General features: G+C 71.4%; 55 protein-coding genes (1 of these 55 only partly in view). 31 read left to right on the top strand and 24 right to left on the bottom strand.

The genetic code is table 11. The features are described 5' to 3' along the window. The 4 genes from G3I56_RS21800 to G3I56_RS21785 form a co-directional block, all read left to right on the top strand. On the top strand, nucleotides 1–718 hold the 3' portion of the coding sequence (locus tag G3I56_RS21800; protein ID WP_164411431.1) for an SDR family NAD(P)-dependent oxidoreductase. Its footprint begins 38 nt before the window's first position; only the last 718 of its 756 coding nucleotides appear in the window; the start codon falls outside the window, past its left edge; it ends in the stop codon at nucleotides 716–718. Continuing rightward, the gene (locus G3I56_RS21795) at nucleotides 715–1,785 is read left to right on the top strand and encodes a low specificity L-threonine aldolase (protein WP_164411429.1); all 1,071 of its coding nucleotides are present in this window, start codon (nucleotides 715–717) and stop codon (nucleotides 1,783–1,785) included. Before G3I56_RS21800 ends, G3I56_RS21795 begins: the two co-directional genes overlap by 4 nt. 80 nt (nucleotides 1,786–1,865) lie before the next feature. Then, complete coding sequence (locus G3I56_RS21790) at nucleotides 1,866–2,459, top strand: transglutaminase family protein (protein WP_164411427.1); 594 nt, start codon at nucleotides 1,866–1,868, stop codon at nucleotides 2,457–2,459. An 8-nt stretch (nucleotides 2,460–2,467) separates the two neighbouring features. Continuing rightward, nucleotides 2,468–3,160, top strand: coding sequence for a phenylalanine--tRNA ligase beta subunit-related protein (locus G3I56_RS21785; RefSeq protein WP_164411425.1), 693 nt, complete (start codon nucleotides 2,468–2,470; stop codon nucleotides 3,158–3,160). A 124-nt stretch (nucleotides 3,161–3,284) separates the two neighbouring features. Here the strand turns inward: G3I56_RS21785 and G3I56_RS21780 are convergent, their stop codons facing one another. Next, on the bottom strand, nucleotides 3,285–4,013 hold the full coding sequence (locus G3I56_RS21780; protein WP_164411424.1) for a lysophospholipid acyltransferase family protein: 729 nt from the start codon (nucleotides 4,011–4,013) through the stop codon (nucleotides 3,285–3,287). A gap of 190 nt (nucleotides 4,014–4,203) precedes the next feature. After that, nucleotides 4,204–4,620, bottom strand: coding sequence for a DUF4395 domain-containing protein (locus tag G3I56_RS21775; RefSeq protein WP_164411422.1), 417 nt, complete (start codon nucleotides 4,618–4,620; stop codon nucleotides 4,204–4,206). Between the two features lie 75 nt (nucleotides 4,621–4,695). On the opposite strand from G3I56_RS21775, the gene G3I56_RS21770 reads away from it, so the two are divergent. The 4 genes from G3I56_RS21770 (at nucleotide 4,696) to G3I56_RS21755 (ending at nucleotide 7,930) form a co-directional block, all read left to right on the top strand. After that, nucleotides 4,696–5,109: a thioredoxin family protein gene (locus tag G3I56_RS21770; RefSeq protein ID WP_164411420.1), complete on the top strand. Its 414-nt coding sequence runs from the start codon at nucleotides 4,696–4,698 to the stop codon at nucleotides 5,107–5,109. 232 nt (nucleotides 5,110–5,341) lie between these two features. Then, complete coding sequence (locus tag G3I56_RS21765) at nucleotides 5,342–5,860, top strand: flavin reductase family protein (RefSeq protein WP_164411418.1); 519 nt, start codon at nucleotides 5,342–5,344, stop codon at nucleotides 5,858–5,860. Between the two features lie 246 nt (nucleotides 5,861–6,106). Next, nucleotides 6,107–6,892 (top strand): electron transfer flavoprotein subunit beta/FixA family protein, encoded by a 786-nt coding sequence (locus G3I56_RS21760; protein WP_164411416.1) that lies wholly within the window; start codon nucleotides 6,107–6,109, stop codon nucleotides 6,890–6,892. A gap of 75 nt (nucleotides 6,893–6,967) precedes the next feature. Continuing rightward, complete coding sequence (locus tag G3I56_RS21755) at nucleotides 6,968–7,930, top strand: electron transfer flavoprotein subunit alpha/FixB family protein (RefSeq protein ID WP_164411414.1); 963 nt, start codon at nucleotides 6,968–6,970, stop codon at nucleotides 7,928–7,930. A gap of 57 nt (nucleotides 7,931–7,987) precedes the next feature. On the opposite strand, the gene G3I56_RS21750 is transcribed toward G3I56_RS21755, so the two are convergent. Beyond that, nucleotides 7,988–8,893, bottom strand: coding sequence for an endonuclease/exonuclease/phosphatase family protein (locus G3I56_RS21750; RefSeq protein ID WP_164411412.1), 906 nt, complete (start codon nucleotides 8,891–8,893; stop codon nucleotides 7,988–7,990). Nucleotides 8,894–9,084: 191 nt separating this feature from the next. Between G3I56_RS21750 and G3I56_RS21745 the strand changes: the two genes are divergently transcribed. Both G3I56_RS21745 and G3I56_RS21740 read left to right on the top strand, forming a co-directional pair. Beyond that, nucleotides 9,085–10,392: an aldolase/citrate lyase family protein gene (locus G3I56_RS21745; protein WP_164411410.1), complete on the top strand. Its 1,308-nt coding sequence runs from the start codon at nucleotides 9,085–9,087 to the stop codon at nucleotides 10,390–10,392. A 156-nt stretch (nucleotides 10,393–10,548) separates the two neighbouring features. After that, complete coding sequence (locus G3I56_RS21740; protein WP_343240027.1) at nucleotides 10,549–12,483, top strand: protein kinase; 1,935 nt, start codon at nucleotides 10,549–10,551, stop codon at nucleotides 12,481–12,483. Here G3I56_RS21740 and G3I56_RS21735 read toward each other — a convergent pair. Both G3I56_RS21735 and G3I56_RS21730 read right to left on the bottom strand, forming a co-directional pair. Continuing rightward, nucleotides 12,429–13,238, bottom strand: a complete 810-nt coding sequence (locus G3I56_RS21735; RefSeq protein ID WP_164411408.1) for a hypothetical protein — start codon at nucleotides 13,236–13,238, stop codon at nucleotides 12,429–12,431. The genes G3I56_RS21740 and G3I56_RS21735 overlap by 55 nt on opposite strands. Before the next feature lie 8 nt (nucleotides 13,239–13,246). After that, entirely contained in the window at nucleotides 13,247–14,284 is a 1,038-nt protein-coding gene (locus G3I56_RS21730) for a LacI family DNA-binding transcriptional regulator (protein ID WP_343240021.1), read from the bottom strand. Nucleotides 14,285–14,535: 251 nt separating this feature from the next. On the opposite strand from G3I56_RS21730, the gene G3I56_RS21725 reads away from it, so the two are divergent. Beyond that, nucleotides 14,536–15,492 (top strand): ROK family protein, encoded by a 957-nt coding sequence (locus tag G3I56_RS21725; protein ID WP_164411405.1) that lies wholly within the window; start codon nucleotides 14,536–14,538, stop codon nucleotides 15,490–15,492. A gap of 131 nt (nucleotides 15,493–15,623) precedes the next feature. Here G3I56_RS21725 and G3I56_RS21720 read toward each other — a convergent pair whose 3' ends face one another. Beyond that, a complete protein-coding gene (locus G3I56_RS21720) occupies nucleotides 15,624–16,058 on the bottom strand; it encodes an ester cyclase (protein WP_164411403.1) in 435 nt (144 codons plus the stop codon). Nucleotides 16,059–16,176: 118 nt separating this feature from the next. On the opposite strand from G3I56_RS21720, the gene G3I56_RS21715 reads away from it, so the two are divergent. Further along, nucleotides 16,177–16,380 carry a hypothetical protein gene (locus G3I56_RS21715; protein ID WP_164317236.1) on the top strand — a complete coding sequence of 68 codons (204 nt, stop codon included), beginning with the start codon at nucleotides 16,177–16,179 and terminating at the stop codon, nucleotides 16,378–16,380. A 144-nt stretch (nucleotides 16,381–16,524) separates the two neighbouring features. After that, nucleotides 16,525–17,583, top strand: a complete 1,059-nt coding sequence (locus G3I56_RS21710; protein WP_164411401.1) for an NUDIX hydrolase — start codon at nucleotides 16,525–16,527, stop codon at nucleotides 17,581–17,583. A 14-nt stretch (nucleotides 17,584–17,597) separates the two neighbouring features. Here G3I56_RS21710 and G3I56_RS21705 read toward each other — a convergent pair whose 3' ends face one another. After that, nucleotides 17,598–18,953: a dipeptidase gene (locus G3I56_RS21705; protein ID WP_164411398.1), complete on the bottom strand. Its 1,356-nt coding sequence runs from the start codon at nucleotides 18,951–18,953 to the stop codon at nucleotides 17,598–17,600. 135 nt (nucleotides 18,954–19,088) lie between these two features. Between G3I56_RS21705 and G3I56_RS21700 the strand changes: the two genes are divergently transcribed. Beyond that, entirely contained in the window at nucleotides 19,089–20,297 is a 1,209-nt protein-coding gene (locus G3I56_RS21700; RefSeq protein ID WP_164411396.1) for a geranylgeranyl reductase family protein, read from the top strand. A 26-nt stretch (nucleotides 20,298–20,323) separates the two neighbouring features. On the opposite strand, the gene G3I56_RS21695 is transcribed toward G3I56_RS21700, so the two are convergent. Further along, on the bottom strand, nucleotides 20,324–20,779 hold the full coding sequence (locus tag G3I56_RS21695) for a nitroreductase family deazaflavin-dependent oxidoreductase (RefSeq protein ID WP_164411394.1): 456 nt from the start codon (nucleotides 20,777–20,779) through the stop codon (nucleotides 20,324–20,326). Nucleotides 20,780–20,966: 187 nt separating this feature from the next. Between G3I56_RS21695 and G3I56_RS21690 the strand changes: the two genes are divergently transcribed. The 3 genes from G3I56_RS21690 to G3I56_RS21680 all read left to right on the top strand — a co-directional run bounded on the left by G3I56_RS21690 (nucleotide 20,967) and on the right by G3I56_RS21680 (nucleotide 23,700). Further along, nucleotides 20,967–21,668: a TetR/AcrR family transcriptional regulator gene (locus tag G3I56_RS21690; protein ID WP_164411392.1), complete on the top strand. Its 702-nt coding sequence runs from the start codon at nucleotides 20,967–20,969 to the stop codon at nucleotides 21,666–21,668. 116 nt (nucleotides 21,669–21,784) lie between these two features. Further along, nucleotides 21,785–23,038, top strand: a complete 1,254-nt coding sequence (locus tag G3I56_RS21685) for a sensor histidine kinase (RefSeq protein WP_203690376.1) — start codon at nucleotides 21,785–21,787, stop codon at nucleotides 23,036–23,038. After that, nucleotides 23,035–23,700 (top strand): response regulator transcription factor, encoded by a 666-nt coding sequence (locus tag G3I56_RS21680; protein ID WP_164411649.1) that lies wholly within the window; start codon nucleotides 23,035–23,037, stop codon nucleotides 23,698–23,700. Before G3I56_RS21685 ends, G3I56_RS21680 begins: the two co-directional genes overlap by 4 nt. On the opposite strand, the gene G3I56_RS21675 is transcribed toward G3I56_RS21680, so the two are convergent. The 4 genes from G3I56_RS21675 to G3I56_RS21660 all read right to left on the bottom strand — a co-directional run bounded on the left by G3I56_RS21675 (nucleotide 23,661) and on the right by G3I56_RS21660 (nucleotide 27,260). Continuing rightward, nucleotides 23,661–23,984 (bottom strand): DUF6332 family protein, encoded by a 324-nt coding sequence (locus tag G3I56_RS21675; protein WP_239135019.1) that lies wholly within the window; start codon nucleotides 23,982–23,984, stop codon nucleotides 23,661–23,663. The genes G3I56_RS21680 and G3I56_RS21675 overlap by 40 nt on opposite strands. Nucleotides 23,985–24,054: 70 nt before the next feature. Continuing rightward, nucleotides 24,055–25,542: an MFS transporter gene (locus G3I56_RS21670; protein ID WP_164411388.1), complete on the bottom strand. Its 1,488-nt coding sequence runs from the start codon at nucleotides 25,540–25,542 to the stop codon at nucleotides 24,055–24,057. A 102-nt stretch (nucleotides 25,543–25,644) separates the two neighbouring features. Continuing rightward, entirely contained in the window at nucleotides 25,645–26,376 is a 732-nt protein-coding gene (locus G3I56_RS21665; RefSeq protein ID WP_164411647.1) for a maleylpyruvate isomerase family mycothiol-dependent enzyme, read from the bottom strand. Further along, nucleotides 26,376–27,260 carry an alpha/beta hydrolase gene (locus G3I56_RS21660; protein ID WP_164411386.1) on the bottom strand — a complete coding sequence of 295 codons (885 nt, stop codon included), beginning with the start codon at nucleotides 27,258–27,260 and terminating at the stop codon, nucleotides 26,376–26,378. Before G3I56_RS21660 ends, G3I56_RS21665 begins: the two co-directional genes overlap by 1 nt. 339 nt (nucleotides 27,261–27,599) lie before the next feature. On the opposite strand from G3I56_RS21660, the gene G3I56_RS21655 reads away from it, so the two are divergent. After that, entirely contained in the window at nucleotides 27,600–28,055 is a 456-nt protein-coding gene (locus G3I56_RS21655; RefSeq protein WP_164411384.1) for an RpiB/LacA/LacB family sugar-phosphate isomerase, read from the top strand. A gap of 44 nt (nucleotides 28,056–28,099) precedes the next feature. Here the strand turns inward: G3I56_RS21655 and G3I56_RS21650 are convergent, their stop codons facing one another. Then, nucleotides 28,100–28,879, bottom strand: coding sequence for a DeoR/GlpR family DNA-binding transcription regulator (locus tag G3I56_RS21650; RefSeq protein WP_164411382.1), 780 nt, complete (start codon nucleotides 28,877–28,879; stop codon nucleotides 28,100–28,102). A 171-nt stretch (nucleotides 28,880–29,050) separates the two neighbouring features. Here G3I56_RS21650 and G3I56_RS21645 point away from each other — a divergent pair, with 171 nt between their 5' ends. From G3I56_RS21645 to G3I56_RS21635, 3 genes are read left to right on the top strand one after another with little or no spacing between them, the layout of a single operon-like run. After that, a complete protein-coding gene (locus G3I56_RS21645) occupies nucleotides 29,051–29,950 on the top strand; it encodes a sugar isomerase (RefSeq protein WP_164411380.1) in 900 nt (299 codons plus the stop codon). Nucleotides 29,951–30,001: 51 nt separating this feature from the next. After that, nucleotides 30,002–30,850, top strand: coding sequence for a class II fructose-bisphosphate aldolase (locus G3I56_RS21640; RefSeq protein ID WP_164411378.1), 849 nt, complete (start codon nucleotides 30,002–30,004; stop codon nucleotides 30,848–30,850). 28 nt (nucleotides 30,851–30,878) lie between these two features. Beyond that, the gene (locus G3I56_RS21635) at nucleotides 30,879–31,667 is read left to right on the top strand and encodes an AraC family transcriptional regulator (protein WP_164411376.1); all 789 of its coding nucleotides are present in this window, start codon (nucleotides 30,879–30,881) and stop codon (nucleotides 31,665–31,667) included. A gap of 62 nt (nucleotides 31,668–31,729) precedes the next feature. On the opposite strand, the gene G3I56_RS21630 is transcribed toward G3I56_RS21635, so the two are convergent. After that, nucleotides 31,730–32,866 (bottom strand): methyltransferase, encoded by a 1,137-nt coding sequence (locus G3I56_RS21630; RefSeq protein WP_164411644.1) that lies wholly within the window; start codon nucleotides 32,864–32,866, stop codon nucleotides 31,730–31,732. 76 nt (nucleotides 32,867–32,942) lie between these two features. On the opposite strand from G3I56_RS21630, the gene G3I56_RS21625 reads away from it, so the two are divergent. Both G3I56_RS21625 and G3I56_RS21620 read left to right on the top strand, forming a co-directional pair. Beyond that, nucleotides 32,943–33,584, top strand: coding sequence for an alpha-ketoglutarate-dependent dioxygenase AlkB (locus G3I56_RS21625; RefSeq protein WP_164411374.1), 642 nt, complete (start codon nucleotides 32,943–32,945; stop codon nucleotides 33,582–33,584). Between the two features lie 48 nt (nucleotides 33,585–33,632). Next, nucleotides 33,633–34,853, top strand: coding sequence for an ROK family protein (locus tag G3I56_RS21620; RefSeq protein ID WP_164411372.1), 1,221 nt, complete (start codon nucleotides 33,633–33,635; stop codon nucleotides 34,851–34,853). Nucleotides 34,854–34,886: 33 nt separating this feature from the next. Here G3I56_RS21620 and G3I56_RS21615 read toward each other — a convergent pair whose 3' ends face one another. Next, entirely contained in the window at nucleotides 34,887–35,030 is a 144-nt protein-coding gene (locus tag G3I56_RS21615) for a hypothetical protein (protein WP_164411370.1), read from the bottom strand. A gap of 277 nt (nucleotides 35,031–35,307) precedes the next feature. Here G3I56_RS21615 and G3I56_RS21610 point away from each other — a divergent pair, with 277 nt between their 5' ends. From G3I56_RS21610 to G3I56_RS21600, 3 genes are read left to right on the top strand one after another with little or no spacing between them, the layout of a single operon-like run. Further along, nucleotides 35,308–35,625, top strand: coding sequence for an SHOCT domain-containing protein (locus G3I56_RS21610; RefSeq protein WP_164411369.1), 318 nt, complete (start codon nucleotides 35,308–35,310; stop codon nucleotides 35,623–35,625). After that, nucleotides 35,622–36,377, top strand: a complete 756-nt coding sequence (locus tag G3I56_RS21605) for an ABC transporter ATP-binding protein (protein ID WP_164411367.1) — start codon at nucleotides 35,622–35,624, stop codon at nucleotides 36,375–36,377. Before G3I56_RS21610 ends, G3I56_RS21605 begins: the two co-directional genes overlap by 4 nt. Further along, nucleotides 36,374–38,956 (top strand): FtsX-like permease family protein, encoded by a 2,583-nt coding sequence (locus tag G3I56_RS21600; protein ID WP_164411365.1) that lies wholly within the window; start codon nucleotides 36,374–36,376, stop codon nucleotides 38,954–38,956. The genes G3I56_RS21605 and G3I56_RS21600 overlap by 4 nt, the downstream gene beginning before the upstream one ends. 45 nt (nucleotides 38,957–39,001) lie before the next feature. Here G3I56_RS21600 and G3I56_RS21595 read toward each other — a convergent pair whose 3' ends face one another. Then, the gene (locus tag G3I56_RS21595) at nucleotides 39,002–39,577 is read right to left on the bottom strand and encodes an ATP-binding protein (RefSeq protein ID WP_164411363.1); all 576 of its coding nucleotides are present in this window, start codon (nucleotides 39,575–39,577) and stop codon (nucleotides 39,002–39,004) included. 242 nt (nucleotides 39,578–39,819) lie between these two features. Then, nucleotides 39,820–40,143, bottom strand: a complete 324-nt coding sequence (locus G3I56_RS21590) for a hypothetical protein (protein WP_164411361.1) — start codon at nucleotides 40,141–40,143, stop codon at nucleotides 39,820–39,822. Between the two features lie 341 nt (nucleotides 40,144–40,484). Between G3I56_RS21590 and G3I56_RS21585 the strand changes: the two genes are divergently transcribed. Beyond that, complete coding sequence (locus G3I56_RS21585) at nucleotides 40,485–41,612, top strand: PLP-dependent cysteine synthase family protein (protein WP_343240026.1); 1,128 nt, start codon at nucleotides 40,485–40,487, stop codon at nucleotides 41,610–41,612. A gap of 110 nt (nucleotides 41,613–41,722) precedes the next feature. Here G3I56_RS21585 and G3I56_RS21580 read toward each other — a convergent pair whose 3' ends face one another. Beyond that, a complete protein-coding gene (locus tag G3I56_RS21580; protein WP_164411359.1) occupies nucleotides 41,723–42,541 on the bottom strand; it encodes a DeoR/GlpR family DNA-binding transcription regulator in 819 nt (272 codons plus the stop codon). A gap of 379 nt (nucleotides 42,542–42,920) precedes the next feature. On the opposite strand from G3I56_RS21580, the gene G3I56_RS21575 reads away from it, so the two are divergent. Beyond that, nucleotides 42,921–45,323 carry a hypothetical protein gene (locus G3I56_RS21575; RefSeq protein WP_164411357.1) on the top strand — a complete coding sequence of 801 codons (2,403 nt, stop codon included), beginning with the start codon at nucleotides 42,921–42,923 and terminating at the stop codon, nucleotides 45,321–45,323. On the opposite strand, the gene G3I56_RS21570 is transcribed toward G3I56_RS21575, so the two are convergent. From G3I56_RS21570 to G3I56_RS21555, 4 genes are all read right to left on the bottom strand, one after another. After that, the gene (locus tag G3I56_RS21570) at nucleotides 45,293–47,731 is read right to left on the bottom strand and encodes a right-handed parallel beta-helix repeat-containing protein (RefSeq protein ID WP_164411355.1); all 2,439 of its coding nucleotides are present in this window, start codon (nucleotides 47,729–47,731) and stop codon (nucleotides 45,293–45,295) included. The genes G3I56_RS21575 and G3I56_RS21570 overlap by 31 nt on opposite strands. Nucleotides 47,732–47,848: 117 nt before the next feature. Then, entirely contained in the window at nucleotides 47,849–48,454 is a 606-nt protein-coding gene (locus G3I56_RS21565) for a hypothetical protein (protein ID WP_164411353.1), read from the bottom strand. Nucleotides 48,455–48,642: 188 nt separating this feature from the next. Beyond that, entirely contained in the window at nucleotides 48,643–49,467 is an 825-nt protein-coding gene (locus G3I56_RS21560) for an MOSC N-terminal beta barrel domain-containing protein (RefSeq protein WP_164411351.1), read from the bottom strand. A gap of 42 nt (nucleotides 49,468–49,509) precedes the next feature. Beyond that, nucleotides 49,510–49,959, bottom strand: a complete 450-nt coding sequence (locus G3I56_RS21555; RefSeq protein WP_164411349.1) for a DUF6643 family protein — start codon at nucleotides 49,957–49,959, stop codon at nucleotides 49,510–49,512. A 275-nt stretch (nucleotides 49,960–50,234) separates the two neighbouring features. Here G3I56_RS21555 and G3I56_RS21550 point away from each other — a divergent pair, with 275 nt between their 5' ends. Continuing rightward, on the top strand, nucleotides 50,235–51,518 hold the full coding sequence (locus tag G3I56_RS21550; protein ID WP_164411641.1) for a TerD family protein: 1,284 nt from the start codon (nucleotides 50,235–50,237) through the stop codon (nucleotides 51,516–51,518). Between the two features lie 16 nt (nucleotides 51,519–51,534). Here G3I56_RS21550 and G3I56_RS21545 read toward each other — a convergent pair whose 3' ends face one another. After that, nucleotides 51,535–52,701 carry a glycosyltransferase gene (locus G3I56_RS21545; protein WP_164411639.1) on the bottom strand — a complete coding sequence of 389 codons (1,167 nt, stop codon included), beginning with the start codon at nucleotides 52,699–52,701 and terminating at the stop codon, nucleotides 51,535–51,537. Nucleotides 52,702–52,771: 70 nt separating this feature from the next. Here G3I56_RS21545 and G3I56_RS21540 point away from each other — a divergent pair, with 70 nt between their 5' ends. After that, nucleotides 52,772–53,557 (top strand): aspartate/glutamate racemase family protein, encoded by a 786-nt coding sequence (locus tag G3I56_RS21540; RefSeq protein ID WP_164411347.1) that lies wholly within the window; start codon nucleotides 52,772–52,774, stop codon nucleotides 53,555–53,557. A gap of 84 nt (nucleotides 53,558–53,641) precedes the next feature. Continuing rightward, nucleotides 53,642–54,184: a hypothetical protein gene (locus G3I56_RS21535; RefSeq protein WP_164411345.1), complete on the top strand. Its 543-nt coding sequence runs from the start codon at nucleotides 53,642–53,644 to the stop codon at nucleotides 54,182–54,184. 24 nt (nucleotides 54,185–54,208) lie between these two features. On the opposite strand, the gene G3I56_RS21530 is transcribed toward G3I56_RS21535, so the two are convergent. Further along, nucleotides 54,209–54,993: O-antigen ligase family protein (locus tag G3I56_RS21530; protein WP_164411343.1), on the bottom strand; the 785-nt coding region annotated here is incomplete at its 5' end.

Raw genomic sequence — 54,993 nt, 5'->3', positions numbered from 1 at the left:
CGCGGGCGCCGGTGGCCCGGCCGGCCGGGCCACGCTGCTCAGGCTCGCCGAGTCGGGCGCGACCGTCGTCGGCTCGGACAACGACCCGGAGCGGCTCGCGGAGGCCGTGGACGCGGCGAGCTACGCGTACGGGGGTGCCACCGTCGTCGGTGACACCGTCGACCTGCTCGATCTCCAGTCGACCCGGGACTGGGCCACCCGTATCGAGAAGGACTTCGGGCGCGTCGACGGCCTGGTCCACCTCGTCGGCGGCTGGCGCGGCAGCGAGACCTTCACCAAGACGGTCCTCGACGACTGGGACCTGCTGGAACTGCTGCTCATCCGCACCGTGCAGCACACCTCCCTCGCCTTCCACGAGGCGCTCCAGCGCAGCGACCGCGGCCGGTACGTCCTGACCAGCGCCGCCGGTGCGAGCAGCCCCACCGCGGGCAACGCCGCGTACTCCGCCGCCAAGGCCGCCGCCGAGGCGTGGACGCTCGCCATGGGCGACTACTTCCGCAAGGCCGGGGCGGCGGAGGGCGCGGAGGGGCCGACGTCGGCGGCTGCGATCCTGGTCGTGAAGGCGTTGGTGCACGACGCGATGCGCGCCGAGCGGCCCAACGCGAAGTTCGCGGGTTTCACCGACGTCAAGGAGCTGGCCGAGGCCATCGTCGGCGTCTGGGAGCGGCCCGCCGCCGAAGTGAACGGGAAACGTCTGTGGCTGACCGAGAAGCCGTGAACCCTCCGAAGACCGACGCGCGCCGTCATCACGACCCGGAGGCCCGAGGCTTCGCCAGCGACAACTACGCGGGGGTCCACCCCGAGGTGCTCGCCGCCCTGGCCCTGGCCAACGGCGGGCATCAGGTCGCGTACGGCGAGGACGACTACACGGAGAACCTCCAGCGGCTCGTCCGCAGCCACTTCGGGGCCACGGCGGAGGCGTTCCCCGTCTTCAACGGCACCGGGGCGAACGTCGTCGCACTGCAGGCGGTCACCGACCGCTGGGGCGCAGTGATCTGCGCCGAGAGCGCGCACATCAACGTCGACGAGGGCGGCGCCCCCGAACGCATGGGCGGCCTCAAGCTGCTCACGGTGCCCACCCCCGACGGCAAGCTGACCCCCGACCTGATCGACCGGCAGGCGTACGGCTGGGACGACGAGCACCGCGCGATGCCGCAGGTCGTCTCGATCACCCAGAGCACGGAACTGGGCACTCTCTACACCCCGGACGAGATCCGCGCGATCTGCGACCACGCCCACGCGCACGGCATGAAGGTCCACCTGGACGGCTCCCGCATAGCCAACGCGGCGGCCTCGCTGGACGTTCCGATGCGGACGTTCACCAACGCGGCCGGCGTCGACATCCTCTCCCTCGGCGCGACGAAGAACGGCGCGCTGTTCGGCGAGGCGGTCGTCGTCATCAACCAGGACGCCGTCAGCCACATGAAGCACCTGCGCAAGCTGTCCATGCAGCTCGCCTCCAAGATGCGCTTCGTGTCTGTGCAGTTGGAGGCGCTCCTCGCCAAGGACCTGTGGCTGCGCAACGCCCGCCACTCCAACGCGATGGCGCAGCGGCTGGCAGAGGGCGTGCGGGCCGTGCACGGGGTCGAGATCCTCTACCCGGTCCAGGCGAACGCGGTCTTCGCCCGCCTTCCGCACGACGTGAGCGAACGCCTGCAGAAGCGCTTCCGCTTCTACTTCTGGGACGAGACCGCGGGCGACGTCCGCTGGATGTGCGCGTTCGACACGACCGAGGACGACGTGGACGCGTTCGTGGCTGCGCTGAAGGAGGAGATGGCGCGCTAACACCCCCTCTGATGCATAGATATGCGGTCACCTGAAAAATCATTGACTATTGGGTGATCGCTTTTCTATGCTCTCGGCCCATGGAGCTGATCCAGAACACCCCCGACCTGTCCGCGTACCTGGCGGCCGACGAGGTCATCGACCACCATCACCCGCTGGTACGGGAGACCGCCGCGCGGCTCGCCGAGGGTGCGGCGGACTCGTATGCCTATGCGCGGGCGGCGTACGAGTTCGTGCGCGACACCATCCCGCACTCCGCCGACAGCGGTGACCCGCGAGTCACCTGGCGGGCCTCCGCCGTCCTGGAGCAGCGCACCGGCATATGTCACGCCAAGGCGCACGCGGTGACCGCGCTGCTGCGCGCCGAGGACATCCCCACGGCGCTGTGCTATCAGCGGCTGGCGCACGACGACGGGAGTGGTCATGTGGTGCACGGCCTGATCGCCGTACGGTTCAACGGCGCCTGGCATCGTCAGGACCCGCGGGGCAACAAGGCGGGCGTGGACGCGCGGTTCTCCCTCAATGGTGAGCGACTGGCGTGGATCCCGGACGTAAAGTCCAATGAGGTGGACTATCCGGTACTGTACGCTGAACCTCATCCGGTCGTGCTGGACGTGCTGAAGGCCGCACCCGACAGGCCGTATCTCTGGAAGACGCTCCCCACCGCACTCTGAGGCAGGCGATGACACTCACCCTGACCGTGTCCGACGAGGTGCGCACGCTCGCACCCGGCTTCACCCACGTCGCGATCGAGGCCCACGGACTCGTCAACGGACCCAGCACCGACGCCAGTTCGGCGCTCCTGGACGACGCGGCCCGCCGGCTCGCCGTACGCCTTGACGGCCGGGCCCCGCACGAGGACCCGCACATGGCCGCCTGGCGGGACACGTACACGGCGTTCGGCTCCAAGCCGTCGCGCACCCGCAACTCGGCCGAGGCGCTCGCCAAGCGGGCCCTGACGGATGCCGGCCTGCCCCGCATCAACGTCCTGGTCGACCTCTACAACGCGATCAGCGTGGCGCACCTGGTCCCGGTCGGGGGCGAGGACCTCGACCGCGTCCAGGGCGGGATGCGGCTCGTACGCGCCACCGGCGCCGAGGAGTTCGTGACCGTGGCCGGGGGCGAGGAGACCGTGGAGCACCCCGACGCCGGTGAGGTCGTGTGGTGCGACGACGCGGGCGTGACGTGCCGCCGCTGGAACTGGCGCCAGGGCCCGCGCACGAGGCTCACCGAGGAGTCCACGTCCGCGATCTTCCTTCTGGAGTGCCTGTCCCCGATGACGGCCGCGGAGGCGGAGGCTGCCGGTGCCGAACTCGCCGAACTGCTGGAGAAGTTCAGCCCAGGGGCGAGGCTCACGGTCAGGGCCGCGGAGTGAGACTGGGGGCCAGGGGCGCCCCATAGGGGCGCGGGGCTGTATTTGATCTGCGCCTCCGCCGCGTGGGCGCGACAAGCCCTCACCGGCTTGCGGCGAACGAACTACGCGCCCCCCCCGAAAAACCTCAGCTCGCCTCGGTCTCCCGAACCTCTTCCGGCGTAGGAGCCGTCCCGCCGAGGTGCGCCGGCATCCACCAGGTGTCGTCCGGCCCCTTGGGGCGAACCGGGTACGCCCGCTGAGCCGCCTCCAGAAGCTCATTCACGCGCTCGCGCACCTGCCGCGTGAGGGCACCGGCGTACTTGTCGCGGGACGCCTCGATGGCCTCGCCGACCCGGATCGTGACCGGGATGTGGCTGCGCTTGAAGTTGCGCGGATGCCCCTTGGTCCACAGGCGCTGTGTGCCCCACACGGCGATCGGGATCAGCGGGACGCCCGCCTCCTGCGCCATCCGCGCGGCGCCGGACTTGAAGCTCTTCAGCGTGAACGACTGCGAGATCGTGGCTTCGGGGAAGACGCCCACGATCTCGCCGGAGCGCAGCGCGTCCAGAGCGTGCGCGTATGCCGCCTCGCCGTTCTTGCGGTCCACCGGGATGTGCTTCATGCTGCGCATCAGCGGGCCGGAGACCTTGTGCCGGAACACGGACTCCTTGGCCATGAAACGCACCAGACGCTTCTGCGGGAGAGCCGCGAGACCGTCGAAGATGAAGTCCAGGTAGCCGATGTGGTTGCTCACCAGTACCGCACCGCCGGAGCGCGGGATGTTCTCCGATCCCTTGAGGTCGATCTTCAGGTCCCAGGCCTTGAACAATGTCTGGGCGAGACCGATGACGGGACGGTAGACGAGCTCAGCCATGGACGGGGATGACCCTTCTCTCTGCTCTCCCTGGGAAGGCGGTTCCCGGCGGGAAGTTACGCAGCCGTAGGTTTTACAGCTTTGCGCAGATCGTGCCCCAAGAACGGACGAGTGGCCAGCCCTCGTGCCTGTGCCGGGCGAGATAATCGTCACGTAACCCCTTGATCCACCTCGGGCTTTTAAACCGCCTTTACTCCGCGCGTACCGTCACCCGTCGTACGACGAGGTACATCTCGCACCCCAGGCAGTACCCGAACGCGGCGTTCAAAAACGCCGCCGCCAGTGCCGCGCCGGTCGCCGCGAGCCCCAGCCACTCCACACCCAGCGCGTACCCGGCGAGCCCCACGCCCGCGAAGACGAGTCCGACCGCCTGCGCGAACCGCGGCGGCTCGGGCGCCTCGAACTCCGTCGGCGGCCCGAGCCGCGGACGGACGGCCCTGCGGAACAGCAAGCCGTACGGGGAGCGCCCGACGCCGCCCGCCGCGCCCAGCGCGAACGCCAGCGTCTGCCAGGCCAGCAGCCATGCGCTTCCGGTGACCAGTACGACGGCCAGTACGACGGTCGTCACTGCCGCCCCGAAGCGCGGCCCTCTCACATCGATGTCCATGAAGAGATCATTCCGCAACAGAAAGGATTCGAGCAGGCGGGAATCTTTGCAGTCTGATGAACGCTGGAGTCGAGGATGACCGGATTCGTGATGTGTGTGGCGGTGCTCGCGGCGGCGAGCGCCTTCGGAGTGCTGCATCGGCGGCGGAGCGGGAGAGTGCGCGTGCGCGGGCGCGACGACGGAAAACGCCTCGGCGCCGCCGAGTTGGGCGAGGACCTCGGCGAGCGGGCGACGCTCGTCCAGTTCTCCAGTGCCTTCTGCGCGCCCTGCCGGGCCACCCGCCGCGTCCTCGGTGAGGTGGCCGGCGTCGTCCCCGGCGTCACCCACGTCGAGATCGACGCCGAGGCACGTCTGGACCTCGTACGCAGGCTCGACATCCTCAAGACGCCCACCGTGCTGGTGCTCGACGCCGACGGGCGGATCGTGCGGCGGGCGACCGGGCAGCCGCGCAAGGAAGAGGTCATCGCGGCGCTGGGGGAGGCCGTTTGAGGCCGTCGGGGTATCCGATACCGCCGCTGATGGTGTGTTCGGTGACGCATCTCCCAGATGCCGGAAGCCACTTGACTGCGCCCACCATCTATCGTCAGCCTGACCCTATGCCTCCGGAACTCCTTCTCCACGCGCGCGTCCATGTGGACCTCGTGCGCACCGCGAGCGCGCGCTGTCCGGGCCGTTGAGCAGCCACCGCCCCGCTCACCGCCTCCCGCAGAAGGACAACTCCATGACGGCCACGCCCGCTCTCGGTACTCCCCACTCCATCGTTCCCGCCTCTCCCGACCTCCTGCGCTCCGTCTTCCGGCAGCACGCGGCAGGGGTTGCGGTGATCACCGCCCGGGGAAGCGCCGGTCCTGTCGGCTTCACCGCGACCTCCCTCGCCTCCGTCTCCGCCGAACCCCCGCTCATCTCCTTCGGCATCAGCACCGGCGCCTCCAGCTGGCCCGCGATATCCGGCGCCGACCACGTCGGCGTCCACATACTCGGCGAGCACCAGCACGAGCTGGCCGCGACCTTCGCCCGCAGCGGCGCCGACCGGTTCGGTGCGCCCACCACCTGGCGCGAGGGTCCCGAGGGGGTGCCCGTCCTCGACGGCGTCCTGGCGTGGCTGGTGTGCCGGACCGTCACGCGCGTGCCGGCCGGGGACCACCGGATCGTGCTGGCCGAGGTTGTCCTGGGCGATCCCGCGGGTTCCGGACGGCCGCTTCTGTACCACCAGGGCCGCTTCAACGGGCTCCGGGACTGACCGACGGTGTTCGACCGATCGGTACAATGTGATTTTGGCGATGCTGCGCGGCCGCTCGGTTCCGGTTACGCTGCGTTGCGAAGGTCACACGTCAAAGCGCTTGCTCAGTGGGCGCGATGTGGGTCTACTGGCGAGTAATATTTCGTTCGGAGCGCGGGTCGCCCCCATCGGGATCTGCCGCTTTGAGGCGCCTATGCTGCCTGCAGGAAGGCAGCCCGGAACAGACGATGCAGTAGGAGAGCCGGCGTGAGCTTGAGGATCGTTGTCACTGTGAAGTACGTGCCCGACGCCACTGGCGACCGGCACTTCGCCGATGACCTGACCGTCGACCGTGACGACGTGGACGGTCTGCTCTCGGAGCTCGACGAGTACGCGGTCGAGCAGGCGCTGCAGATCGCCGCCGAGGCCGACGACGCGGAGATCACGGTCCTGACCGTCGGCCCCGAGGACGCCAAGGACGCGCTGCGCAAGGCCCTGTCGATGGGCGCCGACAAGGCGATCCACGTCGAGGACGACGACCTGCACGGCACCGACGCCATCGGCACCTCCCTGGTACTGGCCAAGGCGATCGAGAAGGCCGGCTTCGACCTGGTCATCTCGGGCATGGCCTCCACCGACGGCACCATGGGCGTCGTACCGGCGCTGCTCGCTGAGCGTCTGGGCGTCCCGCAGGTCACGCTGCTGTCCGACGTCTCCGTCGAGGACGGTGTCGTCAAGGGCCGCCGCGACGGCGACTCCGCCTCCGAGCAGCTGGAGGCCTCCCTCCCGGCTGTCGTGTCGGTCACCGACCAGTCCGGTGAGGCGCGCTACCCGTCCTTCAAGGGCATCATGGCCGCCAAGAAGAAGCCGGTTGCGGCCTGGGACCTGTCCGACCTCGGCCTGGAGGCCGAAGAGGTCGGTCTGGAGGGCGCCTACTCCGTGGTCGACTCCGCGACCCAGCGCCCGGCGCGCACGGCCGGCACGATCGTCAAGGACGAGGGCGAGGGCGGCAAGCAGCTCGCCGAGTTCCTCGCGGGCCAGAAGTTCATCTAGGCCCCGTTCGAGGCTCGTTGAGCCCCGTCCCGCAGACCGCCCCTCATCTTCCGCAAGCAGGAGAGTAGAAGTCCCATGGCTGAAGTTCTCGTCTACGTCGATCACGTGGACGGCGCCGTCCGCAAACCCACCCTGGAGCTGCTGACCCTGGCCCGCCGCATCGGCGAGCCGGTCGCCGTCGCCCTGGGTGCCGGTGCCGCCGCCACCGCCGGTGCGCTCGCCGAGCACGGCGCCGTCAAGGTCCTCACCCACGAGGCCGCCGAGTACGCCGACTACCTGGTCGTCCCCAAGGTCGACGCCCTCCAGGCCGCGTACACCGCCGTCTCCCCGGCCGCCGTGCTGGTCCCCTCCTCCGCCGAGGGCAAGGAGATCGCCGCCCGCCTCGCGCTGCGCATCGGCTCCGGCATCATCACCGACGCCACCGACATCGAGGCCGGCGACGAGGGCCCGGTGGCCACGCAGTCCGCGTTCGCCGCGTCCTTCACCACCAAGACCCGTGTCGCCAAGGGCACCCCGGTCATCACGGTCAAGCCGAACTCCGCCCCCGTGGAGGCCGCCCCGGCCGCCGGCGCCGTCGAGGCCCTCGACGTCACCTTCTCCGCCCAGGCCACCGGCACCAAGGTCACCGCGCGCACCCCGCGCGAGTCGACCGGCCGCCCGGAGCTGACCGAGGCCGCGATCGTCGTCTCCGGCGGCCGTGGCGTCAACGGCGCCGAGAACTTCCCGATCATCGAGGCGCTCGCCGACTCCCTCGGTGCTGCCGTCGGCGCCTCGCGCGCCGCGGTGGACGCGGGCTGGTACCCGCACACCAACCAGGTCGGCCAGACCGGCAAGTCCGTCTCGCCGCAGCTCTACATCGCCAACGGCATCTCCGGCGCCATCCAGCACCGCGCCGGCATGCAGACCTCGAAGACCATCGTGGCCGTCAACAAGGACGCCGAGGCCCCGATCTTCGACCTCGTCGACTACGGCGTCGTCGGCGACCTCTTCGACGTCGTCCCGCAGCTCACCGAGGAGATCAACACCCGCAAGGGCTGAGCCTCCTGAGCCGTCCGATGCCCCCGCGACCGCACGACCTGTCGCGGGGGCATCGGCTCATCCCAGGGTCAGTGAGGCCTGCACCGGCAGGTGGTCGCTCGCGTACATCCCGTCCACCGAGAAGGTGTTGATCGCCACCGAGTGCGTGGTCACCCCCGGTGAGGTCAGGATCCAGTCGATGCGCCTGCCGCCGGGTTTGGGGGCCCGGTACGAGTTGAGCGTCCCGTACAGAGGGCCGCGGGAGGCCGCTGCGTCCCAGGTGTCCACGAGCCCGTTCGCCAGCATCAGGTCGTACACCCGGTTCTCGTGGGCGGCCGAGTTGAAGTCGCCGGTGACGATCACCGGCGCCGACGGGTCCCACCCGGCGATCGTCTTGCCGATGAGCCCCGCGGAGCGCTCCCGGGCGTACTGGCTGACGTTGTCCAGATGGGTGTTGAGGACGTAGAACTCCCGCCTCCCGTCGGCGAGATCGGCGAATTTCACCCAGGTCACCATGCGCAACCAGTCCGCCTTCCAGGTGTTGGAAGCGATCGTGTACGGGGTGTCGGACAGCCAGAAGTGATCGAACTCGAGCGGCTCGAGTCTTCGGGTGTCGTAGAAGATCGCCATGAACTCGTCCTTGCTGCCACCGCCCCGGCCGGTGCCGATCCAGTCGTAGTGCCCGCCGAGATCCTTCTCGATCGTGCGAACCTGCTGGTAGAGCCCCTCCTGGGTTCCGATGATGTGCGGGCGCTCGCGTCGCAGCAGCTCCCGCATCACCGGCCGGCGCACGGCCCAGCTCGGTGTCTTGTCGACCACGGTCGCGAAGCGCACATTGAACGTCATGACGTTCAGGGCGCCCGCGGGCTCGCCGGCCGACGCCGGTTTCGACGAACCCGCCGTGGTCAGGAACGGCACGGCGACGGCGGCGACCGCCACGGACTTGAGTCCTTGGCGACGCGTCACTCCGACCTCTTTCGGCACGCGATCTCCTCCCCTTCGGAGTCAGGATGGACCTTGCCCACTTAATACGGAAGAAGGTGCCGGGTCGGCAGTGACCAGGGAAGGGTCATGGGGAATCCCACTTCGAGACGGTGTTGACCGGAGCGAAGATCGACAGTTAGCTTCGTTATGCGGATTATTGATTCCGTAATGCGGAAAATGGAGGGCATGGAATGGGGCAGGGCAAGCAGGAGAAGGTCGTGACGAGCCTCGCGGGTGCCGTCAGCGAGGGGATCAGCGCCTCCCTGGCCCCGGTCGACGCGGAGCTGGAGCGCCGCTACCCCGGAGACCCCGGCACCCGCCAGCCCGTGCACACCGTGTACGTCCCCGGGGACGCGTTCGCCGCCGACACCATCCGCTCCTGGGGCGACCAGGCCCTCGCCGCGCTCGACGAACACGCCCGGGACGCCGCCTCCTTCGCCGCCGTCCTGGGCCTGCCCGGCGACCTCGCCGAACCCGTCCACGACCGTGTCCGCGCCAAACTCGAACTCGAGCCGATCGAAGACCTGCGCGTCGACTTCGAGGACGGCTACGGCCCGCGCCCGGACGCCGAGGAGGACGGGGCGGCGGCCCGCGCGGCCCGTCTGATCGCCGAGGCGTACGAGAAGGGCACGGCAGCCCCGTACATGGGTATCCGGATGAAGTGCATGGAGGCGCCGGTGCGCGACCGGGGCATCAGGACCCTCGACATCTTCCTGAGCGGCCTGATGGAGGCCGGCGGACTCCCCGCGGGGCTGGTCCTCACCCTGCCCAAGGTGACGTACGCCGAGCAGGTCACCGCCATGGTGAGGCTGCTGGAGGAGTTCGAGAAGGCGCGCGGCCTCACGCCCGGCCGGATCGGCTTCGAGATCCAGATCGAGACCAGCCAGTCCATCCTCGCCACCGACGGCACGGCCACGGTCGCCCGGATGATCCAGGCCGCCGAGGGCCGCGCCACCGGGCTGCACTACGGCACCTTCGACTACAGCGCCTGCCTCGGCGTCTCCGCCGCCCACCAGGCCAGTGACCACCCGGCCGCCGACCACGCCAAGGCGATCATGCAGGTCGCGGCGGCGGGCACCGGCGTACGTGTCTCGGACGGCTCCACCAACGTCCTGCCGGTCGGCCCGACCGAGCAGGTCCACGCGGCCTGGCGGCTGCACTACGGCCTCACCCGCCGCGCCCTGGCCCGCGCCTACTACCAGGGCTGGGACATGCACCCCCGGCACATCCCGACCCGTTACGCGGCCGTCTTCGCTTTCTACCGCGAGGGCTACGAACAGGCCGCGGCCCGCCTCTCCCGCTACGCCAACCGCGCCGGCGGCGACGTCATGGACGAGCCCGCCACCGCCAAGGCCCTCAGCGGCTATCTGCTGCGCGGCCTGGACTGCGGCGCCCTCGACGTCGCGGAGGTGACCCGGGCGACGGCCGGCCTGACCCGGGACGACCTCGACGGCTTCGCACGCCCGCGCCGGGCCGACCTCACGGCGTCGCCCAGGTAGTTCCCTTGTCACAACAGCGCCGATGGTCTCCCGGTGTCACACCCGCCCCGTAATCTGTACGGACGTACGAGTGGTCACACGAACGGGGCAGTGGTGTCTTCGGGGGAACAGGGGCAGGCGGCCGGGCAGCCGGAGGAGCGGTCGACGGAGCCGGCGGTGGAAGAGGCTGCCGGGACCGGTCGTCTGCTGGCGGGCCGTTACCGGGTCGTCGACCGGCTCGGGCGCGGTGGCATGGGCGTCGTCTGGCGTGCGGTCGACGAGGTGCTCGGCCGTGAGGTCGCGGTCAAGGAACTGCGCACGTTCACGGACGCCGCCGCGCCCGAACTGGCCGCCCTGCGGCTGCGTATGCAGCGCGAGGCCCGTGCGGCGGCCCGGATACGCCACCCCGGAGTGGTCGCCGTGCACGATGTCACGGAGGTCGACGGCCGCCCGCTGATCGTCATGGAGCTGGTGAACGGCCGCTCGCTGGACGACGTCCTGAGCGAGAGCGGCACCCTGGACCCGCACGAGGCCGCCCGGATCGGCGCCCAGGTGATGGACGCGCTGGCCGCCGCCCACCGCGTCGGAGTCCTGCACCGTGACGTGAAGCCCGGGAACATCCTGCTGGAGACCTCGGGCCGGGTCGTCCTGACCGACTTCGGCATCGCCACGATGGACAATCCGGGCGACGGCTCGGCCACGAACCTCACCCGCAGCGGTGAACTCGTGGGCTCCCTGGACTACTTGGCGCCCGAGCGGGCCCAGGGCAACGACCCCGGTCCCGCCTCCGACATCTGGGCCCTGGGTGCCACGCTGTACGCGGCGGTCGAGGGCGCCTCGCCCTTCCGCCGTACGTCGACCTGGTCCACGCTCACCGCGATCGTCGCCGAACCCCTCCCGGACCCCCGCCAGGCCGGAGCCCTGGGCCCCGTCCTGCGGCAGCTGATGGCGAAGGGGCCTGAGGACCGCCCGGACGCGGAGACGGCGCGCGGCCTGCTGGAGGCGGTGGCGTCGGCCGCGAGCGGCAGCGGTGCGACGGACACGCCGACCACGGGCCTGCGACCGTACGGGGCGGCTGCGACCGGAATACCCGAGGCGCCTGAGGTGCGTGCGAACGACGAGGCCGGGGAGGCGGCGGAGTCCGGTGCGCCGCCGGTGCCCCCTGGGTTCGGTCCCGCCGAGCAGGCGTCGCCCGCCTCCGAAGCCGCACAGCCACAGCAGGCACCGCCCGGCTTCGGCCCGCCCGAGCCGATGACGTCCAGTACACCCGGTTTCGACCCTGCCGGGTCCCTGGCCGTGCCGGGTGCACCGGACCCCGGTCACCTCGCCGCGCCGACCACCTTCTCCGCCCCGGCTTCCGCGTCCGCCCAACCCCGCCGCAGGGGACGGGCGTTGCTCGCCGCCGTGGCCGTCACTGTGGTCCTCGCCGCCGCCGGAGTCACCGTGGCGCTGCTCGGCGAGGAGGACGACAGAGCGGCGCGCACCCTGCCGGTGGGGTCGGAGGACAGCCCTGCCGCGCCCTCCACGGGCAGCGGCCGTGCGGACCTGGACCTCTCCGATCCCACGCCCACCGGAAAGGCCACCGAGAAGTCCCCGTCCCCGACCGCGCCCGGCAGGACGAGTGCGGCCGAGCCCGAGGGCGACGCGACCACCCCGGCCCCGTCGAAGACCTCGGGAAGCGGTACGACGGGCGGCGGTACCTCGGGCGGCACCTCGGGCGGTACCTCCGGTGACACCGGAACCGGCACGACCGGAGGTTCGGGCACGACCGGCGGAACCGGCACCACCGGAGGGAGCACCACGAGCGGTGGCGCGACCTCCACCCCCGACCCCGCGTGCGTGTCGACGGGTGACGGCAAGTACAACTGCTCGGTCTGGCAGCGGGCCAAGTCGTACACCGCGTCCGGCACGGAGGTCGGCGTCCTCAACAAGGGCACCAACTACTTCTACTGTCAGCAGAATCTGGGCCGTCGCGAGACATACGGCGAGTGGACGAACGTCTGGTGGGCGAAGACCGACGACGACAGCGGCAACGCCGGTGTCTACGTCAGCGACGTCTACCTCCAGGGCGGCGACAACGACGCCCCGGTGCCCGGACTCCCGGTCTGCTGAGCCCGCACGTACGGCTCCAGTCCGGACGCGACCACCAGCCCCTCCGCCGCGAACAGCCGGGTACCGCGATCGCACCGGTCCCGGTCGAAGCGGGCCCGGGCGCAGAACTCCTCGGGCGTGCCGCCGAACAGGTCCCGCAACGCCGGTGATTCTTCGAGGAGTTCGGTGAGCAGCCGGCGTTCTCCCGGATGCCGACGCGGACTTCCGGACCCGTCGTGCAGCACTCCGCGCCGGTTGACGTAGGCGTACACCCCGGGGAGCCGCTCGCCCGACTCCAACTCGACGCCCACGTCGGGGGAGGGCAGCCAGGCGCGGTCGTACGGCCCTGTCGGCACCGGCACTCCCTCGCTGGCGTCGATGACGGCGAGCTGGTCCGCGTCGAGCCAGGTGACGAACAACTCCCGTACGTTCCCCGGGGCGTTGAAGGGTGACGCGGAGACGTACCCCAGCCGGCTCACATGGGCCGAGACGCCGACCTCGATCCCGGAAACCAGTGCCCGGGTCATCGGGAGCGGCTCGCGGATGTCGAACTCCGCCATCTTGTGCCGCAGTTGACCCGGGCAGGCGTTGGAGCCGACGGCGAGGACGGGCACACGGTCGGGGAAGAGGCGGGGGAAGTCGGGCGGCGGGCCGGCAGGAAGGGGGAGGAACCGGTCGCCGTCCAGGATCCCGGACTCGCTCGGCCACACGCCCGGATAGCCGAGGGGGTGCTCGCGCGGCGCCTCGGCGAGGCCGAGGGACTCGAGTGTGGGCATCCCCGGGATCAGTCCGCCGGGGGCAGTTCTCCCGACCCCCGGGTGATCAGGCGGGTCGGGAGTTCGATGCGCTCCGGGGTGAGCAGAGTGCCGTCCAGCTGGCGGAAGAGGCGTTCGGCGGCCGTGCGGCCGAGTTGGGCCGCGTCCTGGGCGACGACGGTGACGCCCGGCCGGAGCAGGTCGGCGAGTTCGAAGTCGTCGAAGCCCACGAGGGCGACGGGACGGCGCTGCTCGTTGAGGACCCGGACGACCGTCACCGTCACGCGGTTGTTGCCCGCGAAGACCGCCGTGACCGGAGAGGGTGCCGTGAGCATCTCCTCGGCCGCGCGGCGCACCCGCTCCGGGTCGGTGACGCCGAGGGACATCCACGCGTCCTCGACCGGTATGCCCGCGTCCTCCATCGCGGCGCGGTAGCCGCGAAGGCGCTCGGCGGAGGTGTGGATGCGGGGCATGTCGCCGATGAAGCCGATCCGGCGGTGGCCGTGCGCGATCAGATGGGCCACACCGTCACGGGCGCCGCCGAAACTGTCCGACAGGACGACGTCGGCGTCGATCTGACCGGCCGGCCGGTCCACGAACACCGTGGCGACGCCCGCCTTCAGCTCCGGCTCCAGGTACCGGTGGTCGTCACCGGCCGGAATGATCACCAGCCCGTCCACGCGCCGTGCGCACAGCGCCAGCACCAGCTCCTGCTCGCGGTCCGGGTCCTCGGCGCTCGACCCGTTGATCAGCAGGGCGCCGTGCGCCCGGGCGATCTCCTCCACCGCCCGGCTCAGGGGGCCGTAGAACGGGTCGGCGAGATCCTCCAGGACGAGGCCGATGCTCGCCGTACTGCCCTTGCGCAGCACCCGCGCACTGTCGTTGCGGCGGAAACCGAGCGCGTCGATCGCCTCCTGGACGCGGCGCTCGGTCTCCGGGGTGACCCCCGGTTCGGCGTTGACGACACGCGAGACCGTCTTCAGACCGACCCCGGCGCGCGCGGCCACGTCCTTCATGGTCGGACGGTTGCCGTAGCGGTTCTCCGGGCGGCGGGCAATGTCGGCCACTATGCGCTGTCCTGTCCTGTCGTCCACGGGATGACGGCCGGTCCGCGGCGGTCCACTGCGATGCTCCGGACCGTGATGCGTACGGGGGATGCGTCGTCCCAGGTTGTGTATGAGGATGTGGCGTCGAGCATAGAGCCTGGACAACGTTGTCAGATGCAGGAGACACTGTCCACCGCCAACTCCGGCCTGCGCCCCCACCATCAGACCGGCCTGCCCGCATTTGCCATGGTTGACAGGGAGATCAGACACTGATGCACACCGACCTCGTGGCCGCGCTCGACATCGGCGGCACCAAGATCGCCGGAGCGCTGGTGGACGGCCACGGCCGGATCCTGCTGCGCGCACAGCGCCCGACGCCCGCGCTGGAGGCCGGCGAGAGCGTGATGCGGGCCGTCGAGGAGGTTGTCGCCGAGCTGACCGGATCGCCGCTGTGGGTACGCGCGACGGCCGTCGGTATCGGCAGCGCGGGGCCGGTGGACGCCTCCGCGGGCACGGTGAGCCCGGTGAACGTACCCGGCTGGCGCGGCTTTCCGCTCGTCGAACGCGTCAGGGCCGTGACCGGTGGCCTGCCCGTCGAACTGATCGGCGACGGAGTCGCGATCACGGCGGCCGAACACTGGCAGGGCGCCGCCCGAGGCCACGACAACGCGCTGTGCATGGTTGTCTCGACCGGCGTCGGTGGTGGCCTGGTTCTGGGCGGACGGCTGCACCCCGGGCCCACCGGCAACGCCGGCCACATCGGGCACATCAGCGTCGAACTCGACGGTGAGCTCTGCGCCTGCGGCTCCCGGGGCTGCGTGGAACGCATCGCCAGCGGACCCAACATCGCGCGCCGCGCACTGGCGAACGGCTGGCAGCCGGGCCCCGGCGGCGACATCTCGGCCGCCGCCGTGGCCGAGGCGGCGCGGGCGGGCGACCCGATCGCGGTCGTCTCCTTCGCGCGGGCGGCCCAGGCGCTCGCGGCGGGCATCGCGGCCACCGCGGCCCTCGTGGAGATCGACGTCGCGGTGATCGGCGGCGGCGTGGGCAACGCCGGCGACGTCCTGTTCACGCCCCTGCGCGCGGCCCTGAAGACCTACGCCACGCTGTCGTTCGTCCAGCGCCTGGAGATCGTACCGGCGCAGATGGGCACGGACGCGGGCCTGGTCGGCGCGGCAGCGGCGGCGCTGACGCGCAGGGCGGACGACACGGCCGAGGCCGGCGTCTGACAGGCGCGCCCCGATCGCCTGATCAGGGCGGTCACCAGTGAAGTGACGCGCACCATAGGACCTCCTGGCGGCAGCCGCGGTATCGGAACCCGCCTGCGCCAGGAGGTCATGCCATGCCATGCCGTGTCACGTCAGGACGGCAGGGCGCCCAGCTGGCGCAGTTGCGCGAGGACGTCGACGACGCCCCGGATCTCGGTGATCCGTCCGTCGGTGAACCGGCAGATGAAGATCTCGCTGTAGGTGACGGTCCGTCCGGTGGGCGGCAGGCCCTGGTACTCGCCCCGGTGGGTCCCGGTCACGGTGTTCCTGGAGGCGACCTTGTCGCCTTCCGCGACCGTCTCCTCGACGGTGACGCGGATGTCGGGGAACGCGCGCAGCAGCACGTCCCACACCCGCTTCAGAGCCTCCGCCCCCGTCGCGCCCATCGGTACCGGCGCGTGGAAGAGCACGTCCGGCGCGACGAGCTCGTCGACGGCCTTCGAGATGATGTCCGGGTCGCCGCTGTTCACGGCGGAGTGGAGGCGGGTGAGTGTCTCTGCGTTGCTGGGTGCCCCGGCTGTCGACATGCGGTCTCTGCTCTGGTCCGTGGACTGTGCCTCAGCAGTAGGACGGCGCAGCCGCCGTGAATGTGACGCGATGCGCGAACGCCGTGACCCCGGCCCCGGTTCGGCAGTTGAACCGGGCATGAAGAAGCGCAGCATGCTCGCCATCGCCTCCCTCGCCACCGGGTTCGTCGTCGCGGCGATCACCCCTTCCCACGGTCTCGGGGCCGACGCCCTCGGTGATCTGAACGTGGACGACACGCTCAGTGCCCTCGACCACACCGTCGCCAGCGACAGCCTGGCCGTGGACGAGAGCCCGCTGGGAGGCAACGGAACCACCGGCTGACCCGCCCAAAAGTGGTCGAAGTGACGCCGGTGTACCCGTGTGACGGGGCACCGGCGTCACTGTGTCGGCGGCCTCAACTGGATCTGGTTTCCGTGGCAGGGTGGAGCGGGCAAGCCTCAGGGGTCCAACAGAAGAGGGGGAAATGTGATCGTCGTCTGGGTCAACGGCGCGTTCGGTGCGGGGAAGACCACCACCGCACGGGAACTGAACGAACTGATCCCGAACAGCACGCTCTTCGACCCCGAGGTCATCGGCGGCGCGCTCGCGCACCTGCTGCCGCCCAAGCGCCTCGCAGAGGTCGGCGACTTCCAGGACCTGCCGATCTGGCGGCGGCTCGTCGTGGACACCGCGGCCGCCATGCTCGCCGAGCTCGGCGGAACCCTGGTGGTGCCCATGACGCTGCTCCGCCAGGAGTACCGCGACGAGATCTTCGGCGGTCTCGCCGCCCGCCGGATCGCGGTCCGGCATGTGCTCCTCGCTCCGGCGGAAACGATCCTGCGCGAACGAATAGCCACCCGGGAGATCCCACCGGACCTCCCGGACGGAGAGATACGCGTACGGCAGTGGTCATACGACCAGATAGAGCCGTACCGGACGGCGCTCGCCTCCTGGCTCACCGCCGACGCCCACCCGGTCGACACCAGTGCCCTCACTCCGTATGAGGCGGCTGTACGGATCGCCGAATCCGTCAGCACCGGGACCGCGCCCGTGTGCGACATCGTGCAGACCCCGGAACCCGCCGGCGAGACGGTGGCCTCCGGGGTTCTGCTCTTCGACGAGCAGGACCGGGTCCTGCTCGTCGACCCGACGTACAAGGCCGGCTGGGAGTTCCCCGGCGGGGTCGTCGAGCGGGGCGAGGCACCTGCGCGCGCGGGCATCCGCGAGGTCGCCGAGGAGACGGGCATCCACCTCACCGACGTACCCCGGCTCCTCGTCATCGACTGGGAGCCGCCCGAGCCGCCCGGCTACGGCGGACTGCGCCTGCTCTTCGACGGCGGGCGGCTCGACAGCGCCGAGGCCGGGCGGCTGCGGCTGCCCGGCCCCGAACTGCGCGGCTGGCGCTTCGTCACCGAGGAGGAGGCGGCCGACCTGCTCCCTCCCGTCCGGTACGAGCGCCTGCGCGGGGCGCTCCGGGCGCGCGAGCGGGGCGCCGCGCTCTATCTGGAGGCGGGGGTGGCGGTGGGACAGGCCGAGGTGGAGTAGGGGTTCCCGGCGGGTCAGGACGCGGCGTAGTTCCGGAGGAACAGGGCCTCTGCCACCGACAGGTGCTCCAGTTCCTCCGGGGACACGCTCTCGTTGACGGCGTGGATCTGGGCCTCCGGCTCGCTCAGGCCGATCAGCAGGATCTCGGCCCGCGGGTAGAGCGACGCGAGCGTGTTGCAGAGGGGGATCGAGCCGCCCTGGCCCGCGTACTGCATCTCCTGGCCCGGGTACGCGACCGCCATGGCCTCGGCCATCGCCGCGTACGCCGGGCTGGCGGTGTCGGCGCGGAACGGCTGGCCCTCGCCGATCTGCTCCATACTCACCCGCGCGCCCCACGGTGTGTGCGCCGTCAGATGCGCCTCCAGGAGCTTGGTCGCCGCCGCCGCGTCCACGCCCGGCGGTACCCGCAGGCTGACCAGCGCACGGGCGCTCGCCTGCACGGACGGCGTGGCGCCGACCACCGGCGGGCAGTCGATGCCGAGGACCGTCACCGCCGGACGTGCCCAGATCCGGTCGGCGACCGAGCCGGAGCCGATCAGCTCCACACCGTCGAGCACCTTGGCGTCCGTGCGGAACTGCTCCTCGTCGTACTGGAGCCCGTCCCACGACGCCTCGTCCGTGAGCCCGTCGACCGTCGTCGAACCGTCCTCGGCACGCAGGGAGTCGAGTACGCGGATCAGCGCGCCCAGCGCGTCCGGTGCGGCCCCGCCGAACTGGCCCGAGTGCAGGTTGCCTTCGAGGGTGTCGACCTTGACCCGCAGCATGGTCATGCCGCGCAGTGTCGAGGTGACCGTCGGCAGACCGACCCGGAAGTTGCCGGCGTCGCCGACGACGATCGTGTCCGCGGCGAGCAGTTCCGGGTGTTCCTCGGCGTACCGCTGCAGACCGCCAGTGCCCATCTCCTCCGAACCCTCGGCGATCACCTTGACGTTGACCGGGACGCCGCCGTTCGCCTTCAGGGCGCGCAGCGCGAGGAGGTGCATGATGAAGCCGCCCTTGCAGTCGGCGGCGCCGCGCCCGTACCAGCGGCCGTCGCGCTCGGTCAGCTCGAACGGAGGGGTCACCCAGCCGGCCTCGTCGAGCGGCGGCTGCACGTCGTAGTGGGCGTAGAGGAGAACCGTCTTCGCGCCCTCGGGGCCGGGCAGGAAGCCGTACACCGACTGCGTGCCGTCCGGGGTGTCGAGCAGGGCCACGTCCTGGAAGCCGTCGGCGCGCAGCGCGTCGGCGCACCAGTTCGCGGCGCCCTCGCTCTCGCTCCTCGGGAACTGCTCGAAGTCCGCCACCGACTTGAACGCCACCAGTTCGGTGAGCTCCGCCCGTGCCCTCGGCATGAGGGAGGCGACGGTCTCGGCGACCGGATTCGAGGACATGGGCACGCTCCTTGTGGGTGCGACGTTGTAAGGGAGAAGTCCTGTGATCCTCCCACAGCGGACTGTGGCGACGCCCGCCGTAGGATGCGGAGGAACAGGTGCGGCAGGCGGAAATATCAGGAGCAGCAGACCATCGTGAGCAGCGAGAACTCTTCGGCGGACGACGTGGCGCAGGTGTGGGACGTCGTTGTGGTGGGCGCGGGACCCGCGGGGGCTTCGGCCGCGTATGCGACGGCGGTCGCGGGCCGCAGTGTGCTGTTGCTGGAGAAAGCGGAACTGCCGCGCTACAAGACGTGCGGCGGCGGAATCATCGGCCCCTCGCGCGACTCCCTGCCGCCCGGCTTCGAACTGCCCTTCCGGGACCGGGTGCACGCGGTCACGTTCTCCAACAACGGCCGCTTCACCCGCACCCGCCGCTCCAGGCAGATGCTGTTCGGCCTCATCAACCGGCCCGAGTTCGACCAGCAACTCGTCGAGCACGCCCAGAAGGCGGGCGCCGAGCTGCGTACGGGTGTCACGGTGTCGCGGGTCGAGCAGCACGGCTCGGCGGTGCCGGACCGGCGGACTGTCGCCGTGGTCCTTCAGGGCGGCGAGACGGTGCTGGCCCGCGCCGTCGTGGGCGCGGACGGCAGCGCCAGCCGTATAGGAGCACACGTCGGGGTGAAACTCGACCAGGTGGATCTGGGCCTGGAGGCGGAGATCCCGGTGCCTCGGACCGTCGCCGAGGACTGGCAGGGGCGGGTGCTCATCGACTGGGGGCCCATGCCCGGCAGTTACGGCTGGGTGTTCCCCAAGGGGGACACACTGACGGTGGGCGTGATCTCCGCGCGCGGTGAGGGCGCGGCCACCAAGCGGTACCTGGAGGACTTCATCGCCCGGCTGGGGCTGGCCGGCTTCGAACCGAGCATCTCCTCCGGCCACCTGACGCGCTGCCGCGCCGACGACTCGCCGCTCTCCCGGGGCCGGGTGCTGGTCTGCGGTGACGCGGCGGGCCTGCTGGAGCCGTGGACCCGCGAGGGCATCTCGTTCGCGCTGCGCTCGGGTCGGCTCGCGGGGGAGTGGGCGGTACGGATCGCGGAGGCGCACGACGCCGTGGACACGCGCCGTCAGGCCCTGAACTACGCGTTCGCGATCAAAGCGGGGCTCGGTGTGGAGATGGCCGTCGGCCGGAGCATGCTGAAGGCGTTCGAGCGACGCCCCGGCATGTTCCACGCCGCACTGACCGGCTTCCGCCCCGCGTGGAACGCCTTCCGGGACATCACGCGCGGCTCCACCTCACTGGGTGAGCTGGTGCGCTCCCACCCCATGGCCGGGCGCGTGCTGACCGCACTCGACAAGCCCTGAGGTGTTGAGCAGGCCCTGCGGGGCGTTCACGGTTTGACGGTGATCCGGAAGACGGGGTGCTTGGGAGCGGCGGCGAGCAGTTCCTCGTCGGTGGAGTTCACGTTCACATCGCCGAAGAAGCGCCCCACCTCCCAGCCCCACTTCTTTAGGTAGGTGCGCAGCACGACCGGCTTCTCCGCGTCGGGCAGCTCGACCGCGGTGAACTCCCGTACCCGGCGGCCGACCTTGAGCTGTCCGCCGCCGGCGGCGCGCATGTTCCGCACCCATTCGGAGTGGCCGCGCGCCGAGACGAGGTACGGGCCGCCCTCGTAGGGCAGCGGGTTGACGGGCACCTGGCGCCACTCGCCGCTCTTGCGGCCGAGCACGGAGAGCTCGGCGGTGCCCATGACGCTCACGCCATGGCGTGCCAGCCAGCCGATGAACCCGTTCACGACGTTGTCGAACGCACTGGGCTTCAGGTAGTGGGCCGACGGTGACGGCATGGTGTCCTCCTGGGGTATTGGTAAATCCTGGCATCGGAGAGTGCGGGAGCATTGCTTACGAGAGCACTGCTCTCGCTTGAGAACAGTCTGCCGGAGATCGGTGATCCAAAGCAAGAGCACTGCTCTCTTTTTAGTTCGGTGCTCTCGTTTGTGTGCACTGCTCCGAAAACATGGAACACTCGCATCCATGAGCACCGCACAAGGAGCCCGCGCCCGCGCCCGGATCGAAGTCACCTCGGCGATCAAGGACGAGGCGCGCAGACAGCTCGCGGCGGAAGGCGCCGCCAAGCTCTCGCTGCGGGCCGTCGCCCGCGAACTCGGCATGGTCTCCTCCGCGCTGTACCGCTACTTCCCCAGCCGCGACGACCTGCTGACCGCTCTCATCATCGACGCCTATGACTCCCTGGGCGAGGCCGCCGAGGCCGCCCACACAGCCGCCGCGGACACCGGCCCGCTGCGGCGCTGGGTCGCGGTGTGCGAGGCGGTGCGAGGCTGGGCGCTGGACCATCCCCACGAGTACGCGCTGATCTACGGCTCGCCGGTCCCCGGCTACAAGGCGCCCGACACGACCGTGCCGGCCGCCTCCCGGGTGGGCCTGCTGCTGACCGGCATCGTGCGCGACGCCCACCAGGACGTCGGTGTGGCGCGCACCCCGATCCCCGCCGAACTGCGCCCCGAGGCCGAGCGGCTGACCGCCGACCTCGCCCCCGGCCTCCCGCCCGAGGTGACGATGGCGCTCGTCGCGGCCTGGGCACAGGTGTACGGGCTGGTCGGCTTCGAGCTGTTCGGCCAGTTCAACCGCGTGGTGGAGGACCGGGAGACGTTCTTCCGGTATGCCGTCAGCCGGATCGCCCACGGGGTGGGGCTGGTGTTCCCCGAGAAGGCGTAGGGGCGCGGCCAGGGAGCAGGCGCGGGCGGCTCCTGCCCCGTACTCCCCGGGGAGTACGGGTGATCACCTCGCCCGGCGGACGCCGTCGCCGGGCGGTGCCGTCTAGCGTGGCGGACATGGACGAGCAGCGGGTGCGCGCACGCGGGGGAGGCCCGCCTCAGTGGTGGGGGCACGGGCCCCGATGGCGGGAGCGCCGGGCCGGGGAAGGGCTGCCCGGGGCGGACAGCGGCGTCGGCCGTTGGCTATGGCGTTCCACCGTCCTGCTGACCGTCTTCGTGCTGGCCGGCTCGAAGTTCGCCGCCGACCAACAGGGGGGCGACCGCGCCCACCTGGACCTTTTCGCGCGCCTCCTGCTCGTCGCCGGTTCGGGACTGTTGCTGTGGCGGCAGCGGCACCCGGTGCTCGTCGCCTTCGGCACGGCCACGGCCGCCATGGTCTATCTCGGCGCCGGATACCCGTACGGGCCGGTCTTCCTGACCGTGGCCCTCGGCTGCTTCAGCGCTGTCGTCGCCGGGCATCGCAAGGCGGCGTGGACGGCCGTCGGGATGCTCTGGGCCGGGCATGTGCTGATCGCGCACTGGCTGTACCGGTGGCTGCCGCCGTCCGGCGACCAGTCTGCCTCCTGGGGGCAGGAGATCGTCGTCGCCGCCTGGGTGGCGGCCATCGTGGCGGTCTCCGAGCTGGCCCGGGTGCGGCGGGAGCAGTGGGACCGGGAGCGCGCCGAGCGCGCCCAGGCCACCCGGCGGCGCGCCGACGAGGAGCGGCTGCGGATCGCGCGCGAGCTGCACGACGTACTCGCGCACAGCATTTCGGTCATCAACGTGCAGGCCGGGGTCGGTCTCGCGCTGCTCGACTCCGACCCCGAGCAGGCCCGGAGCGCGCTCACCACCATCAAGGCGGCGAGCAAGGAGGCGCTCGGGGAGGTGCGTCAGGTGCTCGACACACTGCGTACGCCGGGGGATGCGCCGCGCGCTCCGGCACCGGGGCTCGACCGGTTGTCCGAGCTGGTGGAGCAGGCGGCGGGGGCGGGGCTGACCGTCGAGGTGCGGGGCGCCGCCCCGAAGCTTTCGCCGGGTACCGATCTGGCCGCCTTCCGGATCGTCCAGGAGGCCCTCACCAATGTCGTACGGCATTCCGGTTCGCGGCACGCGCGCGTGCGCGTCGACGAGGCGGACGGCGCCCTGCGGCTGTGCGTCGACGACGACGGGTCCGCCACCGGCGCCGAAGCTGGTGGCAGCGGGAACGGGCTGGCCGGGATGCGGGAGCGGGCCGCCGCCCTCGGTGGCACGATCGAGGCGGGACCGCGCGCGGACGGCGGTTTCCGCGTGCTGGCGGTGCTCCCGCTCAGGGGGAAAGTATGGAACCGGTGATCCGTGTACTGCTCGCCGACGACCAGTCGTTGGTCCGCGCCGGGTTCAGGGCGCTGCTCGACGCGCAGCCCGACATCGAGGTGGCCGGGGAGGCCGCCGACGGCGAGGAAGCACTGCGCGGGGTACGTGAACTGCGCCCCGATGTCGTCCTGATGGACATCCGGATGCCCGTGCTGGACGGGCTGGCCGCGACCCGCCGGATCACCGGTGACGCGGCACTGAACGACGTCAGGGTGGTCATGCTGACCACTTTCGAACTCGACGAGTACGTCTTCGAGGCGATCCGCTGCGGTGCCTCCGGCTTTCTGGTGAAGGACACCGAGCCGGACGAACTCCTGCGCGCCGTACGGGCGGTGGTCGCGGGTGACGCGTTGCTCTCGCCCGGGGTCACCCGGCGCCTGATCGGCGAGTTCGCCGCCCGTTCGAAGGAACCGGCCGCCGCCGACGTCCTTGCCCGGCTCACCGAGCGGGAGCGGGAGGTGATGGCCCTGGTCGGACTCGGCCTGTCCAACGGGGAGATCGCCCGGCGCCTGGTCGTCAGCCCGCTCACCGCGAAGACCCATGTGAGCCGCACGATGGTGAAGCTGGGGGTCCGCGACCGGGCCCAACTGGTCGTGCTGGCCTACGAGTCGGGGTTGGTGCGGCCGGGCTGGCTCGGCTGAGTCCCACCGGTGCCGTCGTGCTCGCGGGCGAAGCGGTTCAGTACGCTCACCACGCGCACCGTGAACAGGACGGCTCCCAGGGCCGTCCCCGAGGCGACGAGCGTGTTCTGCGCGGTGTCCGACAGCTCGAAGACCAACGCCGGACCGGCCACCGCCCCGAAGACGACGATCGCCAGGAACAGGGCGCTGCACAGGGCGTATCCGATCTCCACGGTGACCGCGTCCCGCCGAGCCTGGGAGTCTCGCGCGCGGCCCTGACCCATGTGTTCCCCGTAGTTGTCCATCCGCCGAGTCAAACAGCGAGTACCCGGCCGGGCAAGTGACCCCGGCCGGGCACGGACGCCGGAGCGGTTCCTAGTCGCGGGCGGCCACCCGTTCGGCCGTCGTCTCCTCCTGCTGCTGAAGGGACTTGGCGACCACGACGGACCGGCTCGGGCGCCGGGTGCGCAGACCGGGAAGTGTGGCGAGCAGGCCGGCTAGGGCGATGCCCGTCACGACGATCAACCCGGGCCGGTAGGCGTCGAGGACGGCCTGTGGTGAGGGGTTCTCGGGGGTACCGGCGGTGACCACGGCCGTCACGACGGCCAGGAAGATCGCGCCGCCCACCTGGACCGAGGTGTTCAACAGGCCGGAGACCATGCCCTGTTCGTGGTCGTCGACGCCGTTCGTGGCCTGGATGTTGAGCGAGGGGAAGACCAGAGCGAAGGCCCCGCCGATCAGCACCATCGACGGCAGGATCAGAGTGGCGTAGTCCGGGTCCAGGCTGACGCGCAGGAACAGGGCATACCCGACGATCATCAGGGCGAAGCCCGTCACGATCAGTCGCTGGGTGCCGAACCGGTCGACGATCGCGCCCATCTTCGTCGCGGACAGCGCGACGACCGCCCCCGCGGGCAGGAAGGCGAGCGCCGTGTGCAGCGCCGACCAGCCGAGCAGCGACTGCATGTAGATCGTCACCAGGAACTGGAATCCGACGTACGAGCCGAAGAGCGTCAGAGCGCCGAGCTGGGCGCGGATCTGGGGGCCGGAGCGCAGCACACCGAGCCGGATCAGCGGCCCGGCGGAGCGCCGCTCGACGCGGACGAAGACGGTCAGCAGGACGGCCACCGCGAGGAAGGACAGCATGGTGCGGGCCGAGGCCCAGCCGACTTCCGGTGCCTGGACGACGGTGAAGACCAGCAGCAGCATCGAGGCGGTGCCGAGGATCGCGCCGGGGACGTCGTAGCCGTTGTGGTCCTTCTCGCGTTCGCTGCGCGGCAGCAGCTTCAGGCCCGCGACCAGGGCGAGCAAGGCGACCGGAGCGGGCAGCAGCATCGTCAGGCGCCAACTCGCCTCGGTGAGCAGGCCGGAGAGCACCAGGCCCATCGAGAAGCCGGTGGCCGCGCAGGTGGTGTAGATGGACAGGGCCCGGTTGCGCAGCGGGCCCTCCGCGAACGTCGTGGTGATGATGGACAGGCCGGCCGGGGCGGTGAAGGCGGCGCTGAGCCCCTTGATGAAGCGGCTGGCGATCAGCAGCGGGCCCGAGTCGACGAGCCCGCCGAGCAGCGAGGCGAGGGCGAAGACGCCGAGCGCCACCAGGAACACCTGACGGCGCCCGAGCAGGTCGGCGGTCCTGCCGCCGAGGAGCAGGAGTCCGCCGTATCCCAGGATGTAGCCGCTGACGATCCATTGCAGCGTCGACGTGGAGAGGTCGAGTTCGGAGCCGATGGACGGCAGCGCGACACCGACCATCGACACGTCCAGCGCGTCCAGGAACATCGCGGCGCAGAGCACCAGCAGGGTGCCCCACAGTCGGGGAGTCCAGCGTCCGTCAGACGCCGGGGTGTTGAGCGGAGAGGTCATGACAGAGAACAGTACATGCGCATGCATCGAATGCAAGTGCATGTAATGCTCGTGCAACAAACAAGTGCGACCAATCAAGGGCAGCAGGACAAGGGGTCGGCTTCAGACGGCGGACTTCTCCTGCCACAGGGCGGCGAGCGCGGGATCGCCGCTGACGGCAGGGAACGGCTGCCGGTTCCACAGGGACAGGTAGAGAGCGGCGGCAGGGCCACGCACCTCGCAATCGGCTTCGGGATCCGCGGTGCGCTCGGCCGCCGGCGGTTCCGATGACAGGCGTACCGTCCACACCGCGTCGTCCCGGTCGGTGGCCCGGACCCGCAGCACGCGGGGCTCGTCCGTGCGGACCTGACTCTTGGCACGGGCGTGGAAACCGAGCAGCAGTTCGTCGATGCCGTCTGTGGCGAAGTCCGGGTCGAGCGGGGAGGGCGCGGTGCCGAGGGCGGACTGGGCGTCCACCCGGTGGACGGTGGTCTCATGAGCCTGTCGACGGGCCCAGAACGCGAGCGGTGACGAGGCGGGCATGAAACTCCAGCACTCGATGTCGGGCGGGGCCGCGGCGAGGGTGTCGACGAGGGTGCGATGGCCCTCCCGGAACCAGGTGAGCAGCGCGCTGCCGTCGAGGTCGGGCAGGCCGCCGAAGCGCTGGGGCGACGTTCGGCGCTCGGCGACGTACGAGGTGGCCCAGCGGTGCACCGCGCCCACGTGTCGCACCAGGTCGCGCACCTGCCAGTCCGGGCAGGTCGGCACCTTCGCGCCGGTCCCTGCCTGCTCGGCGGCAGCGGCCAGCAACTGGCCCTCCGTATCCAGGATTTCCACGAAGCGCGCGGTCTCGATCAAGACGGTCTCCCTTTTGGGATCGGGGTGGTCGAGGTGGTTCCCTGGCTCAGGAACGCCTCGGTGGTTGCCGCGAACTGCTTCGCGTCGTCGAGCCACGGGAAGTGTCCGGCGCCGGGCTGGACGACCAGTTGGGCGTGCGGGAACAGTGCCGAGAGCTCGGCCATCGCGGGCGGCGGGGAGTTGAGGTCGACCTCTCCGGCCAGTACGAGGACCGGTGAAGCGAGGCGGGCGATGGCCTCCCTGGTGCCGACCGGGTCGAAGGCGCCCTCGGCGGCGAAGACGGCAGCCGCCTCGGCGTTGCGCTGTCCGTCCTCTGCGGCCCGGTGTGCGCGGGCGGCTTCGTCCCAACGGCCGTGCCAGAAAGGCGCGATGGCCTGGAAGGTGTCGGCGCCGGCCCGGCCGGCGACGAGCTCCTCCAGGGCCGCGAACGCCTCCGGGAACCACGGTTCGTCCCGGCGCGACCGCGCCGTCCGGATCCGCATCTCGCCGGTGACGGTGATGCCGAGGGCTCCCACGCTGGGGGTGATCAGTGCGAGCCTGCCGACGCGTTTGGGGTGCCGGGCCGCGTACAGCACGGCCAGGTTCGTGCCGGCGGAGTGGCCGAGCAGGTCCAGCCGGTCCAGGCCGAGGTGCTCGCGCAAGGCCTCGACGTCGTCGACGAGGCGGTCGCAACGGTAGGACGCGGGGTTCTCCGGCACCGCCGACCGGCCGGTGCCCCGGAGGTCGAGCATGATCAGTCGTCGGTGCGCGGACAGGCCGCCGAGGTCCCCGAGATAGATGGAGTCCTGCATCGGTCCGCCGGGCAGACAGACCAGCGGCGGCCCCTCCCCGAGTTCTCGACAGGCCAGCTCGGTTCCGTCGTACGCGGAGAAGACAGGCATGGTCATGACTGTCGCAGCGGATTTCCGACCGGGCAACCGGGTTTTGGGCGGGGCCGGGTCGCGGACAGGGCGTGGCTCGCGAACGTCTTCTTCGACACTGCGGTCCCTCTGGCCATCCGAGTATCCGGGTCTCGGCCCGTCACCCGGCGGCCGGACCTGGTCGACGCCTTCGAGTCCACCTCCACGACGGGCCTCGACCCGCGGCAGTCGGCCCCGGCCGAATACTGGCTGGAGGTCAGCCGCCAGATGCGACGCGAGGGCTGCTGCTCCCCCTAGCGCCTGGCGGCTGTCGCGCTCGTCCGCACCGCAGCCCGTCCCACGGCTGGGTACTCTCAGGGCATGCGGATCTCCGTCTCCTCGGACATGGACGAACCCGTGGCTCGCGCGCTCCTCGGGCAACTGCGCGACCGCGGCCACGAAGTGGTGACGTACGGGGCGCTGAGCCCCGGCGGCGATCCGCAGTGGGCCGCCTGCTCCGAGGCGGCGGCCCGCGAGGTCGCCGCCGGGAGCGCCGACCAGGCCGTCGTGTGCTGCTGGACCGGAACGGGCGCGTCCATCGCCGCGAACAAGGTGCCCGGAGTGCGCGCGGCCCTGTGCGCGGACGCCTACACGGCGGACGGCGCACGCCGCTGGAACGACGCCAACGTGCTCGCGCTCAGCCTGCGTCTGACGTCGGAACCGCTGCTCAAGGAGATCCTCGACGCCTGGTTCGCCGCCGAGGCGAGCGGGGATGCCGAGGACCGGGAGAACGTGGCCCGTGTCGAACGGCTCGACGCCGGCAGAAGTGCCCTGTGAATCAAGGTAGTTGAGGGGACTGGCGCCGGGCGCCGGACCGCCGCTCAGACCGTGATCACCCTGAGTCCGGCCTCCTCGAACCGTCCCACCGTCTCCTCGTCCGCCGCCGTGTCCGTGACCAGCGTGTCCACGGCTTCCACCGCGCAGATCCAGGCGAACGCCCGCCGCCCCAGCTTGCTGGAGTCGGCGGCGACCACCACGCGCTCGGCTCGCTCGCACAGCAGCCGGTTGATCGCGGCCTCCGCCTCGTCGTTCGCCGCCGCTCCGTGTGTGACATCGAAGGCGACCACGCCCAGCACGGCCAGGTCGATCGTGATCTGGCCCAGCACGCCGTCGGCGAGCGGCCCGACGAGTTCGTACGACTGCGGGCGGGCGACCCCGCCCGTCACCACGATCTTGAACTGGGGCCGTACGGCAAGCTCGCCTGCGATGTTCAGCGCGTTCGTGACGATCGTCAGCGCGGGCGAACCGGCGGTGAGATCGCTGCGTACGGCCAACGCGCGCGCCACCTCCGTCGTGGTCGTGCCGCCCGTCAGGCCCACCGCCTCACCGGGGGAGACCAGGCCGGCGACCGCTCTCGCGATGCGCTGCTTCTCGGAGGCGCGGCGAGCGGTCTTGTAGCGCAGCGGCAGTTCGTAGGACACGCCGTGCACGACCGCGCCGCCCCTGGTGCGCACGAGCATCTGCTGATCGGCGAGCTGGTCGAAGTCGCGGCGGATCGTCGCGGCCGACACCTTGAGCTCGGCCGCCGCCTCCTCGACCTCCAGCCGGTCCCGCTCGACGAGCAGCTCCAGCAGGGACTTCCAGCGGGCGTCCCGGGACATCCGGACTCTCCGTTCGTCGGTCGTCGTTCGTCGGTCGTCGGCGATCTTCGGCGACCCTAGCGCACCGAAAGTTCGCATCACTTCTTCACCTGGATGCTTGATTTTGCTCGAAAGCTAGCTATATCTTGCAGAAAAGAGCATCACATTTACTCTCTGGGGGAGGAACAGGGCATGACCCATGTAGAGGACGAGCTGAACAGCCAGCCCGAGTGCTGGACCCGCGCCGCCACGGAGGCGGCCGGGCACGCCGACGTGCTGCCGGTGGCGGGGGAGCGGGTCGCGATCGTGGGCTGCGGCACCTCGTACTTCATGGCCCAGGCCGCCGCGGCCCTGCGGGAAGGTACCGGCCAGGGGGAGACGGACGCCTTCGCCGCCTCCGAGTTCCCCTACGGCCGCCCCTACGACCGGGTCGTCGCCCTCACCCGGTCCGGCACCACCACCGAGGTGCTCGAACTGCTCGGACGACTGAGGGGCGCCACGCCCGCGAGCGCGCGGACGCGGACGACCGCCATAACCGCCGATCCCCGAACTCCCGTGCGGGAAGCCGCCGATGACCTCGTCGTGCTCGGCTACGCGGACGAACGGTCCGTCGTGCAGACGCGGTTCGCCACCACCGCTCTCACACTCCTCCGCGCCCACCTCGGACTGCACGACGAGACCGTGGTCGACGCCTGCAGTACGGCGCTGGCGACCCCGCTGCCCGAAGGGCTCGTCGAGTGCGCACAGTTCACCTTCCTCGGCCGGGGCTGGACGGTGGGGCTCGCCAACGAGGCCGGGCTGAAGATGCGTGAGGCGTCCCTGTCCTGGACCGAGGCGTATCCGGCGATGGAGTACCGGCACGGCCCCATCAGCGTCACCACCCTGGGCACGGCGACCTGGATGTTCGGCGAGGCGCCGGAAGGGCTGGCCGAACAGGTGCGGTCCACCGGGGCGTTGTGGGTGGCCGGGACTCTCGATCCGCTGGCCGAACTCGTGCGCGCGCAGCGACTCGCGGTCGCGGTGGCGGCGGCGCGGGGCCTCGATCCGGACCGCCCGCGTCACCTCACCCGCTCGGTGATCCTCACGCCCTGAGGCCCGTCAACATCCGTTTCCCACGCAGTTGTTGACCGTAAGGAGTGACAGGTGCCGATCGTCACCACCGGCGAACTCATCACCCGGGCCGCCACCGCGCGCTCGGCGGTCGCCGCGTTCAACATCATCACCCTGGAGCATGTCGAGGCCGTCATCGCCGGTGCCGAGAAGGCGGGTTCACCCGTCATCCTCCAAGTCAGCGAGAACGCCGTCAGATTCCGCTACGGACGGCTCCTCCCGTTGGCCCGCGCCGCCGCCTCGGCCGCCGAACGCGCTGCCGTACCCGTCGCGTTGCACCTGGACCACGTACAGAGCGACGACCTGTTGCGGCAGGCGCCCGGCGCCGGATTCAGCTCCGTGATGTACGACGCGGCCCGGCTGTCCTACCTCGAGAACCTCGCCGCGACCCGGGCCGCTGCCGACTGGGCGCATGCCCAAGGACTCTGGATCGAGGCCGAGTTGGGACAGGTCGGCGGCAAGGACGGACGGGCCCCGCTGGACGCGCACGAACCCGGTGCCCGTACCGACCCCGCCGAGGCCCGTGCCTTCGTCGCCGACTCGGGCGTGGACGCCCTGGCCGTGGCGGTCGGCAGCTCGCACGCCATGACCACCCGTACGGCAGCCCTCGACCAGGACCTCCTTGAACGGCTGTCCGCCACCCTGGACGTTCCGCTCGTCCTGCACGGCTCGTCCGGCGTACCGGACGACCAGCTCGTGGCCGCCGTCGCGGCCGGCATCACCAAGGTCAACGTCGGTACGGCCCTCAACATCGCCATGACCGGCGCCATCAGGGAGTTCCTTGACGCCCACCCCGAAGCGGTCGACTCGCGCAAGTACCTCAGCGTGGGCCGGGAGGCGATGGCGCGGGCGGTGACACAGATCATCGGCGTGCTGAGCTGACAGCGACGGACGCTGGTAGTTTTTCACCATGCGTGAAACGGAGCTGTACCTCGGTGAGCCGCCCCACGTGGCGAACGCCGGCGTCGGCGTGCACGGCGTCGCGAGCCGCACCGACGTCTTCCGGCTGCCCGAGCTGTGGCAGCTGCACCTCTACCAGTACGAGGCCGAGCTCACCGTCGACGGCACGGTGCACGCGGTCCGCCCGGGCCGGGTCAGCCTCGTACCGCCCGGCAGCACGGTCCGTTTCCGCTACCAGGGCCGCTCCGAGCACCTCTACGCACACCTGCGCGTCCCGGCCGTCGGCCCGTCCCGCACAGTGCCCGTCGTCCAGGACGCCGGCCCCGAACTCCCCAACCTCACCAATCTGCTGCTCGCGGCTGTCGCCGCCGTGCCGCGCGCACCTGAGCACACGAGAGCCGAGATCTGGACCGCGCTGTGGCGCATCGCCCACCTCGCCCCGGACACCGAACGCCCCGGCCCCGGCCCGCACCCGGCGGTCGGCGCCGCCATCGCGTACATCGAGGGCCGACTGGCCGCCCCGCTCACCGTGCCCGCCGTCGCCCAGGCGGCCGGCGTCTCGCACAACCACCTGACCAGGCTGTTCAAGGCCGCGACCGGTGACACGGTGGTCGGCTACGTCCGCCGCCGCAGACTCGACCGCGCCCGCCACCTGCTGCGCGCCTCGACCCTGTCCATCCCCGCCGTGGCCGCCTCCGTGGGCATCCCCGACCTGCAGGCCTTCAACAAGGCATGCCGCCGAGAACTCGGCGCGTCTCCCCGCGCCCTCCGGGGAGAGACATCCGCGACCATTCTGTAAAGTGGTCGAAATTCACCAAGGACCGCTAACTGCCTGGCTGTCTCACCGACCACCTGACTACTTCACTGCTTCACGGCTTTCAGGACCACGAACTTGGCGTCGCTCGCGACCAGCCGACTGTTGCCGAACAGCTTCCGCAGCTTGATGTGATAGGCGAGATGCCGGTTGCCGATCACATACAGCTCACCGCCAGGGCGAAGCGCCCGCCGCGCGCCCGTGAACATCCGCCAGGCCGTGGCGTCCGACGTCGCCTGGTGGGTGTGGAACGGCGGATTGTTGAGCACGAGGTCGACGCTCTCGTCCGCGATCCCGGCCAGCCCGTCCCCGACCCGGAACTCGGCCCGCCCGTCCGGCAGCCCGTTGCCCCGGTACGTCGCCTCCGCCGAGGCCACCGCCTGGAACGACTCGTCGACGAACAGCAGCTCGGCCTCCGGCGCGACCAGCGCCACCGCCGTACCGACCACACCGTTCCCGCAGCCCAGGTCCACCACCCGCGCGGCGCCCGACGGTTCCGGCAGATGCTGGAGGAAGAACCGGGTGCCGATGTCGAGGCGCTCGGCGCAGAAGACGCCCGCGTGGTTGACGACAGGGTGCCCCGACGCCGGACCGATGCCGCTGGGCAGCTCGTAGCGGTACGGCCAGGGACTGGCACCCCGGTCCACCGACGGGTCGACGGTGGCGTGGATGAGCCGGGCCTTCTTCTCCGCGAGGGAGGTCCGGGTCGGGCCGATGATCCGCTCGAACAGCTTCAGCGTCGAGGTGTGGATCTCCTTCGTCATGCCGGTGCCGACCACGACCGTGCCCTCGTGCAGTGCGGGCGCCAGCCGCAGCAGCTGGTCCTCGAGCAGCGCCAGACTCTTCGGCACCCGCACGAGCAACACGTCGACCCGCTCCGGCGGCGGATCCTGGGTGGTGAGCAGTCGTACGGAATCCTCGTCCGCGCCGGCCCGCCGCAGGTTCGCCCGCGTCGCCTCCTGGGTCAGGAACGAGTCGGTGATCTGCGTCGGCCGGTGCGCCGCGAGCGCCGTGGTGAGCGCGCCCCAGCGATCGCCGACGACCACGACCGTGCCGGACAGATCGGTCCCGGACTCCGCTAGGTGCCCGACGAGGTAGTCGTCGGAGGCGTCCCAGGCACGCATCCGCTCACGCGGATCGGCGGGGAAACGGGTCAGGATCAGCTCGGACCAGGGAGTCACCATACGGTCGGTCATCGTGGTCCCACCCTACCGATCCGCAGCTCACGCCCCGTCGGCCCGGTCGGGCAGGATGGAAACCATGGACGCCGAACTGTTCCCCAGAGCCCGTACGGAGATCGCGCCGGGCGCGGTGCACGTGCCGGACTGGCTGGACGCGGGGCGGCAGCGCGAGCTGCTGGACGCCTGCCGCGACTGGTCGCGCCCACCCGCCGGCCTGCGTACCGTCCGGACCCCCGGCGGCGGCACGATGACCGCCCGGCAGGTCTGTCTCGGCCGCCACTGGTATCCGTACGGGTATGCGAGCACGGCCGTCGACGGCGACGGCTCGCCCGTGAAACCGTTCCCCGAGTGGCTGGGCGAACTGGGCAGGCAGGCGGCCACGGCAGCGGCGTACGACGATGACGTCGACTACGACATCGCGCTGATCAACTTCTACGACGCCGACGCCGGGATGGGCATGCACCGAGACAGTGACGAGAAGTCGGACGCGCCCGTGGTGTCCCTGAGCCTCGGCGACACCTGCCTCTTCCGCTTCGGGAACACGGCGACGCGGACCCAGCCGTACACCGACGTCGAACTGCGCAGCGGAGACCTGTTCGTGTTCGGCGGCGCGTCCCGGCTCGCGTATCACGGGGTGCCGCGGGTGTACGCGGGGACGGCGCCGCCGGAGTTGGGCCTGACCGGCCGGTTGAACCTCACGCTTCGGGTCAGCGGTTTCTAGGCCGACGCCGCGGTCGGCTCCCGTACGGATCATGGGAGACTCGCCCTCATGAGCGGCAAGGTCGAGGGCACCACTTCAAGGACGCGGTTGGACCGGGGGCGCGGCGCACTCGGGCCCGCCTTGGAGCTCGTTCACACCGGACGGGCGCCCACCCGGGCCGTGCTCACCACCGAACTGGGGGTCACCCGGGCGACGGCCGGTGCGGTGGCCGCCGAGTTGGAGGCGCTCGGGTTGATCAGAGTGGACGCGCGGCCCGGGGCGGCGGCCGGTTCGCAGGGGCGCCCCTCGCACCGGCTCGACGTCGCCGAGGACGGGCCGGTCGTACTGGCCGCGCAGGTGCACGCCGACGGGTTCCGGGCCGCGCTGGTCGGGCTCGGCGGGCGGATCGTGGCCACCGCGCCCGGCTGCGAGACCGTCGACGCCGACCCGGTGAAGGTACTCGGCTCCGTCGTCGACGCGGGCGCCGACCTGCTGCACGAAACCGGGCGCCGGTGCGTGGGCGCCGGTCTCGCCGTGCCGTCGGCCGTCGCCGAACCCGAGGGCCTGGCCCTGAACCCGCTGCACCTCGCCTGGCCGGCCGGCGCGGCGGTACGGGAGATCTTCGCCGAGCGGGTACGGGCGGCGGGTTTCGCCGGACCGGCCTTCGCGGGCAACGACGTCAACCTCGCCGCGCTCGCCGAACACCGGCACGGTGCCGGACGCGGCGCCCGCGATCTGCTGTGTGTCGCCACCGGGCACCGGGGTGTCGGCGGCGCGCTGGTCCTCGACGGGCGCCTGCACACGGGTAGTTCGGGCCTCGCGCTCGAAGTCGGCCACCTCACCGTCAACCCCGAGGGGCGTCCCTGCCACTGCGGCAGCCGCGGCTGCCTGGACGTCGAGGCCGACCCGCTCGCCTTCCTCACGGCGGCGGGCCGCGACCCGGGCCCCGAGGTGTCGCTGCTCCAGCAGGCCAACGACCTGATCCGCGACCAGTACACGGATCCGGCGATCCGCACGGCCGCCGAGACCCTGATCGACCGCCTGGGGCTGGGCCTGGCAGGCCTTGTGAACATCCTCAACCCGGACCGCGTCATCCTCGGCGGCCTGCACCGCACCCTCCTCGACGCCGACCCGGACCGCCTGCGCGCGGTGGTCGCCGACCGCAGCCTGTGGGGCCGCAGCGGCAGCGTCCCCATTCTCGCCTGCACGCTGGACCACAACAGCCTCGTCGGAGCAGCCGAGTTGGCGTGGCAGCCGGTGCTCGACGATCCGCTGAGGGCGCTGGCGTAGTCGTCGTCGGGGCCCGCCGCACGCACCACCCGATCAGAACGGGTCCGGCGCCGCAACGGCCGCGCGCGGCACTGTGGTCGGGATCGTGATCGGGATCGGGACGGGGGTGATTCCCGTCCCGCGGTCCAGGGCGACCAGTGTCAACAATGCCTCGTGACTGTCGGGTTGGGCGGTCACGCGGCACACCTCACGTGGCCCCCTGCCCGACAGCCGGTGGCCGACTCCAGCCGTTGCCCGTCCCGGGGGAGCGCCGCCGGGCTGACCCGGCAGCCGCCGCCGCTCCGGCCGCCCGTGGACATCCCCGTGGCCCGACACGCCCGGGAAGCAGCCGCAACGGCCTCACGTACTCCCGGGGACGTACGCGCACTGCCGCTGGCCGTACGACGACCTGGACCCCCTCCCGGCGCGAACCTCGAGTCACCAGCCAAAAACCCGACCCGGGAGATGACTCGACATGCAGACCCTCGCGAACTGGAACGGCGGCCCCGGCCCGTGGATCCTGTTCTTCCCGCTGATCTGGGCGGCCGTCGTGATCGGCGTCGTCACCGTCCTGCGCCGCACGGCCTGGCGCGTTCGCCGTGGCCCGTGGCGTGCCATGGACGGCCGCTACGACGCCCAGGACCGCCCCTCCGGCGATGCGCCCCTCGCCGTACTGGGCCGGCGCTTCGCCTCCGGCGAGATCGACGAGGACGAGTACTGGCGGCGGCTCTCCGTCCTGGACGAGCAGTTCGGTGGCGCGGGCGGCCGTGCGGGCAAGGGCGGTGCGGTATGACCACCACCACCTCCACCATGCCCCGTACGGCGGCCCGGGTCGTCGACGCGGTGAAGGTGTACGGCGGTGGCGACACCGCCGTACGGGCCCTCGACGGGGTGAGCGTCGGCTTCCCGGCCGGGCGCTTCACCGCGATCATGGGGCCGTCGGGCTCCGGCAAGTCCACCCTGATGCACTGCGCGGCCGGTCTGGACACCCTCACCTCCGGAGCCGCCTTCATCGGCGACACCGAACTGGGCGCACTCGAAGACCGGCGCCTCACCCTCCTGCGCCGCGACCGGATCGGCTTCGTCTTCCAGGCGTTCAACCTGGTCCCGACGCTGACCGTCGCCGAGAACATCACACTCCCGATCGACCTGACGGGCAGAACCGGCGACCCGGAGTGGATCGACTCGCTCGTCGACGTGGTCGGCCTGCGCGACCGGCTCCACCACCGACCCTCCGAACTCTCCGGCGGCCAGCAGCAACGCGTCGCCGTGGCACGGGCGTTCGCCGGCCGGCCCGACGTCGTCTTCGCCGACGAACCGACCGGCAACCTCGACTCGCGCTCCGGTGAGGAGGTCCTCGGCCTGCTCGGCCGAGCGGTGCGGCACATGGACCGCACGGTCGTCATGGTCACCCACGACCCGGTCGCCGCCGCCCACGCGGACCAGGTCCTCTTCCTGGCCGACGGCCGGCTGGTCGACCGGATGGAGTCCCCGACCGCCGAAAAGGTCCTGGACCGGCTGAAAGCCTTCGAGGTGCCGTCATGACCACCCGCGCACACACCCTCCGGCCCACCGTCCGCATCAGCCTCTCCTCGCTGCGCGCCCACAGGCGCCGCTTCGCCGGCTCGTTCCTCGCGGTGTTCCTCGGCGTGGCCTTCCTGGCCGGGACCCTGGTCATGGGCGACACCCTGCGAGCCGGCTTCGACACCATGTTCGGCGACGCGGCGAGCGGCACCGACGCGGTCGTCCGCAGCGCCGACGCCATCACCACCTCCGGCGAGAGCCAGGGCGTACGTCAGCCCGTATCCACCGAGCTGTTGAAGACCGTCGAGCAGGTCCCCGGTGTCGCCGCCGCCGTCCCCGACATTCAGGGCGCGGGCCAGCTCATCGGCTCCGACGGCAAGCCGATCGGCGGCCAGGGCCCGCCCACTCTCGCCGGCAACTGGATCACCGACGCGCAGCTCAACCCGTACCAACTCGCCGAAGGGCGAGCCCCGTTGAAGCCCGGCGAGGTCGTCGTCAACCGGGGTACGGCCAAGAAGGGCGACCTGAGGATCGGCGACACGACCGTCCTGCGTACGCCCGACCCGGTGAAGGTGACCGTCGTGGGCCTCGCGACCTTCGCGGGCGAGGACGGCATGGCGCAGGTGACGTTCACCGGGATGACCCAGGCCGACGCCGAGAAGTACCTGACCGCGAAGCCCGGTGAGGCGGCGGGCATCCAGGTGCGGGCCGGCCCCGGGGTCGGTCAGCAGGAACTGGTCGACCGGCTGACTCCCGTACTGCCCAGCGGAGTTGAGGCGATCACCGGTCAGGAGTCGGCCGAGGAGAACACCGAGATGATCTCCAGCCGGTTCCTGACCGTCTTCATCCTCTTCCTCCTTGTCTTCTCGGGCGTGGCGATCCTGGTCGCGACCTTCTCCATCCACAACACCTTCGCGATCGTTGTCGCCCAACGCACCCGCGAGAACGCCCTGTTGCGAGCCCTGGGAGTCTCCCGCCGACAGGTCACCGCGGCCACGCTCATCGAGGCGACCGCGGTCGCAGTGACGGCGTCGATCGCGGGCCTCGCGGGCGGTATCGGTATCGCCGCAGGCCTCCAGGCGCTGTTCCCGGCCATCGGATTCCCGTTCCCTGAGGGCGGCTTGGTCATCAGCTGGCTGTCCATGCTGCTGCCGCTCGCGGTCGGCATCGTGGTCTGCCTGGGCTCCGCCCTGCTGCCCGCCGTACGCGCCGGCCGCACCGCACCTCTGGCCGCGCTCCGGGAGACGGCCGTCGACCGGTCGGGCGCCTCGTCAGCCCGGGCGGTCATCGGCGCGGGCCTCGGCGCCCTCGCGCTCGCCATGACGCTGACCGGCGTCCTGGTCTCACCGTCCCTGTGGCTGGCGGGACTTGGCGCCGTACTGGCCCTCGCTGCCTTCGTGGTCCTGGGCCCGGTAGCGTCGACGACCGTGGTACGGGTCCTTGGCGGCCCCCTCGACCGGCTGCGCGGGGTCACCGGCGGCCTCGCCCGGCGCAACGCCCTGCGCAGCCCGAAGCGGACCGCCGCCACGGCGAGCGCGCTGATGATCGGCGTTGCGGTCGTCTCCCTGTTCACGGTGTTCGGCGCCTCGCTGAAGGCCACCATGGACCAGACCGTGTCGCGGTCCTTCGCGGGCGACGTGGCCGTGAGCACCCCGTCGTTCGGGGCGGGCGGCAGCGGACTCAGCCCCGGCCTCGCACCCGCGATCGCCCAACGCCCAGAGGTGGCCGACGCGGTCGGACTCGGCCGAGGAGTCGCCGAAGTCGACGGCAAGGGAAGGGCGTTGACCGTCACCGACCCCGTCACCCTCAGCAGGGTCTTCGACCTCGGTGACATCCGCGGCTCGCTCGACGACCTCGGCACCGACGGCATCGCCGTCACCGAGGCGGAGGCCGACCGGCAGGGCCTGAAGGCCGGCGACACGACCCGGCTCACCTTCACCGACGGCCGGAAGGAGAACTTCACCGTCCGCGCGGTCTACGGCCGGTCGGAACTCGCCGGCGAGTACGTCATCACCCGCGCCGCCTGGGCTCCGCACCGCATCCAGGACTCCGACACCTTGATCGCCGTCTCCTTCAAGGACGGCGTGAGCACGGACGCGGGCAAGGCCGCCGTGGAGCAGATCGCCGCGAGCTACGGCGACCCCGAGGTGCGGACCCGCGACGAGTACGCCCAGTCGTCGGCCGCGGGCATCGAAATGATGCTCACCCTCGTCTACGCGCTGCTCGCCCTCGCGGTGCTCATCGCACTCCTCGGCATCGCCAACACGCTGACCCTCGCCATCCATGAACGTACCCGCGAACTCGGCCTGTTGAGGGCCGTCGGTCAGACCCGCGCCCAACTGCGCGCCATGGTCCGCTGGGAGTCGGTCCTCGTCGCCGCCTTCGGCACGGTGGGCGGGCTCGCCCTCGGCGGCTTCCTCGGCTGGGTGCTGGTGAAGGCCTCGGACGGCGTGAGCGACAGTGTCTTCGCCTTCGCGCTGCCGTCCGCACAGCTCGTGATCGTGGCCCTGGTGGGCGTCGCGGCAGGCGCGCTCGCCGGTCTGCGCCCGGCCCGGCGGGCAGCACGCCTGGACGTACTGCGTGCCATCGCCACCGAGTGACGTACGGACGCAGGCGGGGGAGGGATACCGCTGGTCACCGCCCGGTCAGCCGACAACGGCCGACCGGGCGGGAGCGTGTTCCGGCCTGCGCCGGAGTACCCCCGGCTTGTGTCCCTTGTCGTACGGCGGCTCGTCGTACCCGGGACCGGCACACAGCTGCTCCTCGAACGGCTGAAGTGCGGGCGCCGCGGTCGCGGGCCTGGTCTCCGGGGCCGCCACCACCGGCGTGAGCGTCGGCAGGGTGAACCACACGACCTTCCCGGACTCGCCGTCCGGCCGCACACCCCAGCTCTCGCTGACCGCGGCGACCATCGCGAGGCCCCGTCCGCAGGTGGCGGTGGGATCCGCGTCCCGCAGCTCGGGAATGCGCGGATCGTGGTCGTGCACCGAGACCGTGAGCCGGTCGAGCAGGACCTCGATGTCCACGGTGCACATCTTGTCGGGCTGGGCGTGCCGGTGGACGTTGGTGAGCAGTTCGGTCACACCGAGCGAGGCCCGGTCTATCAAGGGATCCAGATGCCAGTAGCGCAACTGTGCAGAGACGATTCTGCGGACCTGGCCGATCCGCGACGGCAGGGCTTGGAGCTCCACCGTGCATTGCCTGCTCGGGTGACTGATCACGGCTTGCGACTCCCCGAATTGAGGTCCGGAAGAAGACACGAGATCCGATCCAGCAGAGTGCCTGCGTGCACTGGCCGCCTGCTGTCGATGGCCGGCGGGCTGGTTCGCAGCGTTATCGCCGGTAAACCCAGAGTGATGTGTGACAAGCGTGACTCAGGGGGTGGAAACCCGCAACTCGCGGCACGGTTCTCCAGGCACGCCCGATGTCCGCGCGAGGTACGGCCCCACCGTCCCCGCCCTGTTCAGTGTCCGCGCCCCGCCGCCCTGCGTACGGCCTCGATGAACCGGCGCGCCGCGGGTGGCCCGGGCCGGCCCGGCGCGGGGTCGTGTTCCCCCAGTGTCAGCTGGTAACGCTTGCCGTTGATGTCGGCGAGCGCCCTGTCGTCGGCCGCGAACCAGGGCTTCGACGCGCGCACCGCTTGCACGGGAGCGCTGTCGATCTCGCTGCCGTAACTGGTGAGCAACTCCAGCCTGCCGCCGCTGATCCGGACCTGTCCGGCCCGGGTGAGGGAGCGCAGCCTCTTCCCGATCCGCACGCCCGTGGCCGTGAACTCCGGCTCCGCCATGATGCTCCGCCCCCTTGTCGGCTTCCGCCGAGATGCGTGGTGATCCCGTGGAACGTGATCCAGTGTGCGCCCCCGTGCCGAGCAGTCTGCCCGCCCCCGGCGTCGAGCACCAGTGCGTGCGGCGCTCTCCGGCAACCGGTGGAAGCACTCACCGGGATGCGCCCCGGGCCTTTCCGGCCCTCGCCCTGTCTCTCCCCGGCTCCGCACCCCTGGCATCCCTTTGAGTCGCCCAAAGGGATGTTTATGCAGGTGAGAGGCGTGTGGAAGGTGTCTATGATCGGTTGTGTCCGGCGGCCGCAGAAGCCGTCGGCGCCGTGCAGCACAAGGAGCCTGACGTGAGCATCCCCGACCCCACCGGGACCGCCGAAACCCTGGACACGCTCGATGTGGACCGAAGTGACGCCGACTACCGCGCCTGGCTCAAAGAGGCCGTCCGTAAGGTCCAGGCCGACGCCAACCGCTCGGCCGACACGCACCTGCTGCGCTTCCCGCTGCCCGAGAAGTGGGGTGTCGACCTGTATCTGAAGGACGAGTCGACCCACCCCACCGGAAGCCTCAAACACCGCCTCGCCCGCTCGCTCTTCCTCTACGGCCTGTGCAATGGCTGGATCCGCTCCGGCCGCCCGGTGATCGAGGCGTCCAGCGGCTCCACCGCCGTCTCGGAGGCGTACTTCGCGAAACTGATCGGCGTGCCCTTCATCGCGGTGATGCCGCGCACGACCAGCGCCGAGAAGTGCCGCCTCATCGAGTTCCACGGCGGCCGATGTCATTTCGTGGACGACTCGCGCAAGATGTACGAGGCCTCGGCAGTCCTCGCGGCGGAGACGGGCGGCCACTATATGGACCAGTTCACCTACGCGGAACGGGCCACGGACTGGCGCGGAAACAACAACATCGCCGAATCCATATTCCGGCAGCTGGAGTTGGAGCGTTTCCCGGAGCCGGCGTGGATCGTCGCCACGGCCGGCACCGGCGGCACCTCGGCGACGCTCGCCCGCTACGTCCACTACACGCAGCGCGACACCCTTGTCTGTGTCGCCGACCCGGAGAACTCCTGCTTCTTCGAGGGCTGGACCACCGGCGATCCGGACGTCACCTGCGACTGCGGCTCCCGCATCGAGGGAATCGGCCGCCCCCGCATGGAACCCAGCTTCGTCCCCGGCGCGGTGGACCGCATGATGAAGGTCCCGGACGCGGCCAGCGTCGCCGCGGTGAGAGCCCTGGACCGAGCCATCGGCCGCAAGGCGGGCGCCTCCACGGGCACGGGCCTGTGGAGCGCCCTCAAGATCGTCGCGGAGATGATCGCGAAGGACCAACAGGGCAGCGTCGTAACCCTCCTGTGCGACCACGGCAACCGCTACCTGGACAAGTACTACTCGGACACCTGGCTGAAGGAACAGAACCTCGACATCGCGCCGTACGGGGCAAAAATCGAGGGCTTCCTGAAAACAGGGATGTGGCCCAACTGACCTAAGGGGCGCGGGGCTGTGACATTTGCGGCTCCGCCGCGTGGGCGCGACAAGCCACAACGAACCCGCACCCGCAAACGCACCTGCCAGGGCACCCTGTTATGCGCCCCTCAACTACCAACCTCACCGGCGACAACCAGCCGCCGCAAATGCTCCGAAACCTCACCCCGAGCCTCAGGCACCAACCCCGAGTCCGTCACCAACGTATCCACCTGCTCCAACGCCGCGAACGAACTGAGCCCCACCGTCCCCCACTTGGTGTGGTCGGCGACCACCACAACCCGCCGGGCGGACTGCACGAGCCGCCGATTCGTCTCCGCCTCCGCGAGGTTCGGCGTGGACAGCCCCGCCACGACGGATATCCCGTGCACACCGAGGAACAGCACGTCGAAGTGGAGCGACGCGATGGCCTGGTCGGCCACCGGCCCCACCAGCGAGTCGGACGGCGTCCGCACCCCACCGGTCAGCACCACTGTCGCCGCCCCCTGCCGCTGCCCCGACACGCGCTGCGCGGCGTGGAAGACGTCGGCCACGCGCACCGAGTTGGTCACCACGGTCAGATCCGGCACGTCCAGTAGTTGATGGGCCAGCGCGTACGTCGTCGTACCGCCCGACAGGGCGATCGCCGAGCCCGGCGCGACCAACTCCGCCGCGGCCCGGGCGATGTCCTCCTTGGCCGTCAGTTCCAGGCCGGATTTCGCCTCGAACCCCGGCTCGTGGGTGCTCGCCTCGACCACCGGCACCGCGCCGCCGTGCACCTTCTCCAGGACGCCCTGGCGGGCCAGCGCGTCGAGGTCACGGCGGACCGTCATGTCGGACACACCGAGCTTGCGGGTCAGTTCGTTGACGCGCACGCCTCCACGGCGCCGTACCTCGTCCAGGATCAGGGCGCGGCGCTGTTCCGCGAGGAGGTTCTGGTTGTCATTCACGACCGCTCCACGTCCTTCCGGGGTTCCTTCGGGCCTGTCGGTCCACTCGCCCCCACCATCTCCGACACGTCCCGCACACCCGCTGCGAACCTGCTGCGAACCCGCTCCGACAAGGACATTCCTCCTGCTAGCGGCCCGGCGGACGTCCCATACTCGCATGGGCCGGTACTCGTCGCGCCACTGCCCGTCACGACGCGAACATGTCACTCTGGCAACACGGGCTCCTCGCTCGTCACACGGATCGGGGAGATTCCGTGCCGACAGGTGTACGGAGCCCACCGGGCGGAGATCCTCCAGTCCCGCGCGGCATCGCCGCGGACAGGGCGCAGGGCGTCCGCGTGGCACGGGGGAAGCACGAGCAACGGGGGAAGTGCGAACAATGGAGCGTGCACAGGAACGGGCCTCGACGACCGGGGTGAACGGCGCGGCCGAGCCGCCCGGAGGGGCCGAGCGCACCGGAGCGGGGACCACCACCGGCATCGCCCTGGAATTACTGGTCCACGGCGTGGGCGGTGCCACGCCCGAGAAGATGCTCAACGATCCGCGGACCGTCCGTATCACCGGCGACGACACGGCCGCCGTCTTCCGGCGCGCGGCCGACGCCGGGGCGGAGGACGGGCCGGCCGACCCGCGCGGCGCACCGGTCCGCGAGGCGTACGTCTGGTGCAACCTCACCTCCGGCAACGGCACGCGCGCCCTGTGGCTGTTGCTGCTGCCGTTCATGGTGGTCAACCTCGCCCACTGGATGCGCCCGACCGCCCGCAACCGGCAGGGCACGGTCCGTCTCTACGGCCTCCTGGTGCGCCTCGCCGCCCTGAGCCTCACCGTTCTCCTGGTCGCCGCCGCCTGTGAGGTCGCCCTCGACCTCACGGCCTGGCAGTGCGCGGGCACGCGCGCGTGCGCCGAGGCGCACTCCTGGCTCGGCTTCCTCTCCCCGGCCGAGTCGGGCGGCGGCTGGTGGAGCGCGCCGGGCCGCCGCCTGGCCCTGGCCGCCGTGGTGCCCGCAGCGCTCACCGGCCTGCTGTGGTTCCTCTCCCGCCGCACCTGGAGCGCGTACGAGTCCCAGCGGCCGATGGCCCACGCCCCCGAGGCCGCCGACGACAACATCCGTACGGCGCTGGGGCGGCCCGGGTTCTGGTACGGACGGCGGTTGGTCGCCCGGCTGCGCGCCGCGCACACCGCGGCCGGCCTGCTGACGGTCGCCGCCGCCTTGGGCTCCGCCGCCGCCCGTCACGACCGCGCGCCCGGCGGCCCGGCGGCCCTGGAGACCCTGGCCGGGCTCCTGTACGCGGCTCTGGTCGCCGGGGCCGTCGCCGTGGTGTGGGTGGTGTGCCGCAGGGGGCGCAGCGAGAGACGTCTGGACCAGGCGCTCGACGCCCGGCTCGTCCGCCTCCTCCCGGGCGGCGCGCTCGTCCTGCTGCTCCTGACGGCCGTTTACGCCGGCTGGTCGCGCCCCGGGTGGCGGTCGGCGGGGCGGCTGCCGGGCGACACGACCTTCGGCGCCCTCACCCTGCTCCAGGGCGTCGTCGTCATCGTCCTGGCCCTCGTCGCCCACCTGCTGTACAGCGCCCACCCCGACCCGCGGGCCGCCATGCGCGGCCTCGGCGGACCCGCCGTCACGACGCTCGCCTGCGCGCTGGGCGGTGTGATGTCCGGCGGTGTGTCCCAGCGCGTCGCCGACTGGCTGGACGGCACCGGCGGCACCATCGAAGGCCCGCCCGTCCTGCTGACCTGGCAGGCGTCCGTGATCCCGGCCGTCCTCCTGGTCGTCCTGGGCCTCGTCGGCTGGCTGGCACGGCGCACCCTGCGACTGCGCCGTGCCGAGCGGGATGCCGTGGAGCGGGAATACGGCGACGGCTCCGGGGTACAGATGGACGCCATGCGCACCCGCCGGATCGCCGGCATGCGCGCGATGGCCGCGCTCACCGACCGGGCGCCCCGCATCGTCGGCATCACCTCCGCGGCGACACTGTTCCTGGGCGCCGCCGCGCTGGGCGGAGCCCAGGTCACCGACGACACGCCGGGAGAGGCCTCGCACGGCGCGTACGCGGTGATCCAGGGCGCCGCCGAGACCGCCCAGGCCCTCGGGTCCTGGCTGATCGGATTCGGCTTCCTGCTGTTCGTCACCTGGGGGCGGCGCGCCTACAAGGACCCGGCCGCGCGGCGCACCATCGGCATCCTGTGGGACGTCGGCACCTTCTGGCCGCGCGCCTCCCACCCCTTCGCACCGCCCTGCTACGCCGAGCGCGCCGTGCCCGACCTGACCTGGCGGATGGCCACCTGGACCGAGGCCACCGGCGGACGCCTCGTCATCTCCGGGCACTCCCAGGGCAGCGTCCTCGCGGCAGCCGCCGCCTGGCAGCTGACGCCCGCCGTACGCAAGCGCGTGGCACTGCTGACGTACGGCTCACCACTGGAGCGCCTGTACGGACGCTGGTTCCCGGCCCACTTCGGCCCCGCCGCGCTCACCTCGCTGCATCACGACGTGGCCTGCTGGCGCAACCTGTACCGGCTCACCGACCCCATCGGCGGCCCTGTGCACCTGCCCGGCGACTGCGGGCCCGAGGTGGACCGCGCACCGCTCAGGGACCCGCTCTCCTACGGCCGGAACAAGGAGCATCCGCTGCCCTCGCCGATTCTCGGCCACTCCGACTACCAGGCCGACCCCGCCTTCGTCGAGGAGCGCGAGGAGCTGCTGGGGCGGCTGCTGCCCCGCGAGGCGCTGCCCGGGCCGCGGCCCGGGAGCGGAGCTCAGGGCAGATCCGGCAGGTCCTCCGAGTAGAGCAGGGTCAGGTCGTCCGTACTCGGCTCGGCGTGCTGGGCGACCCGGCCCGCGTGCCGCTCGACCATCGCCTCGAACGTCTGCCGTGACGTGCGGCCGTTGCCGAACGTGGCCCCCTTGGGGATCTCCTCGAAGTACTTCAGCAGGGCGTCGGAGGCGCCCGGGCCGAGCCGGTACTCGTGCTCCTCCGCCTGCTGCTCCACGATCCGCAGCAGTTCCTCGGGGCCGTAGTCACCGAAGGTGATGGTCCGCGAGAAACGGGACGCGACACCGGGGTTGACCGAAAGGAAGCGCTCCATCTCGGCCGTGTAGCCCGCGACGATCACCACCACCGCCTCCCGGTGGTCCTCCATCAGCTTCACCAGCGTGTCGATGGCCTCCTTGCCGAAGTCACGGCCGGAGTCCTCCGGGGACAGCGCGTACGCCTCGTCGATGAACAGCACACCGCCGCGCGCCCGGTCGAAGGCCTCCTGGGTGCGGATCGCCGTCGAACCGATGTGCTCGCCGACCAGGTCCACCCGGGACACCTCGACGAGATGGCCCTTCTCCAGGACGCCGAGCGCGGCCAGGATCTCGCCGTAGAGCCGGGCGACCGTCGTCTTGCCGGTACCGGGGGAGCCCGTGAAGACCAGATGGCGTCGGGCGGAGGCCGCCTTGAGGCCCGCCTGCTGCCGGCGCCGGCCGACCTCGATCATGTCGGTGAGGGCCCGCACCTCGCGCTTGACGCTCTCCAGGCCCACCAGCGCGTCGAGTTCACCGAGGACGTCCTTGGGGGACCGCGCGGCCTTCTCCGGCTCGGGGCCGGCGGCCGTCGCGTCCTGCTCAGTGGCGCGCTGGCCCGGGATCGAGCCCAGCAGCCCCGCGGACTGCACCACCGTCTGGACGGCCGTCTCCGGCAGCGAGGGGGTCCGCAGTGTCGCGCTCTCGTCGCTGGTGCAGTCCTCGACGATCGGCCCGCCGCCGGAGGCCGCGCCTGAACCACCGTCGGCGAACTCGTAACCACCGCGCGCGCACCGCTCCGTGCGGCACTTCGTCAGCGTCGAACGGCAGCCGTCTATCACATGGAAGCCGTAGCCCTCGCTGCCCGTCACCCGGCACTGCAGGAAGCTGCCCCGGCCGCCGGCCGACACGTAGAAGCCCGCCTCGGCGGGGGAGTCGACCGTGCAGCGCTCGATGGTGGGGTCGGCGCCCTTGGTGACGATGACACCGGTCTGGGTGCCGACCACCGTGCAGCCGTTGAGCGTGCCACCGCTGCCGTGGTCGCGGAACCAGGCACCCGTCGCCGCGTCCCGGATACGGCAGTCGTCGAGCTGCGCCGTCGCGCCGTCGCTGACCGACACGGCTGTGTTGCGCACCTGGGAGAGGTCGCTGTCGATGACGTCCGCGCGAGAGCCCCGGTCGAGCACGAACAGGGCGTCCGGCACGTCGTGCACCCGGCAGGACTCGAGAACCGCGGTGGCGCCGTCGCTGATCCACACCGCCGGATAGTCGCCGGTGCTGTCGAAGATCTCGCACTGGTTGGCGTCCACCCGTGTGCCCGGGTCCCACACCGACAGCCCGTTGCGCCCGAACTGACGCACCGTCGTGCGGGTGAGAGTGAGGACCGAGCGGGACCGCAGGTCGACCGCGTTCTCCGGGATGTCGTGGATACGGCAGTCGGCGAGCGTCAGCACGGCGTCGGTGTCGAGCGTCACGCCGTCCGCGGACGTACGGTGCACATCGCAGTCGGTGAGGAAGGCGGTGGCCCGTCCGGTGACCTGGACGCCGCTGCCCTTGACCTCGTAGACCTCACAACCGACCGCTTCCAGCGCCGAGTTCTCGCCCGAGACGGACAGGCCGACGCCCGAGGCGTGGTGCACCCGGCAGCGCTCCAGACGCGGATGGCCGCCGTCGCGCACGGTCACGCCCGCCTGGCCGGCCGCGACGACCTCGCACTCCTCGAAGACCCCGCCCGCGTCGTCCAGTACGGCGATGCCGGCGCCCGCCGGGTTGTCGATCGTGCAGCGTCGCACCGTCGGGCGGGCGCCGCCGCGCACCTCGATGCCCGCGGCGGACCGCGTGACGATCCGCAGGTCCAGCAGTTCCGGTGTGCCCTCCTCGACGAGCACTGCCGCCGCGGTCGAGTCCTGGCCCTCCACATGCAGGTCCTGGACCACTGCCGAGGCGCGCACGGTGAGGGGCACGCCGTCCACGGGCGCGATGCGCACCGAGCCGGGGGAGCCCTCCGGGCCGCGCAGTGTCACCGCCCGCTCGACGACGAGGTTCTCCCGGTAGGTGCCGGGCGCGACGGTGAGGACGTCTCCGTCCGCCGCGGCCTCCAGGGCCGCGGCGAGCGACGCGTACTCACCCGTGCGGCGCCGCCACCTCGATGTACCGGTGTGCGTCACCTGGACCGTGCCCTGTGCCATGGCGCTGCTGTGCCCCCACCTCGTGGAACGCGGGATGTAGCGGAAGGTGCCGCACGATGTCGGCCGGTCCACCGTAGCGTGCGCGGGCACGGTGGGTTGACCAGAGCCGGAAGGCGGTCAACTGCCTGTCCCGGTCCGGCCCCAGTCGGGTCCGGCCCGGTCCCAGGCCCGGTCCCAACGGGCGTGCCGGCGACCGACCATGCGCCAGAGGATCAAGCGCCTACCGCCCTCGACGAACCCGGCCGTCAGGACGGTCGCGCCGAAGCCGGCGAGAACCGCGTGCGTCGTCGCGGTGGCGGTGTCCAGGGGGCGGGCGGCTATTCGCCCGTGCGCGTCCGTCCACAGGGTGAAGTGGTCTCCGCGATGCGGGGACTTGAGGCTCGCCATGACCGTGCCGTGCTGCTCGGTGCCGTCCGGCCCCGTCCAGTCGGCCTCCACGCGGCTTCGCGCCTCCCGAGGAGACGCCGACTCGGGATCGGGCTCCAACGGGGACCTGGCCAGCTTCTTGACCACGGTGGCCGTCACGAGGTGGCGGGCCTCCCGCTGGTCCCGTACGGACTGTTGCAGCGCGCCCTGGGCGGCACCGCCGACGAGGACGCCGATCAGGGGTGCCGCCAGCAGTATCAGCAGCAGGGCCGTGAGCGCCAGCCAGGCCTCCGCGAGGTCGGTCGCGCGGCGCAGCGGATTGTGCCGCCAGCGCCAGAGTCCGCCGATCGCCCGCACAGCCGCACCCCCTTCCCGCTCCGTGATAACCCGGTCGGAGCAGTTCACGCACGATGCCGGTCAAAGGGAGAGCGAAATCACCACTCACCGGATCCCACCGGCCGTCTCAAGAACTTCTCACAAACCCAACGGCCAGGCCCTGTGCCGGTGTTCCCGCCCTCCGGGACCAATCGGAAGATCACGTCCGCCTATTCGAGGATCCTGAGCGGATCGCCGACGCTGATCGTGCCGGTGGTTTCGGGAACCAGGTTCTGGCCGAAGACCAACTGGTTGCCGAAACGGCGGTGGCGCCCGAGTGTGCGCAGCGGTTCCCGCCCGCGTTCGGAGGTGTCCTGGTCGGTGGTGGTGACCACGCACCGGCCGCACATCTTGGCGACCCGGAAGGAGACCTCGCCGATGGCGATCCGGGACCAGTCGTCCTCGGCCCAGGCGGCAGTCCCCGACACGACCACGTTGGGCCGGAAGCGGTTCATGGGCAGCGGGCCCTCGTGCGGCTGATCCCCTTGCGCGACAAGGGCGTTGAGGGCGCCGAGCGACCCGAGGGCGGTGAGCAGGAGCGGGTAGCCGTCGGCGAAGCTCACGGTCTCACCGGGCAGCGCGAACTCCGGGTCGATCGCGCGGCGCGTGCCGGGGTCGTCCATGTGCAGGAGACGTACGTCCTCGCCCAGATACCCGCCGCACCAGTCGTGCGCGTCGTCACCCGCGAGCACCGCCTGCACCTTGGTGCCGAAGATGTCCACCGTCGTCGTGTCCGTCACCTCCGGGACGGGCACGGTCAGAGGCGCGCGACCGGGCGCGGACAGTCGAATTCCGCCGTCGGGCCGCAGTTCGGCGGTCGCCTGTGCCAGGCGTGGCTGCTGGCGCTGTGTGACGACCTTTCCCCCGGCGTCAACCAGTACCCAGCGCCGGTCTCCGGCCAGCCCCCAGGGCTCCACCACGGCCTGCCGGGGCGCCTGACCCCGGAACGCCTTGACCGGATGAATGTGAATCGAGTGCAGCTCCGCATTCCCCATACCGCCATCGTGCCAGCAGGCACGGACACCGCGCGGGTGAGATCAGTAGCCGCGGTACTGCTGCTGCTGGTTGTTGTACGGGTCCTGGTACTGCGGCTGGGCCGGCCGGGGAGCCGCGGGACGCATCGCTTCGTAACCGGTGGCCGCCGGCGCCGGACGCTGCTGCTGCATCGGCTGGCCGCCACCGGGGTAACCGCGCGGCGGTACCTGCTGCGGGATGTACGCCGCCGGCGCCTGCTGCAGCGGCGAGGGCTGCTGCGCCTGCGGATAGCCGCCGTAGGAGGGAGCCTGCTGGGACGGGCCGGCCGGCAGTGCGGGGAGCGCCGACGGCAGCGCGGGCAGGTTCAGGTTGTTGCCCGTGTCGTACGCGGCGGGGACCCGGATCGGGGCGATCTGCGGGGCCCCCCGCTCGGCGACGAGCGAGTCGTAGATCGGGGTGTCCGGGAAGGCGGAGTAGTAGCCGCCGCCGTAGGTGGAGCGGGGGGAGGTCATGGGACATAAGTTAAACCCACATGAGCTGGTTGGGGAGACCGATAAGAGGGTTGTTTTCCGTGTCGGTAGCGACCTGGGACCCCCAATGCGAGCGAACTCGCCAAAAAGGGGCACCGAGTCGTGCGGAGATCAGGTAAAGGCCAGGTTCCTGGCTGGTTACCGACGGGTCGCCCCGCGTTCTCCCCGTGTCCGGCAGGGCAGTTCAGCAGGAGTTCGCGGGCCCGGGAGATTAGGGTTTGGTCGCGAGTCCAGGAGAGATGGGGGCGGTCATGTCCATGGCTAAGGGATCGAATGCGCCGGTGCCCACGGGGGCACTCCGGGTCGAGCTGGGCTGGCGCTCCGGGCCGGGCGTGCCCGACGCGGACGCCTCCGCGTTGCTGCTGGTGGCCGGAAAGGTCCGTTCCGACAGCGACTTCGTCTTCTACAACCAGCCCGTGCACTCCTCCGAGGCGGTCCGGCACGAGGGCAAGCAGGACAACGGAGGCCGGGTGACGGACACCCTTCTCGTCGACCTCGCGCGCGTGGAGCCGGCCGTCGAGACCGTGGTCCTCGCCGCCTCCGCCGACGGAGGGACGTTCGGGCAGGTCCCCGACCTGTACATCGAGGTCCGCGACGCGGCGCAGGGCACGGTGGTGGCCCGCTTCGACAACGCGGGCGCAAGTGTCGAAACCGCGTTCGTGCTCGGCGAGTTCTACCGGCGGCAGGGCGCCTGGAAGTTCCGTGCGGTCGGACAGGGCTACAGCAGCGGGCTGGCAGGCCTGGCCACGGACTTCGGCATCACCGTGGACGAGCCCCAGCACACCCCGCCCGCCCCGCAGGCCGCCGCGCGCGCCATTCCGCCCGTCGCACCTCCGGTGACCATGCCCCCGCCGCCCGCACGGCCCGTGACCGCGCCCCCGCCCGCCCCTCCCACGACGCCGGTACGCCTGACCAAGGTGACGCTCACCAAGGAGGCCCCGTCCGTCTCGCTCACCAAGCAGGGCGGCACGTCGGGCGCTCTGCGCGTCAACCTCAACTGGCAGGTCCACAAGCAGTTCTCCGGGTGGGCCAGCAAGCTCGGCCGCGCGGTCGCCCAGCACTCCGACCTCGACCTCGACCTGTGCGCCCTCTTCGAACTCTCCGACGGCAGCAAGGGCGTCGTACAGTCCCTCGGCAACGCCTTCGGCGCGTTGCACCAGCCGCCGTACATCCATCTCGACGGCGACGACCGCACCGGAGCCGTGTCCAGCGGCGAGAACCTCACCGTCAACCTGGACCACAAGCAGGCCTTCCGGCGCATCCTCATCTTCGTGACCATCTACGCGGGGGCGCGTTCCTTCGCCGACCTGCACGCCACGGTCACCCTGACTCCGGCGAACGGAGCGGCGGTCGACTTCTCGCTCGACGAGTGCACGGTGCCCTCCACGGTGTGCGCGCTCGCCCTGATCACCAACAACGGCGGCGATCTGATCGTCCAGCGCGAGGCCCGCTATCTGGTGCCCGACCGCGGGGTGAGCCCGCAGCGGACCGTCGACCACGTCTACGGCTGGGGCATGAACTGGACCCCCGGCCGGAAGTGACCGTGACCCACGCGGCTCAGCTCTCTTCCGAGGCGGTCTCCGGACGCGCGTACGTCCGTCCCTTCCAGGCGGCGCCGCGCCCCCGGTAGTGCTGCACCGCCGAGTCGACCGTCATGAGGAGGTACAGGAACGCGGTGAACGGCAGCAGGGGAGCGAGCCACAGCGGCTGCCCGTAGTAGCGCAGCATCGGGGAGTACGTCCCCGCCATCACGAGCCACGCGAGGCCGCCGCACACCGCCGCGGGCGTCGTCCCGGTGGCGAGCCCGGCCAGCAGGGCGAACGGGGGCACCAGATACACCAGGGCGAGGCCGAGCACCGTGCCGAGCAGGAGCGTTGGGCTGTGGCGCAACTGCGCGTACGCGCTGCGCGAGACCATCAGCCACAGGTCGTGCAGCCGCGGGTAGGGCCGGACGCTGTCCACGCGCTCGGCGAGCCCCAGCCAGATGTGGCCCCCGCCGCCCTTCACGGCCCGTGCGAGCGCCACGTCGTCGATCACGGCGTGACGGATGGAGTCCGGGATCCGGGCCCGCTCGGCCGTCTCCGTGCGCAGCAGTACGCACCCGCCCGCGGCAGCCGCTGTCCGGGTCCCCTTCCTGCCGATCCGGCGGAAGGGGTAGAGCTGCGCGAAGAAGTACACGAAGGCCGGTACGACGAGCCGCTCCCAGACGCTCTCCACCCGCAACCTGGCCATCAGTGACACGGCGTCGAAGCCGCCGCCCCGCGCCGCCGCGACCAACTCCCGCAGACTGTCCGGCGCGTGGGCGATGTCAGCATCCGTCAGCAGCAGGAACTCGGGTCCACGCGCGCGTGCCAGACCGATGCCATGACGTACGGCCCACAGCTTGCCCGTCCAGCCCGCGGGCGGTTCACCGGGCGAGTCCACGGTCAGCGGCAGCCCGCCGTGGCGGCGCGCCAGCTCCCGGGCCAGCTTCCCGGTGCCGTCCGAACTGCCGTCGTCGACCAGGAAGACCTCGGCCCGCCCCGGATAGTCCTGGGCGAGCAGGGAGGGCAGGCTCGCGGGCAGCACGGCGGCCTCGTCGCGCGCCGGTACGACGACACAGACGGAGGGCCAGGATTCCGGCTCCCGGGCGTACGGCGGCAGTCTGACGTCCGTACGCCAGAAGAAGCCCTGGCACAGCAGCAGCCACAGCCAGGCGGCGAGTGATCCGACGGCGATCCACACAACGGCGCTCACCCGCCGCAGTCTGCCCCACCCCGGGGGTCCGTAAGGGCACGCCGTTTATAGTGACCGGGTGAAGATCGCGCTGATGGACTCCGGAATCGGACTTCTGCCGGCAGCCGCGGCGGTACGGCGGCTGCGGCCCGACGCGGATCTCGTGCTCTCCCTGGACCCCGCGGGCATGCCCTGGGGCCCCCGCACCACGCAGGATCTCACCGAGCGCGCCCTGGCCGTCGCCGAGGCCGCCGCGGCGCAGCGGCCCGACGCGCTGATCGTCGGCTGCAACACCGCGACCGTGCACGCCCTGACCGCCCTGCGTGCCCGGTTCGAACCGGAGCTTCCCGTCATCGGCACGGTCCCGGCGATCAAACCCGCCGCCGCGGGAGGCGGGCCCTTCGCGATCTGGGCCACCCCCGCCACCACCGGCAGTCCCTACCAGCGCGGCCTCATCCGGGACTTCGCCGAGGGCGTCGCGGTCACCGAGGTGCCCTGCTGGGGACTGGCCGAGGCCGTCGAACACGCGGACGAGCAGGCGATCGCCGCCGCCATCGCCGCCGCGGCTGCCCTCACCCCCGACGAGGTAACGACCGTCGTCCTGGGCTGCACCCATTACGAACTCGTCGCCGAGCGCATCCGGTCGGCCGTCCAGCAGCCGGGCCGCCCGCCGCTCGTCCTGCACGGTTCCGCCGGCGCGGTGGCCGCCCAGACGCTCCGCAGGCTCGGCGCGCACCGCGCCCCCGAGGCGCCGGCTGACGGCACCCTCACCGCCCTGCTGAACGGCACCGCGGGCCCGCTGCCCGCAGCTGCACTGACCTACGAGGAAGGCCGGCTGCTGCAGGCCGCCACCCCCGTCCGCTGACCGAGGGGCGTACGGCGGCCAGGCGGAGCAGTCACCCTCCGCAAGCCGGTGCCCGCGCAGCGGAACCTGAGTAGTCTCGTAAGCATGAGGGACCTCTCCCGCGACGAAGCCGTGCCGACCGAGATCTGGACCGGCCGGGCCACCAATCGTGCCCAGTGGCTGCTGGCGCTCGGTGGCTGCGCCTTCATGGCGCTCGGTATCGAACTGGCGGTCGACTCGGCGTGGACGTCCGGTGTCGCACCGCTCGCCATGTCCGTCGTGGGCTGTATCGCGGCCGGACTGCTCGTCCTCTTCGGTACCCTCGCGTTCGTGCACGTCGCCGTGAAGGTCGACAAGGACTCCCTCGAGGTGCGCTGCGGCCACATCGGCCTGCCGCGCCGCCGTATTCCGCTGTCCCAGATCGTCGGCGCCGAGTTCGTGGCCAGGGTCACCCCGCGCCAGTGGGGCGGCTGGGGCTACCGCTGGCGGCCCCAGCAGGGCACCGCGGTCGTCGTGCGCCGGGGTGAGGGCGTGGTGCTGCGTCTCGGGGACGGGCATACGTTCACGATCACCGTGGACAACGCGGAGGCGGCCGTACGCGTCATCAGGGACCGGCTGCGGTCGGGTGCGGCGGGGGCCGCGCACTGACGTGCCGGTCGCTCTCCCGGCGGTCTACCGGTGTTCCCACTGTTCCCGCGCGCGTGTCGGCGCCGTGTCCGGTGTCTCGTGGACGAACGGGCGGGCCGTCGCCAGGCCCGCGAGGAGGCCCGCGCCCACGGTCACCGTGGTGAAGCTCAACACGTTGCCGACCGTCGCGAGGGCGGCCAGACCTGTCAGGGCCGCGCCCGCGGTCAGCGCGACGGAGGTGGGACGCGGAGTGCGCCACAGGGCGTACAGCACCCAGCAGAAGACCGCCGCCAGCAGGGCCACGCCGACCACGCCCTGCTCGGCCGCCTGCTGGAGAGGCGCGGAGTGCGGTCTGGCCTCGACCGGCAGCGACTGGGCAGCCGTTCGGCCGAGTTCCCCGAACCTGCCCGGCCCCACCCCCATTGTCGGATCCCGGTGGGCCAGCAGCAGGGCGTCGCGCCACAGATCGAGCCGGTGACCGCCCACCTGCCCCTCCAGCGAATCGGCCGGCCCGGCCGGCAGTACGTCCTCGGCGACCGCCCACGCCGTCCCGGTCGCCAGGGCCGTCGTCAGATCCAGCCCCGCGAGGCCCACGCCCCGGCGCGGCATGTGGCCGGCGGCGAGCGAGCAGAGCAGGACGGCGGCACAGAAGGCGAATCCGGCGAGCGGGCCGAGAACCGCCGACGCCAACGTGATCACCAAGGCCAGGGCGCGCAGCGCCAGTCGCAGCAGCGGCGGGCGGGCCTCCCAGGCAGCGCAGCAGGCGGCGCCGGTCGCCAGGACGAGCAGCGCGGCCATGCCCCCGAGGTGCCCGGGCGGGGCGGCGGTCT

This window comes from Streptomyces sp. SID12488 (assembly GCF_010548275.1).
GTDB lineage: Bacteria > Actinomycetota > Actinomycetes > Streptomycetales > Streptomycetaceae > Streptomyces.
The sequence above is the reverse complement of the archived record's forward strand: the minus strand, read 5'-3'. Positions and strand labels throughout refer to the sequence as shown.

Excerpts from the sequence above, each read along its gene's own strand:
- G3I56_RS21670 (WP_164411388.1), bottom strand. The coding sequence starts at position 25,542 with ATGACCTCTCCGCTCAACACCCCGGCGTCTGACGGACGCTGGACTCCC.
- G3I56_RS21775 (WP_164411422.1), bottom strand. The coding sequence starts at position 4,620 with ATGGACATCGATGTGAGAGGGCCGCGCTTCGGGGCGGCAGTGACGACC.
- G3I56_RS21720 (WP_164411403.1), bottom strand. The coding sequence starts at position 16,058 with ATGTCGACAGCCGGGGCACCCAGCAACGCAGAGACACTCACCCGCCTC.
- G3I56_RS21570 (WP_164411355.1), bottom strand. The coding sequence starts at position 47,731 with ATGGCACAGGGCACGGTCCAGGTGACGCACACCGGTACATCGAGGTGG.
- G3I56_RS21685 (WP_203690376.1), top strand. The coding sequence starts at position 21,785 with ATGGACGAGCAGCGGGTGCGCGCACGCGGGGGAGGCCCGCCTCAGTGG.
- G3I56_RS21660 (WP_164411386.1), bottom strand. The coding sequence starts at position 27,260 with ATGCCTGTCTTCTCCGCGTACGACGGAACCGAGCTGGCCTGTCGAGAA.
- G3I56_RS21690 (WP_164411392.1), top strand. The coding sequence starts at position 20,967 with ATGAGCACCGCACAAGGAGCCCGCGCCCGCGCCCGGATCGAAGTCACC.
- G3I56_RS21555 (WP_164411349.1), bottom strand. The coding sequence starts at position 49,959 with ATGACCTCCCCCCGCTCCACCTACGGCGGCGGCTACTACTCCGCCTTC.
- G3I56_RS21675 (WP_239135019.1), bottom strand. The coding sequence starts at position 23,984 with ATGGACAACTACGGGGAACACATGGGTCAGGGCCGCGCGCGAGACTCC.
- G3I56_RS21695 (WP_164411394.1), bottom strand. The coding sequence starts at position 20,779 with ATGCCGTCACCGTCGGCCCACTACCTGAAGCCCAGTGCGTTCGACAAC.
- G3I56_RS21650 (WP_164411382.1), bottom strand. The coding sequence starts at position 28,879 with ATGTCCCGGGACGCCCGCTGGAAGTCCCTGCTGGAGCTGCTCGTCGAG.
- G3I56_RS21735 (WP_164411408.1), bottom strand. The coding sequence starts at position 13,238 with ATGCCCACACTCGAGTCCCTCGGCCTCGCCGAGGCGCCGCGCGAGCAC.
- G3I56_RS21780 (WP_164411424.1), bottom strand. The coding sequence starts at position 4,013 with ATGGCTGAGCTCGTCTACCGTCCCGTCATCGGTCTCGCCCAGACATTG.
- G3I56_RS21645 (WP_164411380.1), top strand. The coding sequence starts at position 29,051 with ATGACCCATGTAGAGGACGAGCTGAACAGCCAGCCCGAGTGCTGGACC.
- G3I56_RS21770 (WP_164411420.1), top strand. The coding sequence starts at position 4,696 with ATGACCGGATTCGTGATGTGTGTGGCGGTGCTCGCGGCGGCGAGCGCC.
- G3I56_RS21745 (WP_164411410.1), top strand. The coding sequence starts at position 9,085 with ATGGGGCAGGGCAAGCAGGAGAAGGTCGTGACGAGCCTCGCGGGTGCC.
- G3I56_RS21610 (WP_164411369.1), top strand. The coding sequence starts at position 35,308 with ATGCAGACCCTCGCGAACTGGAACGGCGGCCCCGGCCCGTGGATCCTG.
- G3I56_RS21590 (WP_164411361.1), bottom strand. The coding sequence starts at position 40,143 with ATGGCGGAGCCGGAGTTCACGGCCACGGGCGTGCGGATCGGGAAGAGG.
- G3I56_RS21655 (WP_164411384.1), top strand. The coding sequence starts at position 27,600 with ATGCGGATCTCCGTCTCCTCGGACATGGACGAACCCGTGGCTCGCGCG.
- G3I56_RS21575 (WP_164411357.1), top strand. The coding sequence starts at position 42,921 with ATGGAGCGTGCACAGGAACGGGCCTCGACGACCGGGGTGAACGGCGCG.
- G3I56_RS21785 (WP_164411425.1), top strand. The coding sequence starts at position 2,468 with ATGACACTCACCCTGACCGTGTCCGACGAGGTGCGCACGCTCGCACCC.
- G3I56_RS21635 (WP_164411376.1), top strand. The coding sequence starts at position 30,879 with ATGCGTGAAACGGAGCTGTACCTCGGTGAGCCGCCCCACGTGGCGAAC.
- G3I56_RS21560 (WP_164411351.1), bottom strand. The coding sequence starts at position 49,467 with ATGGGGAATGCGGAGCTGCACTCGATTCACATTCATCCGGTCAAGGCG.
- G3I56_RS21725 (WP_164411405.1), top strand. The coding sequence starts at position 14,536 with ATGCACACCGACCTCGTGGCCGCGCTCGACATCGGCGGCACCAAGATC.
- G3I56_RS21705 (WP_164411398.1), bottom strand. The coding sequence starts at position 18,953 with ATGTCCTCGAATCCGGTCGCCGAGACCGTCGCCTCCCTCATGCCGAGG.
- G3I56_RS21605 (WP_164411367.1), top strand. The coding sequence starts at position 35,622 with ATGACCACCACCACCTCCACCATGCCCCGTACGGCGGCCCGGGTCGTC.
- G3I56_RS21550 (WP_164411641.1), top strand. The coding sequence starts at position 50,235 with ATGGCTAAGGGATCGAATGCGCCGGTGCCCACGGGGGCACTCCGGGTC.
- G3I56_RS21765 (WP_164411418.1), top strand. The coding sequence starts at position 5,342 with ATGACGGCCACGCCCGCTCTCGGTACTCCCCACTCCATCGTTCCCGCC.
- G3I56_RS21790 (WP_164411427.1), top strand. The coding sequence starts at position 1,866 with ATGGAGCTGATCCAGAACACCCCCGACCTGTCCGCGTACCTGGCGGCC.
- G3I56_RS21625 (WP_164411374.1), top strand. The coding sequence starts at position 32,943 with ATGGACGCCGAACTGTTCCCCAGAGCCCGTACGGAGATCGCGCCGGGC.
- G3I56_RS21755 (WP_164411414.1), top strand. The coding sequence starts at position 6,968 with ATGGCTGAAGTTCTCGTCTACGTCGATCACGTGGACGGCGCCGTCCGC.
- G3I56_RS21600 (WP_164411365.1), top strand. The coding sequence starts at position 36,374 with ATGACCACCCGCGCACACACCCTCCGGCCCACCGTCCGCATCAGCCTC.
- G3I56_RS21630 (WP_164411644.1), bottom strand. The coding sequence starts at position 32,866 with ATGGTGACTCCCTGGTCCGAGCTGATCCTGACCCGTTTCCCCGCCGAT.
- G3I56_RS21620 (WP_164411372.1), top strand. The coding sequence starts at position 33,633 with ATGAGCGGCAAGGTCGAGGGCACCACTTCAAGGACGCGGTTGGACCGG.
- G3I56_RS21535 (WP_164411345.1), top strand. The coding sequence starts at position 53,642 with ATGAGGGACCTCTCCCGCGACGAAGCCGTGCCGACCGAGATCTGGACC.
- G3I56_RS21715 (WP_164317236.1), top strand. The coding sequence starts at position 16,177 with ATGAAGAAGCGCAGCATGCTCGCCATCGCCTCCCTCGCCACCGGGTTC.